Origin of the sequence: Streptomyces sp. NPDC000594 (assembly GCF_040299965.1) — a bacterium.
Taxonomy (GTDB): domain Bacteria; phylum Actinomycetota; class Actinomycetes; order Streptomycetales; family Streptomycetaceae; genus Streptomyces.
The window spans coordinates 1-56181 of the sequence record NZ_JBEPCY010000045.1; the positions used below are offsets into that span (position 1 = coordinate 1).

Annotated in this window: 54 protein-coding genes and 1 rRNA gene (1 of these 55 only partly in view); 26 read left to right on the forward strand and 29 right to left on the reverse strand. The window is 71.7% G+C overall.

Features of this window, described 5'->3' with window-relative positions; all coding sequences use genetic code 11:
* Window positions 1-67, forward strand: a 5S ribosomal RNA gene (gene rrf, locus ABT354_RS38150); the annotation flags it as partial.
* Between the two features lie 187 nt (window positions 68-254).
* On the opposite strand, the gene ABT354_RS34665 is transcribed toward rrf, so the two are convergent.
* From ABT354_RS34665 to ABT354_RS34690, 6 genes are all read right to left on the reverse strand, one after another.
* A complete protein-coding gene (locus tag ABT354_RS34665; protein WP_351501325.1) occupies window positions 255-1811 on the reverse strand; it encodes a type VI secretion protein in 1557 nt (518 codons plus the stop codon).
* Window position 1812: 1 nt separating this feature from the next.
* On the reverse strand, window positions 1813-3249 hold the full coding sequence (locus ABT354_RS34670; RefSeq protein WP_351501328.1) for an ATP-binding protein: 1437 nt from the start codon (window positions 3247-3249) through the stop codon (window positions 1813-1815).
* Between the two features lie 14 nt (window positions 3250-3263).
* Complete coding sequence (locus ABT354_RS34675) at window positions 3264-4823, reverse strand: SCO6880 family protein (RefSeq protein WP_351501330.1); 1560 nt, start codon at window positions 4821-4823, stop codon at window positions 3264-3266.
* Entirely contained in the window at window positions 4820-6196 is a 1377-nt protein-coding gene (locus tag ABT354_RS34680; protein ID WP_351501332.1) for a hypothetical protein, read from the reverse strand. The genes ABT354_RS34675 and ABT354_RS34680 overlap by 4 nt, the downstream gene beginning before the upstream one ends.
* Window positions 6186-7040 carry a DUF8175 domain-containg protein gene (locus tag ABT354_RS34685; protein ID WP_351501334.1) on the reverse strand — a complete coding sequence of 285 codons (855 nt, stop codon included), beginning with the start codon at window positions 7038-7040 and terminating at the stop codon, window positions 6186-6188. Before ABT354_RS34685 ends, ABT354_RS34680 begins: the two co-directional genes overlap by 11 nt.
* A 215-nt stretch (window positions 7041-7255) precedes the next feature.
* A complete protein-coding gene (locus ABT354_RS34690; RefSeq protein ID WP_351501428.1) occupies window positions 7256-7564 on the reverse strand; it encodes a DUF8827 family protein in 309 nt (102 codons plus the stop codon).
* Window positions 7565-7958: 394 nt separating this feature from the next.
* Here ABT354_RS34690 and ABT354_RS34695 point away from each other — a divergent pair, with 394 nt between their 5' ends.
* The 3 genes from ABT354_RS34695 (at window position 7959) to ABT354_RS34705 (ending at window position 10978) form a co-directional block, all read left to right on the forward strand.
* Window positions 7959-8780: an SAM-dependent methyltransferase gene (locus ABT354_RS34695; protein WP_351501336.1), complete on the forward strand. Its 822-nt coding sequence runs from the start codon at window positions 7959-7961 to the stop codon at window positions 8778-8780.
* Between the two features lie 99 nt (window positions 8781-8879).
* A complete protein-coding gene (locus ABT354_RS34700) occupies window positions 8880-9866 on the forward strand; it encodes a C40 family peptidase (RefSeq protein ID WP_502983559.1) in 987 nt (328 codons plus the stop codon).
* A gap of 356 nt (window positions 9867-10222) precedes the next feature.
* Entirely contained in the window at window positions 10223-10978 is a 756-nt protein-coding gene (locus ABT354_RS34705; protein WP_351501430.1) for a phosphatase PAP2 family protein, read from the forward strand.
* Window positions 10979-11085: 107 nt separating this feature from the next.
* Here ABT354_RS34705 and ABT354_RS34710 read toward each other — a convergent pair whose 3' ends face one another.
* Both ABT354_RS34710 and ABT354_RS34715 read right to left on the reverse strand, forming a co-directional pair.
* Window positions 11086-11349, reverse strand: a complete 264-nt coding sequence (locus tag ABT354_RS34710) for a hypothetical protein (RefSeq protein ID WP_351501340.1) — start codon at window positions 11347-11349, stop codon at window positions 11086-11088.
* Between the two features lie 202 nt (window positions 11350-11551).
* Entirely contained in the window at window positions 11552-11737 is a 186-nt protein-coding gene (locus ABT354_RS34715; RefSeq protein ID WP_351501342.1) for a hypothetical protein, read from the reverse strand.
* A gap of 143 nt (window positions 11738-11880) precedes the next feature.
* Here ABT354_RS34715 and ABT354_RS34720 point away from each other — a divergent pair, with 143 nt between their 5' ends.
* Window positions 11881-12780, forward strand: coding sequence for an SCO4651 family lipoprotein (locus tag ABT354_RS34720; RefSeq protein WP_351501344.1), 900 nt, complete (start codon window positions 11881-11883; stop codon window positions 12778-12780).
* An 89-nt stretch (window positions 12781-12869) separates the two neighbouring features.
* Window positions 12870-13085 (forward strand): hypothetical protein, encoded by a 216-nt coding sequence (locus ABT354_RS34725; RefSeq protein WP_351501346.1) that lies wholly within the window; start codon window positions 12870-12872, stop codon window positions 13083-13085.
* Window positions 13086-13239: 154 nt separating this feature from the next.
* Here ABT354_RS34725 and ABT354_RS34730 read toward each other — a convergent pair whose 3' ends face one another.
* Window positions 13240-13656 (reverse strand): metal-sensitive transcriptional regulator, encoded by a 417-nt coding sequence (locus ABT354_RS34730; protein WP_351501349.1) that lies wholly within the window; start codon window positions 13654-13656, stop codon window positions 13240-13242.
* A gap of 239 nt (window positions 13657-13895) precedes the next feature.
* Here ABT354_RS34730 and ABT354_RS34735 point away from each other — a divergent pair, with 239 nt between their 5' ends.
* On the forward strand, window positions 13896-14516 hold the full coding sequence (locus ABT354_RS34735) for a DUF47 domain-containing protein (RefSeq protein WP_323451726.1): 621 nt from the start codon (window positions 13896-13898) through the stop codon (window positions 14514-14516).
* Window positions 14517-14521: 5 nt separating this feature from the next.
* Entirely contained in the window at window positions 14522-15520 is a 999-nt protein-coding gene (locus ABT354_RS34740) for an inorganic phosphate transporter (protein ID WP_351501351.1), read from the forward strand.
* Between the two features lie 324 nt (window positions 15521-15844).
* Here the strand turns inward: ABT354_RS34740 and pstB are convergent, their stop codons facing one another.
* The 10 genes from pstB to ABT354_RS34790 form a co-directional block, all read right to left on the reverse strand.
* Window positions 15845-16621 (reverse strand): phosphate ABC transporter ATP-binding protein PstB, encoded by a 777-nt coding sequence (gene pstB / locus ABT354_RS34745; RefSeq protein WP_351501353.1) that lies wholly within the window; start codon window positions 16619-16621, stop codon window positions 15845-15847.
* A 29-nt stretch (window positions 16622-16650) separates the two neighbouring features.
* Window positions 16651-17727: a phosphate ABC transporter permease PstA gene (gene pstA, locus ABT354_RS34750; protein ID WP_351501355.1), complete on the reverse strand. Its 1077-nt coding sequence runs from the start codon at window positions 17725-17727 to the stop codon at window positions 16651-16653.
* Window positions 17724-18728 carry a phosphate ABC transporter permease subunit PstC gene (pstC, locus tag ABT354_RS34755; protein ID WP_351501357.1) on the reverse strand — a complete coding sequence of 335 codons (1005 nt, stop codon included), beginning with the start codon at window positions 18726-18728 and terminating at the stop codon, window positions 17724-17726. The genes pstA and pstC overlap by 4 nt, the downstream gene beginning before the upstream one ends.
* 107 nt (window positions 18729-18835) lie before the next feature.
* Window positions 18836-19963, reverse strand: a complete 1128-nt coding sequence (gene pstS, locus ABT354_RS34760) for a phosphate ABC transporter substrate-binding protein PstS (protein WP_351501359.1) — start codon at window positions 19961-19963, stop codon at window positions 18836-18838.
* 650 nt (window positions 19964-20613) lie between these two features.
* Entirely contained in the window at window positions 20614-21051 is a 438-nt protein-coding gene (locus tag ABT354_RS34765; protein ID WP_351501361.1) for an NUDIX hydrolase, read from the reverse strand.
* Window positions 21052-21172: 121 nt separating this feature from the next.
* Window positions 21173-22267, reverse strand: a complete 1095-nt coding sequence (locus tag ABT354_RS34770; protein ID WP_351501363.1) for a CHAD domain-containing protein — start codon at window positions 22265-22267, stop codon at window positions 21173-21175.
* Complete coding sequence (locus ABT354_RS34775; protein ID WP_351501365.1) at window positions 22254-24482, reverse strand: RNA degradosome polyphosphate kinase; 2229 nt, start codon at window positions 24480-24482, stop codon at window positions 22254-22256. Before ABT354_RS34775 ends, ABT354_RS34770 begins: the two co-directional genes overlap by 14 nt.
* Before the next feature lie 402 nt (window positions 24483-24884).
* Complete coding sequence (gene mshD, locus ABT354_RS34780) at window positions 24885-25808, reverse strand: mycothiol synthase (protein WP_351501367.1); 924 nt, start codon at window positions 25806-25808, stop codon at window positions 24885-24887.
* An 89-nt stretch (window positions 25809-25897) separates the two neighbouring features.
* Window positions 25898-27142: a serine hydrolase domain-containing protein gene (locus ABT354_RS34785; protein WP_351501369.1), complete on the reverse strand. Its 1245-nt coding sequence runs from the start codon at window positions 27140-27142 to the stop codon at window positions 25898-25900.
* Between the two features lie 5 nt (window positions 27143-27147).
* Complete coding sequence (locus ABT354_RS34790) at window positions 27148-28404, reverse strand: serine hydrolase domain-containing protein (RefSeq protein WP_351501371.1); 1257 nt, start codon at window positions 28402-28404, stop codon at window positions 27148-27150.
* 424 nt (window positions 28405-28828) lie between these two features.
* Between ABT354_RS34790 and ABT354_RS34795 the strand changes: the two genes are divergently transcribed.
* Window positions 28829-30670 (forward strand): bifunctional metallophosphatase/5'-nucleotidase, encoded by a 1842-nt coding sequence (locus ABT354_RS34795; RefSeq protein ID WP_351501373.1) that lies wholly within the window; start codon window positions 28829-28831, stop codon window positions 30668-30670.
* A 142-nt stretch (window positions 30671-30812) separates the two neighbouring features.
* Window positions 30813-31718, forward strand: a complete 906-nt coding sequence (locus ABT354_RS34800; protein WP_351501375.1) for a phosphatidylinositol-specific phospholipase C — start codon at window positions 30813-30815, stop codon at window positions 31716-31718.
* A 26-nt stretch (window positions 31719-31744) separates the two neighbouring features.
* On the opposite strand, the gene ABT354_RS34805 is transcribed toward ABT354_RS34800, so the two are convergent.
* From ABT354_RS34805 to ABT354_RS34825, 5 genes are all read right to left on the reverse strand, one after another.
* Window positions 31745-33139 carry a HAMP domain-containing sensor histidine kinase gene (locus ABT354_RS34805; RefSeq protein WP_351501432.1) on the reverse strand — a complete coding sequence of 465 codons (1395 nt, stop codon included), beginning with the start codon at window positions 33137-33139 and terminating at the stop codon, window positions 31745-31747.
* 8 nt (window positions 33140-33147) lie between these two features.
* On the reverse strand, window positions 33148-33876 hold the full coding sequence (locus ABT354_RS34810; RefSeq protein WP_351501377.1) for a response regulator transcription factor: 729 nt from the start codon (window positions 33874-33876) through the stop codon (window positions 33148-33150).
* Between the two features lie 97 nt (window positions 33877-33973).
* Entirely contained in the window at window positions 33974-34954 is a 981-nt protein-coding gene (locus ABT354_RS34815; RefSeq protein WP_351501379.1) for a S1C family serine protease, read from the reverse strand.
* Between the two features lie 625 nt (window positions 34955-35579).
* Entirely contained in the window at window positions 35580-36602 is a 1023-nt protein-coding gene (locus ABT354_RS34820) for a LacI family DNA-binding transcriptional regulator (RefSeq protein ID WP_351501381.1), read from the reverse strand.
* A gap of 24 nt (window positions 36603-36626) precedes the next feature.
* Complete coding sequence (locus ABT354_RS34825) at window positions 36627-37403, reverse strand: response regulator transcription factor (RefSeq protein WP_351501383.1); 777 nt, start codon at window positions 37401-37403, stop codon at window positions 36627-36629.
* Window positions 37404-37891: 488 nt separating this feature from the next.
* Here ABT354_RS34825 and ABT354_RS34830 point away from each other — a divergent pair, with 488 nt between their 5' ends.
* The 3 genes from ABT354_RS34830 (at window position 37892) to ABT354_RS34840 (ending at window position 40533) form a co-directional block, all read left to right on the forward strand.
* Window positions 37892-38146: a MoaD/ThiS family protein gene (locus tag ABT354_RS34830; protein WP_351501385.1), complete on the forward strand. Its 255-nt coding sequence runs from the start codon at window positions 37892-37894 to the stop codon at window positions 38144-38146.
* 10 nt (window positions 38147-38156) lie between these two features.
* Complete coding sequence (locus ABT354_RS34835) at window positions 38157-39608, forward strand: hypothetical protein (protein WP_351501387.1); 1452 nt, start codon at window positions 38157-38159, stop codon at window positions 39606-39608.
* Between the two features lie 175 nt (window positions 39609-39783).
* Window positions 39784-40533, forward strand: coding sequence for an LmeA family phospholipid-binding protein (locus tag ABT354_RS34840; RefSeq protein WP_351501389.1), 750 nt, complete (start codon window positions 39784-39786; stop codon window positions 40531-40533).
* Between the two features lie 96 nt (window positions 40534-40629).
* Here ABT354_RS34840 and ABT354_RS34845 read toward each other — a convergent pair whose 3' ends face one another.
* Window positions 40630-40923: a hypothetical protein gene (locus ABT354_RS34845; protein WP_351501391.1), complete on the reverse strand. Its 294-nt coding sequence runs from the start codon at window positions 40921-40923 to the stop codon at window positions 40630-40632.
* 93 nt (window positions 40924-41016) lie between these two features.
* Window positions 41017-41661, reverse strand: coding sequence for a TetR/AcrR family transcriptional regulator (locus ABT354_RS34850; protein WP_351501393.1), 645 nt, complete (start codon window positions 41659-41661; stop codon window positions 41017-41019).
* A 238-nt stretch (window positions 41662-41899) separates the two neighbouring features.
* Between ABT354_RS34850 and ABT354_RS34855 the strand changes: the two genes are divergently transcribed.
* From ABT354_RS34855 to ABT354_RS34870, 4 genes are all read left to right on the forward strand, one after another.
* A complete protein-coding gene (locus ABT354_RS34855; RefSeq protein WP_350962106.1) occupies window positions 41900-41980 on the forward strand; it encodes a putative leader peptide in 81 nt (26 codons plus the stop codon).
* Between the two features lie 174 nt (window positions 41981-42154).
* Entirely contained in the window at window positions 42155-43000 is an 846-nt protein-coding gene (locus tag ABT354_RS34860) for a sulfurtransferase (RefSeq protein WP_351501395.1), read from the forward strand.
* A gap of 45 nt (window positions 43001-43045) precedes the next feature.
* Complete coding sequence (locus ABT354_RS34865; protein WP_328682098.1) at window positions 43046-43333, forward strand: DUF1416 domain-containing protein; 288 nt, start codon at window positions 43046-43048, stop codon at window positions 43331-43333.
* A 96-nt stretch (window positions 43334-43429) separates the two neighbouring features.
* Window positions 43430-43795, forward strand: a complete 366-nt coding sequence (locus ABT354_RS34870; protein WP_502983560.1) for a DUF3099 domain-containing protein — start codon at window positions 43430-43432, stop codon at window positions 43793-43795.
* Window positions 43796-43820: 25 nt separating this feature from the next.
* Here ABT354_RS34870 and ABT354_RS34875 read toward each other — a convergent pair whose 3' ends face one another.
* Entirely contained in the window at window positions 43821-44186 is a 366-nt protein-coding gene (locus ABT354_RS34875; protein ID WP_351501397.1) for a DsrE family protein, read from the reverse strand.
* Between the two features lie 295 nt (window positions 44187-44481).
* Between ABT354_RS34875 and ABT354_RS34880 the strand changes: the two genes are divergently transcribed.
* From ABT354_RS34880 to ygfZ, 3 genes are all read left to right on the forward strand, one after another.
* A complete protein-coding gene (locus ABT354_RS34880; protein WP_351501399.1) occupies window positions 44482-45069 on the forward strand; it encodes a heme-binding beta-barrel domain-containing protein in 588 nt (195 codons plus the stop codon).
* 106 nt (window positions 45070-45175) lie between these two features.
* Window positions 45176-45613 carry a Fur family transcriptional regulator gene (locus tag ABT354_RS34885; protein WP_351501403.1) on the forward strand — a complete coding sequence of 146 codons (438 nt, stop codon included), beginning with the start codon at window positions 45176-45178 and terminating at the stop codon, window positions 45611-45613.
* 18 nt (window positions 45614-45631) lie between these two features.
* Window positions 45632-46597 carry a CAF17-like 4Fe-4S cluster assembly/insertion protein YgfZ gene (ygfZ, locus tag ABT354_RS34890; protein WP_351501434.1) on the forward strand — a complete coding sequence of 322 codons (966 nt, stop codon included), beginning with the start codon at window positions 45632-45634 and terminating at the stop codon, window positions 46595-46597.
* Between the two features lie 82 nt (window positions 46598-46679).
* On the opposite strand, the gene dtd is transcribed toward ygfZ, so the two are convergent.
* A complete protein-coding gene (gene dtd / locus ABT354_RS34895) occupies window positions 46680-47117 on the reverse strand; it encodes a D-aminoacyl-tRNA deacylase (RefSeq protein WP_351501404.1) in 438 nt (145 codons plus the stop codon).
* Between the two features lie 149 nt (window positions 47118-47266).
* On the opposite strand from dtd, the gene ABT354_RS34900 reads away from it, so the two are divergent.
* From ABT354_RS34900 to ABT354_RS34920, 5 genes are all read left to right on the forward strand, one after another.
* On the forward strand, window positions 47267-47914 hold the full coding sequence (locus ABT354_RS34900) for an RsiG family protein (protein WP_351501406.1): 648 nt from the start codon (window positions 47267-47269) through the stop codon (window positions 47912-47914).
* A gap of 51 nt (window positions 47915-47965) precedes the next feature.
* The gene (locus tag ABT354_RS34905) at window positions 47966-48937 is read left to right on the forward strand and encodes an asparaginase (RefSeq protein WP_351501408.1); all 972 of its coding nucleotides are present in this window, start codon (window positions 47966-47968) and stop codon (window positions 48935-48937) included.
* 24 nt (window positions 48938-48961) lie between these two features.
* Complete coding sequence (locus ABT354_RS34910; RefSeq protein ID WP_351501410.1) at window positions 48962-50203, forward strand: GNAT family N-acetyltransferase; 1242 nt, start codon at window positions 48962-48964, stop codon at window positions 50201-50203.
* Between the two features lie 459 nt (window positions 50204-50662).
* Window positions 50663-51301 (forward strand): TetR family transcriptional regulator, encoded by a 639-nt coding sequence (locus tag ABT354_RS34915; RefSeq protein WP_351501412.1) that lies wholly within the window; start codon window positions 50663-50665, stop codon window positions 51299-51301.
* A gap of 79 nt (window positions 51302-51380) precedes the next feature.
* Entirely contained in the window at window positions 51381-53507 is a 2127-nt protein-coding gene (locus ABT354_RS34920) for a HelD family protein (protein ID WP_351501414.1), read from the forward strand.
* Window positions 53508-53544: 37 nt separating this feature from the next.
* Here ABT354_RS34920 and ABT354_RS34925 read toward each other — a convergent pair whose 3' ends face one another.
* The gene (locus ABT354_RS34925; protein ID WP_351501416.1) at window positions 53545-54687 is read right to left on the reverse strand and encodes a selina-4(15),7(11)-diene synthase; all 1143 of its coding nucleotides are present in this window, start codon (window positions 54685-54687) and stop codon (window positions 53545-53547) included.
* A 961-nt stretch (window positions 54688-55648) separates the two neighbouring features.
* On the opposite strand from ABT354_RS34925, the gene ABT354_RS34930 reads away from it, so the two are divergent.
* Window positions 55649-56181 carry the 5' portion of a calcium-binding protein gene (locus ABT354_RS34930; RefSeq protein WP_351501418.1) on the forward strand. It continues 259 nt past the right edge of the window, so 533 of the gene's 792 nt are visible here — the first part of the coding sequence; the start codon lies at window positions 55649-55651; its stop codon lies off the right edge, out of view.

The following is a 56181-nucleotide window of genomic DNA, read 5'->3' on the forward strand; positions in this document are numbered from 1 at the left end:
AGCTAAGCCTTTCAGCGCCGATGGTACTGCAGGGGGGACCCTGTGGGAGAGTAGGACGCCGCCGAACAAATTTTGGGCCCCGGCCCCGATACCCTTTGATGGGTGTCGGGGCCGGGGCTATTTTGCGTTCCAGACCTTTTGACGAACGCACCGAACCGACCTCGACCCGACCGGGGGAGGGGCCTGACCCGAACCAGGGCGCCGGCCGCAGAGGTCGCAGCCTGCGTGCCGCAGGTTCTCGGGCTCTCGGGCTCTCAGCGGGGCAGGGGCTCCGCCCAGCGGGCGCGGGCCTGCTCGGGCGAGCGGAGCAGGGCGAGGGTCGGCAGTCCGTGGTCATGGCCCGAGGCCAGCAGCTCGGGGAGACGGGGGAGCGGGGCGACCGCCGCGATGTCCTCCAGGACGAGGCTCATTGGTGGGTCGAGCCGGCCGGCGGATGACCGTGCGGCCATGCGGCGGCCGTGCTCGACCACGTCTGCTGCCAGTGCCGTGAGCAGTGGCATCGCTCCTGGGTGGGACCGGGGGTCCTCGATGGACTCGCCCACCAGGTAAAGAGTTCCCCCCTCGTCCGCAAAAGAATCCAATGTGAGCGCATCAGTTCGGTTATGGGTGCATGCCTGACGGATATGGACCGACGACAGCGCGGCGAACGCCCTGGCCACCAACTGCTGGGCGACCTCACGGCGTTCGGGATGCGCGGTCAGCGCGGCCTCCAGAAGCCCGGCGAGTCCGCTCGCGGCCTTGGGGTTCGTCCGCAGCACACGGACGGCGTCCTGGGCGCCGCCGCCCTGGGCCCAGCGGTGGACCTGCTTGAAGGGGCGGCCGTCGAGCGCGGCGGCATGCAGCCAGCAGCGCAGCAGGGTCTCGGCGTTGTCGGCCATCGCCGCGTCCAGCAGGGCGCGCGGGCGGACGGGGGCGAGCAGGGCGGCGGCCCGTACCGCGGCGGTGTCGGCGTTCTCGCAGCCCGCCGTGGGGGACCAGTGGAGACGGTGGGGGGTGTCGCAGAGGTGGCCCGGGTCATAGACGAGGACGGGGCCGAGCTTGGCCCGGGCGTCCTTGGTCTCGGCCCAGACGGACGGGTCGGAGGTGATGACGAGCGCCGGTCCGGCCGCGTCCAGCAGGGCCGCCACGGCCGCGGCCCGGCGGATGCCGCCGGGCCCGTACACCACCCGGTGGGGAGAGTGCGGCGGGGCGGGCGGCGACGGTGGTACCGGTGGTACGAGGGGGCCCGGGGTCCCGGCCGTCGGGTACGGGACCGGTGGTGCGGGCTCCGGCTCCGGTCGCTGCCGGGGCGGCGCCGGGGGAGGTGTCCGCGGGCCGGGGTACGGCTGCCGGGGAGCCTCCTTGACCAGCGGCGGGACCGGCCGGCCGGGCGGTGGCTCGTACCCGCGGTCGCCGGGGTCGTACTCCTGGCGGGGCACGGGGGCCGGGTGGCGGTTGGCCCGTACCGCCTTCCAGCGGGCCAGGGTGCCCAGCACGAAGATGGCGAGGACCCCCAGAAGCATCAGCTCGCCGATGGCGAGGCCCCAGAACAGCCCGTACCCGGAGAGTGCTCCCTCGGGGGCCGAGGGCCAGGCGGCGGCCAGATCCTGGGGCTCGGTGATCAGTGAGCGGAGCGCGGGAGGGGCGTCGAGGAAGGTGACACCGTCCGGCCAGGAGCCATGGCTGAGGAGTGCGGCGAGCCCGGTGGCCGTCCAGGTGACCAGCAGGGAGCAGACGCCGAGTACGAGAACGCCCAGCAGCAGTCCGTCCGGGACGCCCCCGGTCCCGTCCTGGCCGGGGCGGGGGTGCCGGGGGTGCCGCTGGTCGCGCATCTCAGGCCACCGTGGACTCGGAGGACGGGGACGGGTCGGGGGATCCGTACTGGTGGCGCTCGATCAGGGCGGCGCGTTGCTCGGCCTCCCACTCGGCGGCCTGTAGCTCCTCGGAGAGGGTCGGTCCGGCGGGTACGGAGGACTCGGTCATGGCGCGGTCGGTGAAGACCAGGGGCCGTTCCGCCTCGGTGATCAGATGCTTGACCACCTGCACATTGCCGTTGACGTCCCAGACGGCGATGCCGGGGGTCAGGGTGGGGATGATCTCGACGGCCCAGCGGGGGAGGCCCAGGACCTGGCCGGTGGCGCGGGCCTCGTCGGCCTTCTGGGCGTAGATGGTCCGGGTGGACGCCATCTTGAGGATGGCGGCGGCCTCCTTGGCGGCGGCGCCGTCGACCACATCGGAGAGATGGTGGACGACGGCCACGAAGGAGAGGCCGAGCCGGCGGCCGAACTTCAGCAGCCGCTGGAAGAGCTGGGCGACGAAGGGGGAGTTGATGATGTGCCAGGCCTCTTCGACCAGGAAGATGCGCTTCTTCCGGTCGGGCCTGATCCAGGTGTGCTCCAGCCAGACGCCGACGATCGCCATCAGGATCGGCATGGCGATCGAGTTGCGGTCGATATGGGAGAGGTCGAAGACGATCAGGGGGGCGTCGAGGTCGATGCCGACGCTGGTGGGGCCGTCGAACATGCCGCGCAGATCGCCGTCGACCAGGCGGTCGAGGACCAGGGCGACATCGAGACCCCAGGCCCGTACATCGTCTATGTCGACATTCATGGCCTCCGCGGACTCGGCCTCGGGGTGGCGGAGCTGTTCCACGATGTCGGTGAGGACGGGCTGGCGGTTGGTGATGGTCTCGTTGACATAGGCGTGGGCGACCTTGAGGGCGAAGCCGGCGCGTTCGTCCAGGCCGTGGCCCATCGCCACCTCGATGATGGTGCGCAGCAGCGCCAGCTGGCCGGTGGAGGTGATCGACGGGTCGAGGGGGTTGAGCCGGATGCCGCCGTCGAGGGCGGTCATGGGGTCCAGGCGGATGGGGGTTATCCCCAGCTGTTGCGCGATCAGGTTCCATTCGCCGACGCCGTCCTCGCCCTGGGCGTCGAGGACGACGACCTGGCGGTCGCGGAACCGCAGCTGGCGCAGGACATAGGTCTTCTCCAGCGCCGATTTGCCGTTTCCGGACTCGCCGAGGACGAGCCAGTGGGGGGCCGGCAGCTGCTGACCGTACAGCTGGAAGGGGTCGTAGATGTACCCCTTGCCGCTGTAGACCTCACGCCCGATGATCACTCCGGAGTCGCCGAGGCCGGGGGCGGCGGTGGGCAGATAGACGGCCTGGGCCTGTCCGGTGGAGGTGCGTACGGGCAGCCGGCCCGTCTCCACCTTGCCGAAGACGAAGGAGGTGAAGGCCTCGGTGGCGGCGGACAGCGGATCACGCATGAGGATCAAGGCCCCTAACGGCGGATGCCGGTCGCGAACGGCAAGGTGTTCACAAAGGCCCGGTGGTGCTCGCGGTCGCACCACTCCAGCTTGAGATACGACTTCCCGGCCGAGGCCCGGATCGTCCGCTTGTCCCGGGCCAGGGCCTCGGGTGAACGCGACGACACCGTGATGTACCCGACGAGGTTGACCCCCGCGGCACCGCTGGCGAGATCTTCACCCCGCTGGTCGAGCCGGCCGTGGGCGGCGACGTCGCGGGGGTCGACGGTGCGGTTCATCTTGGCGGCGCGGCTGGCGTCGGCGGCGTCGTTGGTCTTCTCGGTGAGCATCCGCTCGATGGCGACCTCGGTGGGTTCGAGGTCCATGGTGACGGCGACGGTACGGATGACATCGGGGGTGTGGACGAGGAGGGGGGCGAGGAAGTTGACGCCGACGGGGGTCATCGGCCACTCCTTGACCCAGGCGGTGGCGTGGCACCAGGGGGCGCGGGTGGAGGACTCGCGGGTCTTGGCCTGGAGGTAGGTGGGCTCCATGGCGTCCAGCTCGGCGGGCCAGGCGTTGCGCTTGGTCATGGCCTGGATGTGGTCGATGGGGTGGTCCGGGTCGTACATGGAGTGCACGAGGGAGGCGAGCCGGCTCTGGCCGAGCGGCTGGCGCACCCGGATGTCGGCCTCGGCGAGCCGGGCGCAGATGTCGGTCAGCTCGCGGGCCATGACGACGGCGAGTCCGGCGTCCTTGTCGAGCCTGCGGAACCGGCCGCCGGTGGTGGAGGCGCGGGCGGCGCGGGCCATGGCCTGGGCCTCGGCGGCCAGTTCACGGGTGTAGTGCATACAGGCGACGAGATAGGCGCGGTGCTGCTCGCTGGAGGTGGAGACCATCGACTGGAGCTGGTCGTAGGAGTCGCGGAGCCACTCGGGGGAGTGGGCGTCGCCGCGCTGGGCGACGTCCTTGGCGTGGGCGTCGGGGTCGGCGGGGAGGGTGCGGGCGAGCATCTGGAGCCGGGTGACGAAGCCGTCGCCGTTGGCCACATGCTTGAGGAGGGTGCCGAAGCGGTCCACGAGGGCCTCTTGGTCCTCGCTGTCGCGGAGGCCGACGCCGGGGCCCTCGATCTCGATGGCGGCGGTGACGGTGCGGCGGTCGGCGTGGAGGAGGACGGCGATCTCGTCGGGGCCGAAGGGGGCGGAGAGCCAGCTGATGCGGCCGATGCCGGGAGGCGGGCCGATCTCGACCTCACGGCCGTCGAGGTGGGTGCCGGCCTCGGTGGCGCCGGAGCGGTAGACGGCGTTGGTGCGGACGGTGCGCTTGAAGCTGCGGTTGATCTCGAACCACTTGTAGAAGGTGCGGTGCTTGTACGGCACGTACACGGCGGCGAGGGCAAGCATCGGGAAGCCGACCAGGGCCACGATCCGCAGGGTGAGCATGGGGACGAGCAGTCCGCTCATCATGCCGAGGAACGCGCCGACGACGATCAGGGCGATCTCGCCGGTCTCGCGGTTCTTGCCGATGACCGCGTTCGGCCGGGCCCGGCCGATGAGATAGGTCCGGCGGGGCGTGATGGCGTGGGACTGCGTCAACGCCCTCCTCCTCCTGTGCTGTTGCGGTTGGTGTGCGGGGTGTTCGTGGTCGGGCGGGGCGCGCGGGGCGGGGGCGCGGCGGCTCCGCCGGGGAGCCCGCCGGAGGGGAGTCCTCCGCCTCCTCCGCCTCCTGTGTCGCCGGGGCGGCTGCTGTGGGCGGCGACTCCGCCGCTGACGGGGTTGGCCGGGCGGGGGGCGGTGCCGCCGCCTCCGCCGCCCGAGCCGTCGCCGCCGCGGGAGCTGTGGGTCTTGATGCCCTGGGAGACCAGGGCGGCGGGGGAGCTCATCACGGCGGCGGCGCGGTTCTCGACGCCGCCCTGGATGCGGTTGCTGCGGGAGGCGACGATCTCGTCGCCGAAGCCGGGGACGAAGCGGTAGATCATCGCGGAGGCGACGATCGCCAGGATGATGATGGCGAGGCCGGAGACGATGGAGGAGATGGCGTCGTTGTCGGCGGAGTCGGTGAGGGCGCCCGCGAGGCCGAGGACGATGGCGATGACCGGTTTGACCAGGATGATCGCGATCATGATGCCGGCCCAGCGGCGGACATTGCCCCACATGTTCTTGTCGACGAGCCCGGAGTAGACGACGACGCCGAGGAGGGCGCCGACGTAGAGCACGATCGCGCGGATGAAGAGTTCGAGGTAGAGGACACCGGCGGCGACGATGGTGACCAGGGAGACCACGATCTGCATGATCGGCCCGCCGCCGATCCCGTTGCCCTGTTTGAGGGCGGCGGAGAAGCTGCCGAAGAACTTGTCCGTCTGTTCGTCGGTGCCGCCGGTGATGACCTCGGTGATCCCGTCGGTCGCGGAGACCAGGGTGTAGAGGATCAGCGGTGTGAAGGCGGAGGCCAGCACCGTCAGCCAGAGGAAGCCGATGGCCTCGGAGACGGCGGTGGTGAAGGGGACGCCGCGGATCGCGCGCTTGGCGACGGCGAGCAGCCACAGGACGAGGGTGAGGACGGTGGTGGCGGCGAAGACGACGGCGTACTGGGAGAGGAAGGTGGGGTTGGTGAAGTCGACGGTGGCGGTGGACTTCACGGCCTTGGAGAGGGTGTCGACGGTCCAGGACGCGGCGTCGGTGCAGGCCCGGCCGAGGGCGCCGAGGGGGTCGGCGGCGTCGGTGGGGTTGAGTCCGCCGCGGGCTCCGCCGGGCTCACCGTTTCCGCAGTACTCCCGGGCGGGTCCTTCGACCAGCTCGCAGCGGTCGTTGGAGCTGGGTCGGGGGGTCGGGGTCGCCCCGGGGGATGTGGTGGTCGACGGAGCGGGCGTGGGGTTCGCCATGGCTCTGGACGCCAGAATGACCGCTGTCGCCTGGAGGGAGGCGAGTGCGGCGGTGACGGAGAGGACACGGCGTCGGTTATCGGGCATAGGTGAACCCGCCGAACTGCTGCACTGCATCGGCCATCTCCTTGGCGCCGGATGCGGTCTGGTCACGGCCGACCGGTACGGGGCCGTCCTTCTGGGTGTACCGGACGACCTTCCAGTCCCCGGCGGTCCACTTCAGTTGAAAGGTGTACGTGTACCAGCTCTGGGTGACCGGGTTCCTGGAGTTCTCCCCGGCCATGCCGAACAGCGCGGTGTACCAGACGGCGACCGTGGTCTCGGTGTCGCTGTACCGCTGGACCTGGGAGCCGAGGGGGGTGAAGCGGCTGACGAAGGTCATTCCGTCCGGGGCCGTTCCGTCGGCCCGCAGACCGATCCCGCTGAGGAATTCCTCTGTGTACACCTTGTCCAGGGCGGCGTGCCGTTTGTCGGCGGCGCCGGGTGTGTAGAGGGTGCTGACGACCCGTCGGCGCTGGTCACGGTCGTACATCCGGTCGGAGCCGAGGGCGGTGGTGAAGTTGGCGGCGGCGCTCTGCGCCCCCTGTTCGTCGCGGGCGTAGCCGGTCGGGATGCCCTCGGTCTCGGCCTTGACGGGCTGGACGCCGGTGGCGGCGGTGGCGTGGGGGCCGGGGCGCGCGTCGGGGGAGCCGGCGGCGGGGGTGTCGCCGTCGTCGTCCCTGTTCACGAATGCGATGGCGGCGACGAGCAGCACGACGACGGCCACGACGGCGATCATCGAGCGGGAGCTGCGCGGTGGGCGTCGGGCGGGGTGGGCGTCGGGGTCGGCGGTGCCGGGCAGCCGGGTGCGGGTCTGGCCGGTGCCGCCGAAGCCGTCGTCCGGGTGGCCGCCCGACTGGCCGCGGTAGCCGTGCTCGTCACCGAGGCTCATCTCGCGTACTTCCCCTCGCTCGGCCGGGACGGATGTTCTCCCCCGGCCCCGTGCGGTTCCATGCCGTATGACACGGAGTCATACGAAGACGGTAGCCGCGATGCTCGCCGCGCGGGCGCGGTGTGGTGACTCGACATCGGGGAGACGCAACCTCTGGGGGTGGGCCGGGCACACGGGGCGGGAGCGGAGGGCCTGGGCGGGTGGCTGAGCGGGGGTCAGACGGCCATGCCGTACACGATGGTGAAGACCGTGCCCAGCGAGCCGATGATGAACACACCCGTCAGTCCGGCGACGATGAGTCCCTTGCCCTGTTCCGCGCTGAAGGTGTCGCGCAGTGCCGTGGCGCCGATGCGCTGCTTGGCCGCGCCCCAGATCGCGATGCCCAGGCAGATCAGGATGGCCACCGCCATGACGACCTCGATCATCACCCGGGCCTCATTGCCCAGACTGCCGAAAGGCCCCCAATCCGGGGCGATTCCGCCAATGATGGTGTCGATTTCGCCCTTTTCGGCTGCCAGATACATAGGTAACTCACCGCCCCTGTCGGGTTGTTCGCTGTCCATGCCCGCTGTGTGGGGCATCGCTCTATCTTCGCTGATGAAACCGCCCGCGTATGCCGACTTGGCGGGTCTCTTTACCCGATCTCCGCACGTATGACCGAACCGGCCGCCCTGACCTGCGGGGAGCCCGGCCCGCCCGGTCCGCGAGGAGCCCGGACCGTCACTCTGTGTATCACGCTGCGTGACTCCGGGCAATGACTGTCGTTGCCCCACCTTTGGGGCGCTCCTCACGTTTCGGGCGCGCTGTGTCCGTTTTGATGGAGGGTGCGGATGTTCTGTCCCGGGGGTGGAGTGACGGCCGGTGCACGGGTCCGGGAGTTTTCCACAACCCCTGTCCGAGCGTGCGGACTTGGATACCGTGAGTCGTGTGACTGGATACGACGACTTACGGGACAGGATCGACACCACCCGTCCCCACACCGCCCGCATCTGGAACTACTGGCTCGGCGGCAAGGACAACTACCCCGTCGACCGTGAGGCCGGCGACCAGATCAGGGCCATCCACCCGGGCATAGGCGACTACGCCCTCGCCGACCGGCTCTTCCTCGGGCGCGCGGTGCACCATCTGGTCGCCGAGGCGGGGGTGCGCCAGTTCCTCGACATAGGCACCGGGCTGCCCAGCGCGGACAACACCCATGAGGTCGCCCAGCGGACCGCCCCCGAGGCCCGGGTGGTCTACGTGGACAACGACCCGCTGGTCCTCACCCACGCCCGCGCGCTGCTCACCAGCGCCCGCGAGGGCCGTACCGACTATCTGGACGCCGATCTCCGCGACGCCGACACGATCCTGGAGCGCGCCGCGGCCACCCTGGACCTCTCCCGCCCGGTCGCGCTGATGCTCCTCGGTGTCGTGATCTTCGTGGAGGACGACAAGGAGTCCTATGACATCGTGCGCCGGCTGATGGCCGAGCTGGCCCCCGGCAGCCATCTGGTGCTCTCCCACACCATCACCAGCCCGTCGATGCCCGATGTGGACGCCGCCGTCGCCTTCTGGAACGCGCATGGCACACCCCGGCTGACCCAGCGCACCCCCGCCCAGGTCGAGCGGTACTTCGAGGGCCTGGAACTGCTGGAGCCCGGGGTCGTCTCCTGCTCCCGCTGGCGGCCCGGGGAGGGGTCGGGCGAGCTGCCCGACGAGGTCGCGATGTTCGGAGGGGTGGCCCGGAAGGCATCCTCCTGATCGACGGCCGTCCCGCCTAGACTGATGCGGGATGTGCTACTCCCCCGGAGCGAAGGGTGGTTGACGGTGCGTAGGGCCTGGCTGGTCGTGGGTGTCTCCATGGGGGCGGCCCTGACATTCGTCGCCCTGCTGGTCGTCGGCACCTTCTCCGCCGCCGCGGGGATCTTCGGCGGCGCCGCCGACGGGCGGAACGGAGCGGTGGCCCTGGCCAAGGGGGCCGTGCCCGCCCGCTATCAGTCCCTGGTGCAGAAGTGGGGCAATCTCTGCCCGGCGATCAACCCCGCGCTGCTCGCCGCCCAGCTCTACCAGGAGAGCGGCTGGAACGCCCGGGCGCAGAGCCATGCCGCCGCCCAGGGCATCGCGCAGTTCATCCCCGGCACCTGGGCCGTGCACGGCATCGACGGGGACAAGGACGGCGACCGGGATGTCTGGGACCCGGCGGACGCGATTCCGTCGGCCGCCTCCTACGACTGCGCACTGGCCGGATATGTGAAGAAGGCCCCCGGTGACCCGACGAGCAATATGCTCGCCGCCTACAACGCCGGACCGTATGCCGTCATCCGGTACGGAGGGGTCCCCCCGTACCGGGAGACCCAGAACTACGTACGGATCATCCGCACCCTGGAGAAGAGCTTCGCCCGGCCGGTGGGGCGGGTCGAACCCTCGCGGCAGGCGGCGGGTGCGATCAACTTCGCCCAGCAGCAGCTCGGCACGGAGTATCTGTGGGGTGGCACCGGCACGGCCGAGCAGGACGGGCGCTTCGACTGTTCCGGGCTGAGCCAGGCCGCGTACCGCACCGTGGACATCGAGCTGCCCCGGGTGGCCAACGACCAGTACAACGCCGGGCCGCACCCCTCCCGGGAGGAGCTGCTCCCCGGGGATCTGGTGTTCTTCTCGGACGACCTCACCAACTCCCGTGCGATCCGGCATGTCGGCATCTATGTCGGCGGCGGATATATGATCAACGCTCCCCGCACCGGGGCCGTGATCCGTTTCGACAAGATCGACACCCCGGACTACTTCGGGGCCACCCGGGTCACCGAGGAGGGTGCGAAAGCGCTGCCGAAGTGGCCCGCAGGGGTCTGACGGAGCCGGCCGCCACAGCCGGAAAGGCTCGAAAAGAGCTGTGAAAGGCTCCCCAAGACCTGGACGGTCCCGGCAGGGCCCGGCTGAATCAGGGCCCTGAACTGCGGCGACGTATCTCTCTTCGGTAACGTCCTGGTGAGCGTTGGGTGGAGAGCGGAACACCCGGCGGAGATCAGCCGTTCCCTGGACGGAGCAGCCGTGCCGGCCATGCGGCCGTCATGGGGGAGCGGCGAAGGCGGTGCGCCTGCCCGCGTGCGGATCGCGACCGGGGTGTCCCGGGCGCGGGGGCGCGGACGGACACAGAGCAGTTTCAGGGCGAACAAGGCAAGGGGCCGCAGCAGATGGCTGGACTCGCAATGGGGGATCCCCTCGCGGAGCCGAGGACAGGGCTTCCGCTCGCCGAGGCGAGCGGCGGATCGGGCCCCGATCTCACCCTGCTCTATGAGATCAACGGCCTCTCCAAGGCCGCTCCGCCCTGGGTCGACAGCATCATGGGCTTCATCGGCGAGTACGGGATCATGTTCGGGCTCGGCCTGGTCGGGCTCGTGGCCTGGTGGACCGTGCGGAGCATCGGCAGCCGTGAGGACTCCATCGCCAATGTCGCCGGTCTGGCGTGGGCGCCGCTCGCCGCCGCGGCGGCGGTCGTGGTGAACATCCCGATCCGGGGCTTCGTCGAGCGCCCCAGACCCTTTGTCGACCACCCCAAGGAGTTGGAGGTGCTGGTCGAGGGGAAGACGGACTTCTCCTTTGTCAGCGATCACTCCACCATGGCGATGGCGCTGGCCGTCGGGATCTTCCTGGTCCACCGCAAGCTCGGCTTCGCCGCGCTGGCCCTCGCCTTCCTGGAGGGCTTCCTCCGTATCTATATGGGTGTCCACTACCCGACCGATGTCATCGGCGGGTTCGCACTGGGCACGGCGGTGACCCTGCTGCTCGCCCCGCTGGCGATGGCGCTGCTGACGCCGCTGGTGTCGGCCATCGCCGGTTCCAAGGTGGGCGGGCTGGTACGGGCGAAGAACCCCAAGGCGGGCCGGGGCGGACAGCGGAAGGGGTCCCTCGGGATTCCGGAGCCCCGGGCGGAGGAGGGCGGCGGGCGAGGCCTCGCGGCCTGAGCCGGACGCCGGAGCGCGCGAAGGAAACGAAGAAGTAGGACGCAGCAGAGGCCAGGGGCCGCGGGCGAGAAGCCCGCGGCCCCTGTGTCGTACTGGGGCGGGCGGGCTCAGCGGCGCCCGTTGCGGTTGCGGCGCTGATGGCGGCGGAGGATCACGGCGGTCCCGGCGGCGGCCACGGCCCCCGTGCCCAGGACCGACAGGGAGCTTTCGATGGGGCCGTCCGGTTTGGTCGCCGCCGCGATGGGCAGGGTGCCGGGGCCGTCCGAGGCGGCCGCGGCGGCGGAGGCGGTCGGGGGCAGGACGAGTGCGATGGCCGCGGTGGCGGTGACGGCGGCGAGCCGGCCGCCGCCAGCTATGGAGCGATGCGTCATGGTGAGGGTCCTCGGGTCGGAACGGGCCGTTTCCCCCAGCGCACCGCTCCTGCCGCCGCCCGGCCATCCGGACGCCCCCGTACGGGTCACCATGGCGCGAAGCGGGGCGACCGGAGGGACCAGTGCCGACCGGACGGAGCCGACCGGGCGGACCGCAGGCCGGCAGTGCGACCGGAGCGAACCGAGCCCGATCGGGTCCCGGTCAGATCTCGGGTGGGGCCGGCTGCGGGGCCGTATGACCGTGGGCGTCCGTACGGGCGCGTTCGCGCGAGCGGCGGGCCGGGCCCGTCCAGCCGCAGGAGCAGCGGGCCAGGGCGAACGCCCCGCGCTCGGTGGTCGTGGCGATATGCGCTGCCGGAGCACCGTCCGGCCCGTGGGGCTCAAGCACGGGGACCACGGTAGCGGGCCGTACCCCCCTGGGGGGCGCCCACCCGGGATCGCGTGACGGGCGGGCCGGGGGTCTCGTTAGGGGAGGCGGACGGCGGTCGCGCGGTGCGGCAGCGGTGGTCCGGTGTTGGGGGTTGGCAGGCGATGGCGGTGCGACGGCACGGACGCGGGAGCGTGACGGTCGCCGCCGTCGTCTCCCTCGCGGTGATGTGGGCCGGGGGCTGCTCCGGCGCGGGCGACGATGACGGCTTCCCGGGTGCTCCGGGTACGGGGAGCGGTGTCCCCACCGGGACCACGGCGGGCCGAGGGCGCCCGGCGGAGACGGCCGGTACCGGGGCTCGGGCGCTCGCCGAGATCCGGGGCGCCGCCGACACCCTGGTCGCGGCGGGCAGCGCCCGTACCCGTACCGCGATGGAGACCGCCGCGGGCGGCACCCGGGTGACCATCCGGGGCCACGGCGGCTATGACTTCCGGCGCCGTACCGGCCAGCTCACGGTGGTGCTGCCGCAGACCCCGGCCGGGGCGGACGACCGGCGTCCGGTCACCGAGCTGCTGACCGCCGGCGCCCTCTATATGAAGAACCGGGGCGCGGGTGTGCCCGCCGACAAGTGGGTACGGGTCGACACGGCCACCCTCGCCGACGGCAATCTCGTCACCGGGGGCGCCACCGACCCGCTCGCCGCCGCCGAGCTGCTGCGCGGTGTCCGGGAGCTGGTCGCGGTGGGTACGGAGGACCTCGGCGGGGTACGGGTGCGCCACTACCGGGGCAGTGTGGACATCGCGCGGGCGGCCCGGCTGGCGGGTCCGTACGCGCGGGCGGCGCTGGCGGCGGCGGTGAAAGGGTTCACCACCGATGTGGTGCCCTTCGATGTCCTGCTGGACGACGAGGGGCGGCTGCGGAAGGTGAGCTACCGCTTCACCTTCACCCATCGCGGGGCGACGGCGCCGGTCACCTCGGTCACGGAGCTGTTCGCCTTCGGCACCCCGGTGGTGGTGCGGCTCCCCGACCGGCGGGACATCTACACGGGAAGGATCAGGGGCTAAATGGTCCGGACGTGCCATGCGCGGTCCGTCGGCGACTCCCTACGCTAGGGAGTCGATGGGTCGATACCGGCAGGAAGAGGTGAACGAGCGTGGCTCCGCCCAGTACGACATTGGTCCAGGACCACGTGGCCCTCGCCGAGATCGAGCTGTGCGGTGATCTGATCATCGCGGCGTCGGCCGCGGAGGAGCCGCTGAGCTTCGCCCGGATCGACGAGGTGCTGAAGGTCGCGGCGGAGCGCCCCGGTGCCGGTGCGCCGGGCCGTCGCCCGCCGCCCGCGCTGACCGGCACCCGGCGAGGTCGGTGACGGGACGCCCGGGGACGACGGAGGGGGCACCCGGATCACCGGGCGCCCCCTCGTTCCGTACCGCTCGGGCCCGTACCCGTGAGGCCCGTACCGCACCGGCCCGTGTCCCCCGGACCCGTACCGCACCGGCCCCTCCCTGCCGGGCCCGTACCGCTCAGGTGCGCAGCAGCCGTGCGATGGCCTTGGTGGCCTCCTCGACCTTGGCGTCGATCTCGGAGCCCCCCTTCACCGCCGCGTCCGCGACACAGTGCCGCAGATGCTCCTCCAGGAGCTGGAGCGCGAACGACTGAAGGGCCTTGGTGGACGCCGAGACCTGGGTGAGTATGTCGATGCAGTAGACGTCCTCGTCGACCATCCGCTGAAGGCCCCGGATCTGCCCCTCGATCCGCCGCAGTCGCTTGAGGTGCTCGTCCTTCTGGTGGTGGTAGCCGTGGTGCGCGTGTCCCTGCGCCGCGTCCTGTCCCTGGTCCTGTCCCTGGTCCTGTCCGGTACCCCGGTCGCCGCCGGCCGGTCCGTCCGCCGTCGCGGTGGTGTCCGTGACCGGGGGGCCGGCCGCCTCGGTGGTCGTCATCGGTTCCTCCCGTTGTCGTGCGCTCTGTGTCCGAAAATGGTCTGTCCGAAGCTCGGGGTCATATACCCCTCATGGGTATAGGTTACCGAACCGTGCGCCAAAGGGTCGGCAGATGCCCGTGGGGGCCCCTGCTCATCCGGCGTTTCCATGGGCGACACTGAGGAACACCGGTTGGCCGTGGCCGGATGAATGCGCCTAGCATCAGCGTGTCCGAACCCTGAGCATCCTGAGGACCCCACGTGCGATTTCGTCTGACCCCCCGGGAGACGAGCTTCTACGACATGTTCGCCGCGTCCGCGGACAACATCGTCACGGGCTCCAAGCTCCTGATGGAGCTGCTCGGGGCCGAACCGTCCGCACGTGCCGAGATCGCGGAGCGCATGCGGGCGGCGGAGCACGCGGGCGACGACGCCACCCATGCCATCTTCCACCAGCTGAACTCCTCGTTCATCACGCCGTTCGACCGTGAGGACATCTACGCCCTCGCCTCGTCCCTCGACGACATCATGGACTTCATGGAGGAGGCGGTCGACCTGGTCGTCCTCTACCAGGTCGAGGAGCTTCCCAAGGGCGTCGAGCAGCAGATCGAGGTGCTGGCGCGGGCCGCCGCGCTCACCGCCGAGGCGATGCCGCATCTGCGCACCATGGACAACCTCACCGAGTACTGGATCGAGGTCAACCGCCTGGAGAACCAGGCCGACCAGATCCACCGCAAGCTGCTCGCCACGCTCTTCAACGGCAAGTACGACGCCATCGAGGTACTGAAGCTCAAACAGATCGTGGATGTGCTGGAGGAGGCGGCCGACGCCTTCGAGCATGTGGCCAACACCGTGGAGACCATCGCGGTCAAGGAGTCCTGAAGCTCGTGGACACCTTCGCCCTGATCGTGACCATCGGTGTCGCGCTCGGCTTCACGTACACCAATGGTTTCCACGACTCCGCGAACGCCATCGCCACCTCCGTCTCCACCCGGGCGCTGACGCCCCGCGCCGCGCTGGTGATGGCGGCGGTGATGAATCTGGGCGGGGCCTTCCTCGGCCAGGGAGTGGCCGAGACGGTCAGTGAGGGCATCATCGCCACCCCGCAGGGCAGCCAGGGGATGGGCATCCTCTTCGCCGCGCTCACCGGGGCGATCGTCTGGAACCTGATCACCTGGTACTTCGGTCTGCCGTCGTCCTCGTCGCACGCGCTCTTCGGCGGCATGGTGGGCGCGGCCCTCGCGGGCGGCACGGAGGTGATCTGGTCCGGGATCCTGGAGAAGATCGTCATCCCGATGTTCGTCTCGCCGGTGGTCGGCCTGGTGATCGGCTATCTGGTGATGGTCGCCATCATGTGGGCCTTCCGCAACGCCAATCCGCACAAGGCGCGCCGGGGCTTCCGGATGGCGCAGACGGTCTCGGCGGCGGCCATGGCGCTCGGCCACGGCCTCCAGGACGCGCAGAAGACCATGGGCATCGTGGTGATGGCCCTGGTCATCGCCGATGTGCAGGAGAGCGGGGACGAGATCCCGATCTGGGTGAAGGTCGCCTGTGCGGTGATGCTCTCGCTGGGGACGTACGCGGGCGGCTGGCGGATCATGCGGACCCTCGGGCGCAAGATCATCGAGCTGGATCCGCCCCAGGGGTTCGCGGCGGAGACCACGGGGGCCTCGATCATGTTCGGCTCCGCGTTCCTCTTCCACGCGCCGATCTCCACCACCCATGTGATCACCTCGGCGATCATGGGCGCGGGGGCGACCAAGCGGGTCAACGCGGTCCGCTGGGGTGTCGCCAAGAACATCGTCCTGGGCTGGTTCATCACCATGCCGGCGGCGGCCGCGGTGGCCGCGCTGAGCTACGGCGTGATCTGGCTGGTCTTCTCCTGACCACCGGTCCGTTACGGGTGGCTCCGCCCGCGTAGCCGGTACGGGTACGGGCGGCCGCGCCCACCCCACCGGTACGGGTACGGGTGGCCCCAGGGCGTCCCCCCAGGCGTGCGGGCGGCCCCAGGGAGTACCGGAGGGACCCAGGCCGTACGGGCAGGGACCCAGGGCGTACAGAGGGACCCAGGGCATACGGAGAGGCCCGCCCCCCTGGGAGAGGGGCGGGCCCTTCGCCTCGTGCGATGGCACCGCCATGCAGCACCGCCAAGACGTCTCGATGGCCGGGGGACCCCTGCCCGGGGGCGGGGTCGGCTTCCGGCGGCCGGGTCAGCCGAAGCGACCCGAGATGTAGTCCTCCGTCGCCTGCACCGAGGGGTTCGCGAAGATCCGCTCGGTCTCGTCGATCTCGATCAGCTTGCCCGGCTGCCCCACGGCCGCCAGGTTGAAGAAGGCCGTACGGTCCGAGACCCGGGCCGCCTGCTGCATGTTGTGGGTCACGATGACGATCGTGAACCGCTCCTTCAGCTCGCCGATCAGGTCCTCGATCGCCAGCGTCGAGATCGGGTCGAGGGCCGAGCAGGGCTCGTCCATCAGCAGCACCTCGGGCTCGACCGCGATGGCGCGGGCGATGCACAGCCGCTGCTGCTGACCGCCGGAGAGGCCCGAGCCGGGCTTGTTCAGCCGGTCCTTGACCTCGTTCCAGAGGTTGGCGCCCCGGAGCGACTTCTCCACGACATCGCTGAGCTGGTTCTTCTTGTACGAGCCATTGAGCCGCAGCCCCGCCGCCACATTGTCGAAGATCGACATGGTGGGGAAGGGGTTGGGCCGCTGGAAGACCATTCCGACGGTGCGGCGCACCGCGACCGGGTCGATCTGGGGTCCGTACAGATTCTCGTCGTCGAGGAGCACCTTCCCCTCGACCCGGCCACCCGGGGTGACCTCGTGCATCCGGTTGAGGGTGCGGAGGAAGGTGGACTTGCCGCAGCCGGAGGGGCCGATGAAGGCCGTCACCGAGCGGGGCTCCACGGTCATCGAGATGTCCTCGATGGCCTTGTGGGAGCCGTAGTAGGCGGTCAGGCCGCTGACGTCGATTCGCTTGGCCATGTTCTTAGATCACTTCCAGAGAGCCGCGGTCAGCGGCCGGTCTTCGGGGCCTTCCAGCGGGCGATGCCGCGGGCCACCAGGTTGAGGAGCATGACGAACGCGATCAGGACCAGAGCCGCGGCCCAGGCGCGGTCGTAGGAGGCCTCGCTGCCGACGCGGTACTGCTCCCAGATGTAGAAGGGGAGCGACGACTGCGCGCCTTCGAACGGGTTGCTGTTGATCAGCTGGCTGCCGAAGACCAGCAGCATGATCGGGGCGGTCTCACCGGCGATACGGGCCACCGCGAGCATCACCCCGGTGGTGATACCGCCCAGCGCGGTGGGGATGACCACCTTGAGGATGGTCCTCCACTTGGGGACGCCGAGGGCGAGCGATGCCTCGCGCAGCTCGTTGGGGACGAGCTTGAGCATCTCCTCGGTGGAGCGGACCACGACCGGGACCATCAGGATGGCCAGCGCCAGCGCGCCCATCAGACCGGACGGCGGCAGCTCGAACATCAGCATGATCGACAGCACGAAGAGGCCCGCGACGATCGACGGGATGCCCGTCATGACATCGACGAAGAAGGTGACGGCCTTGGCGAGCGCGCCCCGGCCGTACTCGACCAGATAGACCGCGGTGAGCAGGCCGACCGGGACCGAGATGGCGGTGGCGATGCCGACCTGCTCCAGGGTGCCGACGATGGCGTGGTAGACGCCGCCGCCCGCCTCGAAGCCGGGGACCCCGGCCATGGAGTGGGTCAGGAAGTAGCCGTCGAGGACCTTGATGCCCCGGCTGACGGTCACCCAGATCAGCGAGAGCAGCGGGACGACGGCGAGGATGAAGCAGACCCAGACGATGCTGGTGGCCAGCCGGTCCTTGGCCTGGCGGCGGTTCTCGACCAGCGAGGTCGCCACATAGGAGATGGCCACGAAGAAGAGGGCGGAGACCAGGCCCCACTGGGTCCTGCTCTGCCAGCCGGCGACGGCGCCCAGACCGCAGCCCAGGGCGGCGGCGGCGGCGGCGAAGCCGAGCGGGGCCCAGCGGGGCAGCGACCGCGCGGTCAGCGGGGACGCCGGGGGCGGCGGCGTGGGGAGCGGCCGGTTCTGTACGGCTGTCTGGCTCATGCGTTGGCCCCCGAGTACTCCTTGCGGCGGGCGATGATCAGTCGGGCCGCGCCGTTGACCAGCAGGGTGAGGACGAAGAGGACGAGACCGGAGGCGATCAGGGCGTCCCGGCCCAGCTCATTGGCCTCGTCGAACTTCGCCGCGATGTTCTGGGCGAAGGTGCCCCCGCCGGGGTCGAGCACATGCAGCGAGATCACAAAGCTGGGGGAGAGGACCGTGGCGACGGCCATGGTCTCGCCGAGCGCGCGCCCGAGGCCCAGCATCGACGCGGAGATGACACCGGAGCGGCCGAAGGGGAGCACCGCCATCCGGATGACCTCCCAGCGGGTGGCGCCCAGGGCCAGGGCGGCCTCCTCGTTGATCCGGGGGACCTGGAGGAAGACCTCGCGGCTGACGCTGGTCACGATCGGCAGGATCATGATGGCGAGCAGGATGCCCACGGTGAAGAGCGAGCGGGCGACGCCGATCTCGGTCTTGTCGAAGATGTAGGTCCAGCTGAAGTAGTCGTCCAGCCAGAGGTTGAGTCCTTCGAGGTACGGCACCAGGAAGAGGGCTCCCCAGATGCCGTAGATGATCGACGGGACGGCGGCCAGCAGGTCGACCACGTACGCGATCGGCGCGGCGAGCCGGCGCGGCGCGTAGTGCGAGATGAACAGCGCGATGCCGACGGCGATCGGTACGGCGATCACCATCGCGATGATGGAGCTGAGGACCGTGCCGAAGAGGAGGACCGCGATACCGAAGACCGGCGGGTCGCCGGCCGGGTTCCAGTCGAAGGTGGTGAGGAAGTTGCCCTCGTCCTGCGAGATGGCGATGGCGGCGCGGTACGCGAGGAACGCGGCGATCGACGCCATGATCACCAGGAGCAGGATGCCCGAGCCCCGGGAGAGCGCGAGGAAGATCTTGTCCCCCGCGCGCCCGGTGGAGGGCGCCTTCTTCTCCGGGGCGACCGGCGGAGCCTGCGTCGGCGGAGGTGAGTCTATGGGTGTGGTGGATGCCATGGTCTTTCCGGTCTGTGTGGGGGAGAGCGGCGGCCTCCCCTGGCGGCGGTGCACCGGAGGGTTGGGGCGGGCGGGGGCCGGTGGGCCCCCGGCCGCCCCGGGTGTCGTTACTTCAGACCCGCGACGGTCTCGCGGACCTTGGCGTTGATCTCGGCGGGGATCGGGGCGTAGCCGTGCTCGGTGAGGATCTTCTGGCCGTCGGCGCTCGCGGCGTAGCCGAGGAAGGACTTCACCGTGCTGAGGGTGTCGGCCTTGTTGCCGGTGTCGCAGACGACCTCGTAGGTGACGAGGACGATCGGGTAGGCGCCCTCGGCCTTGGTGGTGTAGTCCAGCTCCAGGGCGAGGTCCTTGCCGGTGCCCACGACCTTGGCGGCGGCGATGGCCTTGGAGGCGTTCTCCGAGGTGGCGGCCACCGGGGCGGCGGCGCCGGTCGCGATGCTCACGGTGGGGATGGACTGGGAGGTGGCGTACGACAGCTCGAAGTAGCCGATGGCGCCGTCGACCTGCTTGACCTGGGCGGCGACACCGGAGGAGCCGGAGGCGGCCTGGCCGCCGGGGGCGGGCCACTTCTTCTCGGCCTCGTAGGGCCACTCGGACTTGGCGGTGGCGCCGAGGTACTTGCCGAGGTTCTGGGTGGTGCCGGAGTCCTCGGAGCGGTGGAAGGCCTGGATCTGCTTGTCGGGCAGGGTCGCGTTCTTGTTGAGCGCGGCGATGGCCGGGTCGTTCCACTTCTTGATCTTGTTGTTGAAGATCTTGGCGATCGTCGGCGCGTCGAGGACGAGGTTGTCGACGCCGGAGAGGTTGTAGCCGAGTGCGATCGGGCCGCCGACCATCGGCAGGTTGATGCCCTGGCCGCTCTTGCAGATCTTCTGCGACTCCTCGACCTCATCGGGCTTGAGCGCGGAGTCGGAGCCGGCGAAGCCGACGGTGCCCTGGTTGAAGGCGACGATGCCCTCACCGGAGGAGGACGACTTGTAGTTGATCTCCACGCCCGAACAGGCGGCCATGTAGTTCTTGACCCAGAGGTCCATGGCGTTCTTCTGGGCGCTGGAACCGGAGGCGAGAAGCTTGCCCTGGGCGCCCTCGCACGAGATGTTCGAGGCGGCGGTGGTCTTGTCGCCGCCGCCGCTCCCGGCGTTGTCGTCCGAGCCGCACGCCGTGAGAACCAGGACGCCGGAGACGGCGAGGGCGCCGAGCGCGGTGGCGCGAAGCCTGTTCTTGCGCTGAAGCTTCACTTTCCAGTGTTCCTTCCAGAAGCCCGCCGGTGCGCCTGCCCGTCCAAGGTGCGGGCGTGCCGTCGCGGCGTGGGTCGGTGATGACGGGGAGCCGGTCCGATGCCGGTCACCGCATAGGGCCGAAATTAAGCAGATCAGGTGACGGGGCCCATGGGGGCGAGTGAACGGCAGGTGAACCGTGTCGGGCGGCTGGGTGCCCGCTCCGCGCTGTGTGAACAGGGGATGCGGAGGGTGCCGTACGCCCCGGTGGACGCCTGCCGTACCGCGGGTGCGAGCCGGTGGCTCCTGTCCCTGGGGGAACGCCCCTCGGCGCCCCCGCCGGGTCTGTGCCGGGCCGGGTCGGCCGGGCTCAGCCGTGCCGGGATATGGGCGGGACCGGGCCGGGTCGGCGCCCGGAGGGGGCGCGCCGGTCCGCACGGCGGGGAGGGGATACGCGCATGATCCGGGACCGTACACCGATCGGCCGGGCCGGTGGTCCGGGGCATCGCCCCTTGGAGCACCGGCCCGGCCGGCCCGATGGATCCGGAACGCCGGACCGCTGCCCCGCGGTCGCGCCGGGTCCTCCGGTGCCCCGGGCCCGCGCGTCGTCGCGGGCGATGTCCCCCGTCCACACCGAGGTGATGTCCGGGGTGGGGACCGTGAAACGGGTACTACCGGGCGGGCTCGGCGTCCGCCGGGCGCAGTGCGGCGAGGAGGGCGCTCACCAGCTCACGGTCGCGCTCCTGGGTGAGCCGTCCGCGCGCCGCGTGCGGGTCGAGCCACACCACCCGGTCGACCTCGCCGTTGGGGACGAAGCCGCCGCCGGTGGCCTCGGCGGCCCAGTAGCGGACCTCCTTGGGCCGGCCCTCGACGGGGTAGCGCACGGTGGGCAGTTCGGGCCCGAGGGCGCAGCGGGTGCCGGTCTCCTCCAGCACTTCGCGCCGGGCGCCCGCGCGGGCTTCCTCGCCGCGCTTCAGCTTGCCCTTGGGGTGGGACCAGTCATCGTATTTCGGCCGGTGTACGAGGCAGATCTCCACACCCGCGCCCGGGTGGGGTGAGTGCCGCCAGAGTACGCACCCGGCCGCGTGCACGGTTCCGTTCGCTGCCATTGGGCCTCCCTTCAGCCCCCGTAGCCACCGGCCCGGTCCGCCCCGGCCGGTGTGTTTCCGTTGGCGCCTCCGTTGGCGCTTCCGTTGGGGTTTCCGTATCTCACAGGCCTGTTTCTGTATCTCATGCGCCCGCTCTCACCGTGGTGGAGTTCTGCCAGACCTCCTGGAAGGCGAAGCGGGCGGCTTCCACCTCATGGCGCTGGTCGGCGTGGAGCACCCCGAGGACATAGGCGGTCGCGGGGGCGATCCGGGGGGTACGGGCGGCGCTCGCCGCGGTGGCGGCGGCCTCGGCGGCGTCCCGGTGCCGGTCGAGGAGGAGGCCGGCTCTTCCCAGGGCCGGGTCGGCGCCGGGGCCGAGGACCTCCAGGGCGTAGCGGTGCAGCCGCAGCAGGGAGCGGACCCGGTGCCAGGGGGCGTCCTGGGTCTCCTCGGCGGGGGCGCCGGTGGGCCCGGAGAGGAGGGCGTCCGCGGTGTAGGCGTGTCCGGCGCGGCCGAGCGGCAGGGCGTCGGCCGCGTCGAGGAGTCGCCGCTGGGCGCTCTCGGCGGCGGGGTGCAGGGGTCCGGCGGCGGGGACGAGGGGGAGTTCGGAGGCGAGGACGGCGACGGCGTCGGCGACGGCGTGGAAGCGGGCGGAGCCCAGGGCCTGGAGGGTGGTGGAGTGGGCCCGGCTCCGGGCGAGGGTCAGCTGCCGCTCCAGCAGGGCGGCGGCGCGGGCGGCGCCGAGGGTGAGCTGTCCGTGTCCGGTGCCGCTCCCGGCGCGGGCCCGGCCGCCGCTGCCCCGGGGCCCCTGCGCCGTGCGGTCCCCGTCCGGGGTGTTCTCCGTGCCGGAGAGCCGGGAGAGCGCGGTCAGCAGCCGGTCCAGCCGTTCGGTGCAGGCGTGTTCCTGGGCGAGGGTGCCGGAGAGCCAGGAGAGTTCGGCACGGAGGCCGTCCGCCCAGACGGGGTCGAGCAGCGGCCGGAAGGTGTGCAGGGTCCCGGCGATCCGCCGGGCCGTCCTCCGCAGCGAGCGGGCGGCGCCGGCCGCCGCCGTGGTGTCCGCGCCGCTCTCGCCGTGCTGCCGCAGCCCGCGCAGGAACTCGCCCGCGTGGGTGTGCAGATAGCCGGTGAGGGGGTCCCCCGCACCGGCGCGGGCGTCCGCCGCACCGGCGCGGGGGCGGTGCCCCGGCGCCGGTGGCCCCGGCTGGGCGGGGAGGCAGGACAGTTCAGGGTTGGGCACGCCTTCGCCTCCGGGCGTCGATGAGCATCTCCTGGACATGACGCAGCGGCTGGCCTTCCGGGTCGGTCGCGTGGCGGGTCCAGGAGCCGTCCGGACCCAGGTGCCAGGAGGTGGTGGTGTCGGCCATCCCGGTCTCCAGGAACCGGGTGAGCGCCGCGCGGTGGGCCGGGTCGGTGACCCGGACGAGCGCCTCGATCCTGCGGTCGAGGTTGCGGTGCATCATGTCGGCGCTGCCGAACCACACCTCGGGTTCGCCGCCGTTGCCGAAGGCGAAGACCCGGGAGTGCTCCAGGAAGCGGCCGAGGACGGAGCGGACCCGGATGTTCTCGGACATGCCGGGGACACCCGGGCGTATGGCGCAGATGCCCCGTACCCAGATGTCGACGGGGACGCCCGCCATGGCGGCCCGGTAGCAGGCGTCGATGATCGCCTCGTCCACCATGGAGTTGACCTTGATACGGACATAGGCGGGGCGTCCGGCGCGGTGGTGGGCGGCTTCCTTGTTGATACGGGAGACCAGGCCGTCGCGGAGGGACTTGGGGGCGACCAGGAGCCGTCGGTAGGTCTCCCGCCGGGAGTAGCCGGAGAGCCGGTTGAAGAGGTCGGAGAGGTCGGCGCCGACCTGCGGGTCGGCGGTGAGCAGCCCCAGGTCCTCGTAGAGGCGGGCGGTCTTGGGGTGGTAGTTGCCGGTGCCGACATGGGAGTAGCGGCGCAGGGTGTCGCCCTCCTGGCGTACCACCAGGGAGAGCTTGCAGTGGGTCTTGAGGCCGACGAGTCCGTAGACGACATGGCAGCCGGACTCCTCCAGCTTCCGGGCCCACTTGATGTTGGCCTGTTCGTCGAAGCGGGCCTTGATCTCGACCAGGACGAGGACCTGCTTGCCGGATTCGGCGGCGTCGATCAGGGCGTCGACTATGGGGGAGTCGCCGGAGGTGCGGTAGAGGGTCTGCTTGATCGCGAGGACGTCGGGGTCGGCCGCGGCCTGTTCCAGGAAGGCCTGGACGGAGGTGGAGAAGCTGTCGTACGGGTGGTGCAGCAGGACGTCCCGTTCGCGCAGCGCCATGAAGATGTCGGGGGCGGAGGCGGATTCGACCTCGGCGAGGTCGCGGTGGGTCCCGGCGATGAACTTGGGGTACTTCAGCTCGGGCCGGTCCAGTGAGGCGATCCCGAAGAGGCCGGTGAGGTCGAGCGGTCCGGGCAGCGGGTAGACCTCCGCGTCGGAGATCTTCAGCTCCCGTACCAGCAGGTCCAGGACGTACGGGTCGATGGACTCCTCGACCTCCAGCCGGACCGGCGGCCCGAAGCGGCGCCGCATCAGCTCCTTCTCCAGGGCCTTCAGCAGATTCTCGGCGTCGTCCTCCTCGACCTCCAGGTCCTCGTTCCGGGTGACCCGGAACATGTGGTGGGCGAGGACCTCCATGCCGGGGAAGAGCTCTTCCAGATGGGCCGCGATGACGTCCTCCAGCGGGACGTACCGCTGGGGCGAGGCCTCCAGGAAGCGGGAGAGCAGCGGCGGGACCTTCACCCGGGCGAAGTGGCGGTGGCCGCTGACCGGGTTGCGGACGACGACGGCCAGGTTGAGGGAGAGGCCGGAGATGTACGGGAAGGGGTGCGCGGGGTCGACGGCCAGAGGGGTCAGTACGGGGAAGATCTGCTGGCGGAAGAGGGTGAAGAGGCGCGCCTGCTCCTTCTCGGTGAGGTCGGGCCAGCGGATGAGGTGGATGCCCTCGTCGGCGAGGGCGGGGGAGACGTCCTGCTGGAAGGTGGCGGCGTGCCGGGCCATCAGCTCGCGCGAACGGGTCCAGATCAGGTCGAGCACCTCGCGGGGCTGGAGTCCGGAGGCGGAGCGGGTGGCGACGCCGGTGGCGATGCGGCGCTTGAGTCCGGCGACCCGGACCATGAAGAACTCGTCCAGGTTGGAGGCGAAGATCGCCAGGAAGTTGGCGCGCTCCAGGAGGGGGGTGGTGGGGTCCTCGGCGAGTTCGAGGACGCGTTCGTTGAAGGCGAGCCAGCTGCGTTCCCGGTCGAGGAAGCGGCCCTGGGGCAGCTCGGTGCCGGGGGCGACGCGCTCCTCCTCGTATCCGTCGAGGTCCGCGTCGAGATCCGGCTCCAGATCGGAGACGGTGGCGGCGACGGTGTGCGGTCGGCGCGCGGCTATGGAGCCGATGGACGGCTGGGGGTGCTGGACCGATGCCTCGGCAGGCTGCTGACTCATGAACCCATTCTTCCGCGTAAAGGCGGAGAGAGGCGCGTCGGAGGGCAGAGGAATGATCATGCCGTCGCGCGAGGGGCCGCGGGGGCGGCGGCCGGGGTCCGGGTCGGGGGCAGCGGGCTGCATGGGGTGAGGGTCCCAGCGCCGTCTGAATGGCCGGTAACAACAGGGTGACCGGAAGGAAGCGGGCCGGGGCCGGGCGGGGTACGGGGGCCTGAGCTGCGGCGGGGCGCCGGTGCGGGTGGGAGGCGTGGGGCGGCCGGGGTGCGGGTGATCTTCGCGGGGTGGGTGTGCTGTCCGGATTCCACCAGGGGTGTGACCGCTCCGGGCGACCGGGTGGTCACCCGGAGCGGCGATCACCCGGGGCTGCGGTCACCCCGGGGTGGCGGGCCGGCGGGGAGCGGGTCAGGACTCCGTGCGGTACATCAGGTCCATCTCGTACGTGGTGAAGCCCAGCCGTTCGTAGACGGCGAGGGCGGCGGTGTTGTCGGCGTCGACATAGAGCATCGCGGCGGGCAGTCCCCGGTCGGCGAGATGGCGCAGCCCGATCGCGGTGAGCGCCTTGCCGAGCCCGCCGCCCTGGGCGCCCGGCCGGACGCCGACGACATAGACCTCGCCCAGGCGCTCGGCGGTGTGGACCTTGGTCCAGTGGAAGCCGACGATCTCGCCGTCGCGCTCGGCGAGGAAGAAGCCCTCGGGGTCGAACCAGGGCTCGGCCTTGCGGTCGTCCAGATCACGCTGGGTGAGCGAGCCCTGTTCGGGGTGGTGGGCGAAGGCGGCGGCGTTCACCGCGAGCCAGGCGGTGTCGTCCTGCCCGGGGACGAAGGTCCGTACGGTCACCCCCGGCGGCAGCACCGGCTCGGGGATGTCGAGCGGGGCGAGCGGGCGGCGCAGCTGCCGCAGCTCGCGGAAGAGGGTGAGACCGAGGACCTGGGCCAGATGGCGGGCGGCGGACTTGCCGCCGTGCGCCCAGACCCGGAGCCGTTTCCCGGAGGCGGCGAGCAGCGCGCTGCCGAGCGCCCGCCCATGGCCGCGCCCCCGGTACGCGGGGTGCACCACCAGCTCGGCGGCGGGCGCCTCGACCGGGTCGACATCCTCCAGCTGGGCGTATCCGGTCAGCTCCCCGCCGACGGTGAGAAGAAGGTGCCGCACCCCTTCGCGCCTGCCGCCCCGCAGCTGGAGCCGGCCCTGCTCGGAGACGGCCTGCGTCCCGTCCGCCTCGGCGGCGTCCGCGAGCAGTGCCAGTACCGCCCCGGCCTGCTCCGCCGTCAGCTCGTCGAGGCTCTCGATCTGCCGTCCGGGCCCCGGGATCACTGCGTCAGTCGTCATGGGGGAAGCCTACGGCGGCGAGGCGGCCGGGCCACGGATCGGGTGAGGGCTCCCGGGCGGGTGGTCGGGCCGCCCGGGAGGTGTGGGGGTCAGCGGGGGAGGGCCGGCGGGAGCTGGGTGGTGGTGGGGGCCTTGGTGCGGGCGGTGGGGCCGCAGAAGGCGGCCTCGGTGACGGCGGAGCCCGAGTCCACCCAGTCGCCGTTGAGGTTGAAGGCGAGCTGGCGGCTGCCGTCCTCGGTGGTGGCGGCCAGGGAGAGGGAGCCGACGATGCCGCCGGAGTGGGACCACAGCTTGGTGCCGCAGCTGGTGGTGAAGGTGTAGATGCCGAGGCCGTAGCCGATGCCGCTCATCGGGACGGTGGTCTTCATGGCGTCGAGCTGCTTCTTCGGCAGCAGTGTGCCGCGCATCAGGGCGCTGAAGAAGCGGTTGAGGTCACCGGTGGTGGAGATGATGTCGCCGTCGGCCCAGCCCTGGGAGCCGTTCATCTCGGTCCCGTCGTGGACCGGTGCCTGCGGTCCCAGGTAGAGGGTGGTGTACGCGCGGCTGTGCGGGCGGGGCATATGGATGCTGTTGCCGGGCTGGCTGGTGGAGCGGAGCTTCAGCGGCTTGATGATCCGCTTCTTCACCTCGTGCTCATAGCTCCGGCCGCCCACCTTCTCGATGATCAGCCCGGCGAGGACGTAGTTGGTGTTGGAGTACTCGGCCCGGTCGCCGGGGGCGAAGACCGGGGGGTGCCCCATGGCCACGCCGATATGGAACTCGGGGGCGAGGGTGTCGTAGCGGTGCTTCAGGAAGCCCTCGCCGATCAGGTACTTCTCCGCGTACGCGGGGTCGTTCAGATAGTCGTAGAGGCCGCTGGTGTGGTTGAGCAGCTGCCGTACGGTGATCTTGGCCCCGTCGTTGCCGTTGCCGCGCACCAGCCCGGGGAGGTGCTTCTCCACGGTGTCGTCCAGCTTCAGCCGGCCCTCGGCCTCCATCTGGAGGAGGACGGTGGCGACGAAGGTCTTGGTGATGCTGGCGATCCGGAAGCGGTCGTTCACATTGCGGGGCTTGCCGGTGGTGAGGTCGCCGGTGCCGGATTCGCTCTTCCAGGTGCCGTGCCGGTCGCTCCGGGTGGCGGCGACCACCCCGGGGGCGCCTTCGGTGACCAGCGCGTCCATCGCCCGCTGGATCGCCTGGTGGTGCGGCGGGGCGGGCGCGGGGGCCGCCTGGGCGGGGGCGGTGAAGGCGGTCGCGGCCACCGCCGCCGCCGCGAGGCCCACCGCGCCCGTGCGCAGGGTCCGTACGGTGCGTATCCGAGTGCTCCGGGTGCTCCGGGTGGTGCTCCGGGTCATGCCGGTCACTCTCCGTTCCGGGCGTGGGTGGCGAAGTCCAGGGCGTCGGTGGCGGGGGTGCCGGCCGACGGGGTGCGGGAAGCCGGGCTCCCGGGTGCGGGCTTGCCGCAGAAGGCCACGTCCAGCAGTTGGAGGAACCCGGTGGCGTTCGCCCAGTCGCCGTTGAGGTTGAAGGTGAACTGCCGGGAGCCGTCCGCCGTGGTGAAGGAGGCGGAGAGCGAGCCGATCCAGCCGCCGGTGTGGCCCCAGATCTCGGTGCCGCAGCTGGTGGTCTCCCTGCCGAGCCCCAGCCCGTATCCGGAGACCCCGTCGTCCGAGTGGCGGCTGAGGGTCTTCATCGCCTTCAGCTGCTTCGGCGGCAGCAGCTTCCCGGTGAGCAGGGCGCGGTTGAAGCGGTTGAGGTCGTCCGAGGTGGCGATCATGTCGCCCTCCGCCCAGGACTGCGAGGCGTTCTGGAGGGTCACATCGTGGACCGGCCCGCTGCCGTCCTCGGTCAGGGTGGAGTACGCGCGGCTGCTGCGCTTCGGCATCAGCGAGCTGTTCCCCGGCGCGCTGGTGCCCCGCAGCTTCAGCGGCTCGACGATCCGCCGGTGGACCTCGTCCTCGTACCGGTTGCCGGTCACCTTCTCCAGGATCAGCGCGGCCAGGATGTAGTTGGTGTTGGAGTACGCGTACTGGGTGCCGGGTTTGAAGTCGGGCCGGTGGGACAGGGCGACGGCGACGGCCGCCTGGGGTGTGCGGTAGTCGTAACGGTGCTTCAGGAAGCCGTCCCCGAGGACGTACTTCTCCCGGTACGGCCGGTCGCCGAGGTAGTCGAAGACCCCGCTGGTGTGGTTGAGCAGCTGCCGTACGGTGATCTTGCGCCCGTCGTTGCCGTTGCCCCGTACCAGCCCGGGGAGGTGCTTCTCCACGGTGTCGTCCAGCTTCAGCCGCTTCTCGGCGACCAGCTGGAGCACGACGGTGGCGACAAAGGTCTTGGTGATGCTGGCGATCCGGAAGTGGTCCCGGTCGCCGCGCGGCTTGCCGGTGCGCAGACTGCCGACACCGGCGGCGCTGTTCGTGACCTTCCGGCCGTCCCGGAGCTGGGCGGTGACCCCGGGGATCCCGGAGGCCACGATGGCGTCCATCGCCCGCTGGATCTCCTGGTGCTGCGGCGGGGCGGGCGCGGGGGCCGCCTGGGCGGGGGCGGTGAAGGCCCCTGCGGTGACCGCCGCGACGACGATCCCCACGCCACCCGTGCGGACTCTGTTCCGTGCGTACATCCTCATGCTCCTCACTCGGACCCGTGCGGGCACGGGTCGTCCGGTGTCGCGGTGTCGCCGGGCGGCCGTACGGACGTGGGGACGAGCGGGAGGAACGGCCGGGTGGTGCCTTGCGGGAACCGCGTGCGCTGCCGGGCCCGGGGCGGTGGCGCACGGCCCGGACGGTGACTGTGACCGCGACCGTCCGGCCGCCCCGGGCCGGCATCGTCTCAAGGGACCCCGGCGGACGTCCCGGGGTTGATCGTTCGGCCACCGATGGCCGAAGACCGCTACTTGGCCGAAAAGAGTCGCTTTGGGAGGGAGTGGTGCGGGGAAAGGGGAGGACGGCAATCAGGTCGTAATCTCACCCCTCTGTCGCGCTACGCGCGTTGACCCTAGGCTGCCGCTCGCAGCCCGCATACCGGCGCCGACCACAAGGGGAGCGATGTCAGCCAGATCGCGCAGCAGCATCACCGGATCCACCAGCAAGCGCAGCCGTCGCCTACTCGCGGCGGCGGCCGGACTCACCACACTCGGCGCCCTGGTCGCCGCGATGCCCACCGCGGGGGCGGACGAGTCCCGCGAGCGCGGTCACGGCCAGGGGCACGGCCACGGTCACGGCCGGACGGTCGATGTCCAGCTGCTCTCCTTCAACGACTTCCACGGCCACCTCCAGCCGCCCACCGGCTCGGGCGGCCGGGTCACCCACACCAACCCCGACGGAACCACCCGCACCATAGACGCGGGCGGTGCCGAGTATCTGGCGACCCATCTGCGCGAGGCCCGCAAGGGCAAGCGCTACTCCGTCACCGCCGCCGCGGGCGACCTCATCGGCGCGACCCCCATGCTCTCCGGGCTCTTCCACGACGAGCCCTCCGTCGAGGCGCTGAACCAGCTCGACCTCGATGTCTCCTCGGTCGGCAACCACGAGTTCGACGAGGGGGCCAAGGAGCTGGCCCGGATCCAGAACGGCGGCTGTCACCCCACCGAGGGCTGTTACGAGCCGGGCCGGAAGTTCAAGGGCGCCGAGTTCCCGTACCTCACCTCCAACGTCACCCACGAGAAGAACGGCCGGCCGCTGCTCGACCCGTACTTCATCTGGGAGAAGAACGGCGTCCGGATCGGCTTCGTCGGCGTCACCCTGGAGGGCACGCCCGACATCGTCAACGCCGAGGGCATCAAGGGCCTGAAGTTCCGCGACGAGGTCGAGTCGATCAACAAGTACGCGAAGATCCTGGAGCGCAAGGGCGTCAAGGCGATCGTCGCGCTGCTGCACGAGGGCGGCTCCCCGGCCTCCTCCTCGTACAACTACAACTGCGACAGCCCGGGCCCCGGCGACGGCATCTCCGGTCCGATCGTGGAGATCGCCAAGAACGTCAGCCCCCAGGTCGACGCGATGGTCACCGGCCACACGCACCAGGCGTACGCGTGCACCATCCCGGACCCGTCCGGCAAGCCGCGCATGGTGACCTCGGCGGCGTCGGCGGGCCGGCTCTACACCGACACCACGCTGACCTACGACCGCCGCACCCGTGATGTCGTGCGCACCGCCGTGCAGTCGGCCAACCATGTCGTCACCCGCGATGTCCCCAAGGCGCCGGACATGACCCGGCTGATCGACCGCTGGAACACGCTGGCGGGCCCGATCGCCAACCGTCCGGTCGGGCATATCGCCGCCGACATCGAGAACCCGCTCTCCGAGGCCGAGCGCCCGCTCGGCAATCTGATCGCCGACGCCCAGCTGGCCGCGCTCTCCCCGGCCGACAAGGGCGGCGCCCAGCTGGCGCTGATGAACCCGGGCGGTATCCGCGCCCCGCTCACCCGCGCGGCCTCCGGCGCCGAGGGCGACGGGGTGGTGACCTACGGCGAGGCGTTCACCGTCCAGCCGTTCACCAACATGATGAATGTGGTCGACCTGACCGGTGCCCAGCTGCTCACGACCCTGCGCCAGCAGGTCAGCGGCTCCAACCAGGGCTCCCCGAAGATCCTCCAGGTGTCGAAGGGCTTCACCTACACCCTGGACATGACGAAGGCGGGCGCGGACCGGATCGTCACCGACTCGGTGCGGCTGAACGGTGAGCCGATCGACCCGGCGCGGACCTACCGGGTCGCCATGAACGAGTTCCTGACCGGTGGCGGCGACGGCTTCTCGGTTCTGAAGGAGCACACCAACAAGCTGGTGGGCGCCTCCGACCTGGATGTCTTCATCGACTACCTGGCCAAGAACTCCAGCGCGACGGCGCCGCTGGCGCCTCCGGCCCTGGGCCGGATCACCGTGGTGAAGTGACCCCGGAGCACCGGCTTCCGGAGCGTTGTCTCCCGGGTGGGTGAACGAGGAGGGGCGGCGGGTCATCGGACCCGCCGCCCCTCCGGCGTACCCGGCCCGCCCGCTCTTCCTTTCTTGTCGTGTCCACGACATGATGCGGGTCATGGAGAGACGGAGCCTGCTCACCGCCGCCGCGGCCCTGACCGCGACCGCCGCCCTCACCCCGCCGTCCGCCGCCCTCGCCGCGCCCCGCCGGCCCCGGACCCGTACCCACCGGTCCGGAGAACGCCGCCCCCTCGCCACCGCCGACTGGCTGGCGGCCCACCCGGACACCACCCCGCTCCAGCGGCTGACGATCCCCGGCACCCATGACTCCGGCGCCCGCTTCGGCGGCCCCTGGGCCGAGTGCCAGAACACCACCGTCGCCGAGCAGCTGAACAGCGGCGTCCGCTTCCTCGACATCCGCTGCCGGATCACCGGCGACTCCTTCGCCATCCACCATGGCGCCGCGTTCCAGAACATGATGTTCGGCGATGTCCTCATCGCCTGCCGGGACTTCCTCGCCGCGCACCCCTCCGAGACGGTGCTGATGCGGGTCAAGCAGGAGTACTCGCAGGAGTCCGACGCCGCCTTCCGCCGGATCTTCGACCTCTACCTCGACCAGAAGGGCTGGCGCCCCCTCTTCCGGATCGCCGACGGCCTGCCGGTGCTCGGCGCGGCCCGGGGCCGGGTGGTCCTCCTCGCCGACAACGGCGGACTCCCCGGCGTCCGCTGGGGCGACGGCACGCTCTTCGACATCCAGGACGACTGGAACGCCGCCCCCGCCGCCAAGTACCCGAAGATCGAGGCCCACTTCCGCAAGGCGACCGCCCAGCCGGGCCGGCTCTTCGTCAACCACGTCTCCACCGCCGCCTACCTCCCCCCGCGCTGGAACTCCGACAACCTCAACCCCCGCGTCCACACCTTCCTGGACGGCGCGGCGAACGGCTGGCGGGGGCTCGGGATCGTCCCGCTGGACTTCGTGGGGACGCGGCAGGGGCTGGTGGAGTCGCTGATCCGCCACAACTGAGCCTGTGGCGGCGCCCGCCCATGGGCTCAGGGCTTCCCGGGTGGAGGCACCGGGGCGCCCGGGAGTTGGATCAGGGCTCGGGTGCCGCCGCCCGTCGCGGGTTCCAGGCGGACCTCGCCGCCCGCCTGGTGGATCGTGCGGGCCACGATCGACAGGCCGAGGCCGGAGCCCGGGAGGGCGCGGGCCGACGGGGAGCGCCAGAAGCGTTCGAAGACATGGGGCAGCTCGTCCGCCGGGATGCCGGGGCCGTGGTCCCGTACGGTCAGGGTGCCGCCGCGCAGCCGGACCTCCACCGTGCCCCCGGGCGGCGAGAACTTCACCGCGTTGTCCAGGACGTTCACCAGCGCCCGCTCCAGCGAGGCCGGTTCGGCGCGGACGAACCACGGGGAGAGATCCGTCGAGAACGTCAGCCCGGGGCCCCGCAGCCGCGCCCGGGAGAGCGCCGTCGTGGTGATCTCGTGCAGCCCCACCACCGTCAGCGGACCACTGCGGACCGCGTCCGGCCGGGACAGCTCCTGGAGATCGCCGATGAGCGACGCCAGCTCCGCGGTCTGCGCCTGGACCGACTCCAGCAGCGCCCGCCGGTCGTCCGGCGGGATCGCCCTGCCGGTCCGCTCGCTGCGCGCCAGCAGCTCCACATTGGTCCGCAGCGAGGTCAGCGGGGTGCGCAGCTCATGGCCCGCGTCCGCGATCAGCCGCGCCTGGCGGTCCCGGGAGGAGGCGAGCGCCGCCGTCATCGAGTTGAACGAGCGCGACAGCCGGGCGATCTCGTCCTCGCCCTCCATCGGGATACGGACGGTCAGATCCTCGGTGCGCGCCACATGCTCCACCGCCTCCGTCAGCTGGTCGACCGGCTTCAGACCGGCCCGCGCGACCCAGAGACCGGCCGCGCCCGCGCCCAGCACCCCCACCCCCGCGAGCCCGGTGAGCAGCAGCGCCAGCCGGTCGAGCGCGGTGGTGATCTCGTCCAGCGGCCGGGAGACCGAGACGGTGAACTCCTGGCCGTCCCCGACACCCATCCGGTACGTATGCACCCGTACCGGCGCGCCCCGGTCGGTGACGCTGTTGTGGAGGGTGCTCTCCAGGGAGCCGTTAACCACACCGAGGTCCGAGGGTTTCACCTTGACGGGGATGGAGTACGGGGCGACACAGCGGCTGCCGTCGGGGAGCACGATCTGGGTGTACGCGAACTCGCTGGTGCTCTGGACCGCGGGCGGCCCCGCGCAGCCGGCGACGGCCTGCTTCACCTGGAGGTCGGAGGCCCGGCTGTTCTTGAGCGAGGTGTTCAGCTCGTCGTACAGCTGCCCCCGGGTGAGCAGCCAGGAGACGACGGCGACCGCCGCCACGGCGATGGCGACGGCCGTGGCCACCAGCAGGGCGAGCCGGGATCTGAGGGGGAGCGTACGGAACCGGCGGACCAGGCCGCCGCTCACGCCTCACCGCCGCGCAGGACATATCCGACCCCGCGCACCGTATGCACCAGCCGGGGCTCACCGCCCGCCTCGGTCTTGCGGCGCAGATACATCACATACACATCCAGGGAGTTCGAGGTGGGCTCGAAGTCGAAGCCCCAGACCGCCTTGAGGATCTGCTCCCTGGTCAGCACCTGACGGGGGTGGGCCAGCAGCAGTTCCAGCAGGGTGAACTCGGTACGGGTCAGCTCCACCGCCCGGCCGCCCCGGTGCACCTCACGGGTGGCCACATCCATCCGCAGATCGGCGAAGGAGAGCACGTCGTGGCCGTCCCCGCCGGACAGCTCCCCACCGGGCTGGGTGTACGAGCTGCGCCGCAGCAGCGCCCGGATCCGGGCGAACAGCTCGTCCAGCTCGAACGGCTTCACCAGATAGTCGTCGGCCCCGGCGTCCAGACCGGTGACCCGGTCGCCGACGGTGTCGCGCGCGGTCAGCATCAGGATCGGCACGGTGGACCCGGTGGAGCGGATGCGCCGGGCGGCGGTCAGCCCGTCCATCCGGGGCATCTGGATATCGAGGACCAGCAGATCGGGGCGGTAGCTCTCCGTCTTGGCGAGGGCGTCGAGGCCGTCGACGGCGATCTCGGTGGCGTACCCCTCGAAGGCGAGGCTGCGCCGGAGCGCCTCGCGCACGGCGGGCTCGTCGTCGACGATCAGGATGCGTTCGCCTTCACGGGGAGTCGTCATCTCCCCAGATTCCCATGAGGCGGCCGGTTCCCCCGCAGTGGCGGGTTCCCCCGGACGGGCGGGTTCCCATGAGGCGGCGGGGCTGCCGGGGCCCGGCTCAGCCGTCGCCGTCACGGAGATCCCCGAGCACGCCCTTCACGGTGTCGGACGGGATGGCGAAGCCGAGACCGACACTCCCGGCGGCGCCGTTGGCGGCGGCCGGCGAGTACATCGCGGAGTTGATGCCGATGATCTCCCCGCGCATATTGATCAGCGCGCCGCCGGAGTTGCCGGGGTTGAGCGCGGCGTCGGTCTGGATGGCGTCGTAGGTGGTCCGCTGCTCACCGGTCTCCCCGTTGAACTGCCGTCCGCCGTACTCGAAGGGCCAGCCGTCGCTCCGCTGCCGCTGCTCCGTCAGGCCGGGTTCCCGGGCCACGGTCACCTCGCGGTCGAGGGCGGAGACGATCCCGCTGGTCACGGTGTTGGTCAGACCGGAGGGGGAGCCGATGGCCACCACCTGGTCGCCGACGTTGACCGCCTCGGAGTCGCCGAGGGTCGCGGCCTTGAGCCCGGAGGCGTCCTTGACCTTGATCAGCGCCAGATCCTTGCCGGGGTCGGTGCCGATGACATCCGCGGTACGGGTGGCTCCGTCGCTGAGGCGTACGGAGACGGTCCCCGAGCCGGAGATCACATGGTTGTTGGTGATGATCTCGCCGTCCGGGGTGATGATCACTCCCGATCCGGTGGAGCCGCCCTCCGCCCGGATCTCGACGGTGCTGGGCATGACGGCCTGGGTGACCCCGGCGACGGTGCCCGCCGAGCCGGTGGAGACCTGGGTCCCCTGGACGGCGGCGGCCGCGTGGCCCGGGGCGTCCTCCCCGGAGACCTGGTCGAGCAGGGCGAACGTACCGCCGCCGACCGCCGCGGCGATCACGGCGACCGCGAGCAGCAGGGCGACGGGCCGCCGGGCACGGGCGATCCGGGGCGCGGGGGAGGCGGCCGGGGGATGTGCGGGCGGCTCCGGCCAGAGGGTGCCGGGGTAGGGGTCGGTCGTCGGCTGGGGGCCCTGTTCCTGCTGGTCGCGATAGTGGTCCGTCATGCTCACGACTGTCGCGCGGCTGTATGAGAACCGTCTGAGCCGGTGCTGAGAACGGCCGAAGAAGAGGGTGGGAAAGGGCTGAGCGGTGGGAAAGGGCTGAGCGGGTGGGCGAGGACCGAGGTCCCGGGGCCTGGGGGCCTGTGGTCCGCCGGGCGGGGCGGCCCGGGGCGGGTCCGAACAGATCATCCACGGGTGAAGCCGCCCCCGACCGCACCCCCGCCCCTCCCCGGCCGTCGGATGATCGCCCCGTCTCCGTCGGCCGACCGAGTGGGTGGGAAATGGCCTGGTTCTGTCCTCGGTGCGAGCGCCCCGAAGCCGTCGCCCATGTGGAGAACCCGAACGGGCTGCACCCGTTCCCCTGTCTCTTCTGCGACCACACCACCGTCCTCGGCCCGCCGCTCGGGACGGTCGGGGCCCAGGGGCTCTGCGGAACACCCGGGTGCGGCGGAACGGTCACCGAGGTCTTCGGGTACGACGCCGCCGGGCGGCTGGCCGAGGTACGGCGGGAGGCGTGCCCCGTGTGCGGTCCTGAGGACGGGTGCCCCGGGGGGTGCCCCGTGTGCGGCCCTTGAGGCGGTGCCCCTGGGAGCGGGTGCCCCGGGGCGCCGGGGCCACGGACGGCGGCTCAGTCGCAGCCGCAGGAGCGCCGGATGACCAGCCCCGAGGGGAACTGCCGCACCCGCTCGCGCCGGGAGCCCGCCAGCCGCAGCCCCTCGTCCAGGACGAGATCGACGGCGGCCCGCGCCATCGCGGGACGGTCGGACGCGACGGTGGTCAGCGGCGGATCGGTGAGATGCGCTTCCTTCACATCGTCGAAGCCCGCCACCGCCAGCTCCCGGGGGACGTCGATCCGCAGTTCACGGGCGGCCCGCAGCACCCCGATGGCCTGGTCGTCGGTGGCACAGAAGATCGCGGGCGGGCGGTCGGGCCCGGCCAGCAGCTTCAGGGCCACCTGATACGCCTCGTAGCGGTTGAACGGTGCCTTGACCATCCGGCCCTCGACCGAGCGGCCCGACTCCAGCATCGCCCGCCGCCAGCCCTCGACATGGTCGGTGACCGGGTCGCCGACCGGCGGGGTGGTGTCGGGGCCGCCGAGGCAGAGGACGTACTCGTTGCCGTGCTCCAGCAGATGGCGGACGGCGAGCTGGGCGCCGCCGATGTCATCGGTGACCACGGCCACGTCGTCCACCCCCTCGGGACGCTCGTGCAGCAGCACCACCCGCGCCTCCCAGGCCTCGATCTCCTGGGCCGCCTGCTCGGTGAGGCCCTGGCTGACCAGGACGAGACCGGCCACCCGCATCCCGAGGAAGGCCCGCAGATAGTGGACCTCGCGCTCACGGCGGTAGTCGGAGTTGCCGACCAGGACCATCTTTCCGCGCTCGGCCGCCGCCTGTTCCACGGCATGGGCCATCTCCGCGAAGAAGGGCTGCCGGGCATCCGGGACGATCATGCCTATGAGGTCGGTCCGCCGGGAGGCCATGGCCTGGGCGACCCGGTCGGGCCGGTACCCCAGCTCCTTGATCGCGGCGAGTACCCGCTCGCGCGTGGCCGGGGCGACCGGCCGGGGTCCGTTGTTGATGACGTAACTGACGACAGCGGTCGAAGTCCCCGCCAGTCGTGCAACGTCGTCCCGCGTCACCTTGGCCACGCGCGGCAGTCTACGCGGGGTGACCTACCTCTGGGCAGGGCGTACGGCCGCCTTGTGCCGCCTCGCGGGATCCGCCGGACGGGAGGGGGGCGCACTCGCCGAGGGGGCCTCCCGCTCCGCCTTCTCCGCCTTCTCCGGCGAGACGAAGCGGTATCCCACATTCCGGACGGTGCCGATCAGCGACTCGTGCTCCGGTCCGAGCTTGGCGCGCAGCCGCCGCACATGGACATCGACGGTACGGGTGCCGCCGAAGTAGTCGTATCCCCAGACCTCCTGGAGGAGCTGGGCCCGGGTGAAGACCCGGCCCGGGTGCTGCGCCAGATACTTCAGCAGCTCGAACTCCTTGAAGGTCAGATCCAGCACCCGCCCCTTGAGCTTGGCGCTGTAGGTGGCCTCGTCCACCGAGAGATCGCCGTTGCGGATCTCCATCGGGGAGTCGTCCACACCGAGCTGCCGGCGGCCGAGGCCCAGCCGCAGCCGTGCCTCCACCTCCGCCGGGCCGGCGGTGTCGAGCAGGACGTCGTCCACACCCCAGTCGGCGGTGACGGCGGCGAGACCGCCCTCGGTCACCACCAGGATCAGCGGACAGCTGAGGCCGGTGGAGCGCAGCAGCTGGCAGAGGGAGCGCACCTGCGGCAGATCGCGGCGCCCGTCGACGAGGATCACATCGGCGCCGGGGGTGTCCACCAGCGCGGGGCCCTCGGCGGGGGCGACCCGCACACTGTGCAGCAGGAGTCCGAGCGCGGGCAGCACCTCCGTCGACGGCTGGAGGGCGTTGGTCAGCAGCAGCAGAGTGCTCATCGCGCCCCACCCGCCCCTCGCCCGGTCCGCACCCTGCGGCTGGTATGGCTGTGCACGGTTCGCTCGCCCATTGCGTCGGTTCCTCCTCGGTCCCCGCGAGGACATGGTGCTGCGGCCCTGCTTCGTACGGTTGGTTCACCTGCCTGTAACAACGAGCAGGAAACACAAAAGGACCCGGGGGCTGCGTCGCCCGGATCCTCTTCCGGCCACCATAACGCAGAAGCGGTCCGCCGCAGAGGGCCGATGCGCACCCCTTGTCGTACCGCTGACGCGTTACGGACCGGGCCCGCCGCCCGGGGGCTCCTCGTACGAAACCCCTCGTACCCCCCTTAATACCTCGGATGCCCGCCGGACCGAAGCGCTCCGACCGACACGGACACGGGAACCCGGGGAGCGGACACCGCCGGACAGCCGGGGGCACACCGGCTCCACCGGCCCGGGGAGCGCCGGGCATGGCCCATGATGGATCCCGACGAAGGGAGTCGCGCATGCCGGCGGGGACGATCCGCTACTGGGCCGCGGCCAAGGCGGCGGCCGGTACGCCGGAGGAGCCGTACACGGCGGGCACGCTCGCCGAGGCGCTGAAGGTGGTGCGCCAGCGGCACCCCGGGGAGCTGACCCGCGTCCTGGAGCGGTGCTCGTTCCTGGTCGACGGGGATCCCGTCGGGGGGCGGGCCCATGAGACCGTACGGCTGGCCGACGGCGGCACGGTCGAGGTGCTCCCGCCGTTCGCAGGAGGGTGAACCGCACAGCATGAGCAGTGATCAGCAGTATCCGTACGGGGAACAGCCGTATCCGGCGCCGTATCCGGGGGAGCAGCAGCCCCCGTCCGGGGCCCCCGAGCCGCAGGACCCGTATCAGCGGCAGCCGTATCCGCAGCAGCCGCAGCAGTACGGGCAGCAGCAGCACCCCGTACCGCAGCAGCATCCCGTACAGCAGTACGGGCAGCAGCAGGAGTACGGGCAGTCGCAGGGGTACGGACAGCAGCCCCATCCGTACGGTCAGCAGCCGCAGGGGTACGGGGCGTACGGGCAGCAGCCCCAGGGCCCGGCCTATCCGCAGCCCGCGGCACCCGCGCACCAGGACGCCGCCGCCCAGACCTGGGAGGGCGAGACCTGGGACACCACCTACCAGCCCGTCGTCCCGCCCGCCCTCCTGGACGCGCCCGCGCCGGCGCCCCGGGGGGACGCCTCGGCGACCGCCTATCTCCCGCCGGTGCCGCCGGCCGGGGACCGGTCCGCCCCGCCCGGGGCCGGGACCCCGCCGCCGCACGGCGCGGCGCCCGCCCGGCGGCGGCAGCACGGCGCCCGCCCGGTGACCGGCTCCGTGCCGCTGCCGCCCGAGGCACCCGCCGCGCCGGAGCCCGCGGCCCAGGGCCCTGCGCCCACGGCTCCCGCCGCCGGGCCCGAGGGGTACACCACCCCCACCACCAGCGGCTCCGTCCGCCTCACCGACGCCCAGCGGGCCCGTGCCGAGGGGCGTTCCCCGATCATCGCGCCGGGCATCCAGCCCGCCGTGCTCACCGCCGGTCTCGCGGTGCTCCTCGCCGGGGGCGCCGCCGTCCACACCTACGCCCTGCTGATACCGCTGGTCCTGCTCCAGGCGGTCACCGCCGCCGGATGGTTCCGGCTCAACGGCATGTGGCCCGCGCGCCAGGGCATCGCGCTCGCCTTCGCCGGGGGCCTGGCCGCCGACGCCGCGCTGCTGGCGGCGGGCAAGGAGCACGCGCCCACCGCCGTCCTCGGCACCCTCGGCGTCTGGGTCCTGATCACCCTCGTCCTCCAGCTGCGCAGCCGCGCCGGGGCGGACGAGCGGATGTCCGGGCTGATGGCGACGGTCGTCTCGGCGGCCCTCGCGATCCTCACGACCGCCCTGCTGGCAGCGCCGGACGAGGCCGTCGTCGCGGGCGCCCTCGCGGTCGCCGGTGCCGTGGTGGTCCGGGCGCTGCCGCTGCCCGGACCGGTCTCCCTGGTGGCCGCGCCGCTCGCGGGCGCCGGGACGGCGGTCGTCGCGGCGGGCTTCCTCGCACTGGGCGCGACCGACGCCGCGCTGCTGGGCCTGGCGGCCGGAGTGCTCGCCCTGGTGGGGCTGCGGGTGGCCAGTTATGACTACCCGTCGCGCTTTGTCCACTTCACCGCCGGTGTCGCCCTGCCGTTGACCGCCGCCGCGCCCGCCCTGTATGTCCTGGGACGGGTGCTGACCTGATGTTCCGGGACGGCCGCTGATCCGAGCCGGCCCGGCCGGCCCCCCGGGGCGACCGGAACCGAAGCCCCCGCCCGGGGCGTCGATGTCTGAAAGGCGTCGTCGTTTCCGGGCCCTCCCGGAGCCGGGGGGAAGGGCGCGTACACGACGGACGACAAGAGGGTGGGACCACCGGACCATGCGTGCACTGCGAATATCGATGATCACGGTCGTGGTCCTCGGGATCCTCTTCGTCGCCGCCGACCGGATCGCGGTCATGATCGCGGAGAGTGAGGCGGCCGACCGGATCCGGAGCACCCAGGGACTCTCCGCCACCCCCGAGGTCTCCATCAAGGGCTTCCCCTTCCTCACCCAGGTCGCGGGCAAGCATCTGGAGGCGGTGGACATCAGCGTCTCCGGTCTGGACGCCTCGGCCGGGGGCCACACCGTGGAGGTCTCCGAGGTACGGGCCGAACTGGTCGATGTGGAGATCGCCGGGAACTTCACCACGGCCGTCGCGGGCCGGGCCGAGGGCTCCGCCCGGATCTCGTACGAGGATCTGACCAAGGCCGCGCCCAAGGGCGCCACGGTCACCTACGCGGGTCCGGAGCGGGCGGCGAAGGGGCAGGTCAAGATAGCCGGACCGGCGCTCCAGCTGCTGAAGAGCGCGGGCATCGAGGTGCCCGAAACGGTCCGGGGGATGCTGTCGGGCGAGGAGATCGTCGTCCACAGCACGGTCGAGCCCGCCGAGGGCGGCGCGGTGCGGCTGAAGGCCGACTCGCTGCCCGATGTCCCGGTGCCGGGGTACGACGGGCAGCTGCGCCAGGCCGTCGACTACGAGATGCAGATCGACGGACTGCCGGCCGGGATCCGGCTGGACCGGGCGAAGGCGTCGGAGACCGGGCTGACCTTCCTGGGGACCGGCCGCGACGTGTCGCTGGTGGGCTGAGGCCCCGGCGTCTCCCAGGCGTCTCCCCGGGGTCTCCCCGATGGGCCCGAGGCCCCGGCCCGCCCGCCCCGGCCGGGCTCTCGCGGGACCCGTGGCTCAGCCGGGCATCATCGTCAGCAGCCGGATCCCCGACCCCGCCAGCGTGAGCACCACCGGCGCGTACCACCAGCCGGAGACCAGCCGGCGCCGGTGCAGCGCCTCGGTCGCCATCTCCGTGAACCACGCCAGATGCAGGGCCGCGATGGCGGCGATCCCGGCGGTGGCGCCCTCGCCGGTCCAGCCGAGGACGAGGGCGTACGCCGTCACCGCGTTCGCCCCGGTCAGCGCGGCCCGGCTCCAACCGGCGGCGGCGCGGTCCACCGTCCCCCCGCCGCTCTCCGTCGTCGCCATGGATCCCCGTCCCCCCGGTCGGTGTCTTACCACCGAGGACGCGGGGGATGCCGTGCCGGATGCGCCCGAAAGGGATCAGTCCGTGCGGGCGGGTCAGTCCGTGCGGGCCGATCGGTCCGTGCGGGCCGGGCCGATCAGCCGGGCCAGCTGACGGCCCGCGATCAGCAGCGGCCGTTCGTCGCGGGAGACCTGGGCGGCCAGCTCGGCGCCCTCCAGGGTGCAGATGACCATGACGGCCAGCTCGGCGGCCTCGTCGCCGGGCATGCCGCTCGCGCGCAGCCTGGTCTCCACGATCTCCTGCCAGCGGGCGAAGGCGGTGCTCGCCGCCCGCTGGATGTCGGGCAGCCGGCCCGAGGTGCCCAGGGCGGTCGCGGTGACGGGACAGCCGTCCCGCCAGTCGGAGGCGCGCAGCCCCTCGGCGAGGTCGAGGGTGACGGCGACGACCGCCTTCGCCGGGTCCGGCTCCGCGTCCAGCAGCTCCCGCAGGATCGCGGAGAACTCCTCGTCGCCCCGGTGGACGGCGGCGACCGCCAGCTCCTGTTTGCCGCCCGGGAAGAAGTGGTAGACCGAGCCGAGAGTCGCCCCGGCCTCCTGTGAGATCTGCTTGATGCCGGTGCCGTCGTACCCCTGCCGCTGCATCAGCAGGGAGGCCGCCCGGACGATCCGCTCCCGGGTGCCGGGAAGGGCGTCCGTCTCCTCGGTGCCCGGAGCCCCGGGCGCGCTGGTCCTGGTCCTCATCCGTCGAATCTACTGGATGGAACGTCCATTACAGAAGGGGCGACCGGGCGGCGATGGACGCCCCGGCCGCATGGTGAGACGACTTCGTCCGAGGGGTAGAAGGGTGCCCTCCGGCGGGCCTCGGCCCGACCCCGGCGGACCGCTCGTCACCGGCCCGCATTCCGCATCCTGGACTTTCTCGTCTCATTATCCGACACAACGGTGACATGGCGGCCGACTCGTCCCTACGATCGGACCCATGAAGCGACAGGCGGACCTCACGAAGCGGCGGGCAGTCGACCTGTGCCGCGTCGCCGCCATGCTCTGTCGCGCCGTCTGAGCGGGACCCCGTACGACGAGCGGGAAGTCCCACGCGCTCTCTCCGCCCCGGCCCTTCCATCCCTGAGGCCCTTCCACCTCTGATCAGGGCCGCCCCCGCGGTTACGCCGCCTCTCACGCGTACCGCGCAGTCTCCACGCACCACCGCCGCACACTGCCCCGGAGGAGAAACAGCATGAGCCGCAGCGACGTCCTGGTCGACGCCGACTGGGTCGAGGCGCACCTCGACGACCCGCAGGTCGCCCTTGTCGAGGTCGACGAGGACACCTCGGCGTACGAGAAGAACCACATCCGGAACGCGATCCGGATCGACTGGACCAAGGACCTCCAGGACCCGGTCCGCCGCGACTTCATCGACCAGGAGGGCTTCGAGAAGCTCCTCTCCGCCAAGGGCATCGCGAACGACACCACCGTCGTGCTCTACGGCGGCAACAACAACTGGTTCGCCTCCTACGCCTACTGGTACTTCAAGCTCTACGGCCACGACAGCGTCAAGCTGCTCGACGGCGGTCGCAAGAAGTGGGAGCTGGACTCCCGGGACCTCGTGGACGGCGACCAGGTGCCCGAGCGCGCCGCCACCGAGTACCGCGCCCAGCCGCAGAACCTCGCGATCCGCGCCTTCCGTGACGACGTCGTCGCCGCGATCGGCACCCAGAACCTGGTCGACGTGCGCTCCCCCGACGAGTTCAGCGGCAAGCTGCTCGCCCCGGCCCACCTCCCCCAGGAGCAGTCGCAGCGGCCGGGCCACGTGCCCACCGCGCGCAACATCCCCTGGTCGAAGAATGCCAACGACGACGGCACCTTCAAGTCCGACGACGACCTGCGTGCCCTCTACGAGAACGAGAAGGTCGACCTGGCGAAGGACACCGTCGCCTACTGCCGCATCGGTGAGCGCTCGGCCCTGACCTGGTTCGTCCTGCACGAGCTGCTGGGCGTCGACAACGTCAAGAACTACGACGGATCCTGGACCGAGTACGGCTCGCTGGTCGGCGTGCCGATCGAGCTGGGCGCGGCGAAGTAGCCCGTCCCGCAGCAGAACCGACCCGCGGACATTTGGAGCAGCAGTATGTGTGGAGCGAAGGCAGGCGGACCCGACGCCTCGACCATCAAGCCCGGTGAGACGACGATCCAGGGCCAGGTGACCCGTAACGGCGAGCCCGTGACCGGCTATGTCCGGCTGCTGGACTCGACCGGCGAGTTCACCGCGGAGGTCCCGACCTCGGCGACCGGACAGTTCCGGTTCTACGCCGCCGAGGGCACCTGGACCGTGCGCGCCCTGGTGCCGGGCGCCACGGCGGACCGTACCGTCGTCGCGCGGACCGGTGGTCTGGCCGAGGTCGCCATCGCGGTCTGACGCGTAGCCGACGCCCCTACCGCGCGGTCGCGCGGACGGGCACCATGAACGGCCGGAGGGCCGCACCCCCGGGGGTTGGACGCCACTGGATCCGGGGTGCGGCCCTTCGGCGCGCCCGGACACCCGCGCCCGGCTGTCCCCGCTTCCGGAGGCACGGAGGCCCGGAGGGGGGCGGCGCGGCGCCGCCGGTCGTACGCTGGAGACATGTACGCACGGCGGCGGCGTGCCTATTTCGTGCTGATGGGCGTCTGCCTCTTCCTCTTCGTCTCCGCCTGGTCGTTCGTCCGGCTGTTCTCGGTCCCGGCGGCGGTGGCGCTCTGCGTCGTCGCCATGGTGATCCCGCCGATCGCGGTGATCGTCGCCAATCGGCGGGGGCCGGACGACCGCTGGTGGGACGATCCGTCCGGCGACCCCGAGTCCGACCGGTGGTGGGACGAGCTGGACGGGAAGCCCCGCCGCTGAGCCCCCGAGGAGCCCGGCGCGGGTGTCAGTAGACGAGCGCCTGGACGCCGTCCGCCATGATCTCGCCGACGAAGACCTGCGCCCCGGCGATCCGCGCCCCCTCGATCAGGTCGCCCTCCCCGATGTCCCGGCGGGCCGCGCACTGGGTGCAGACGGTGATCGTGCCGCCCCCCGCCTGGATCGACTCGATCAGATCCGGCAGCGGGGCCGCGTGCGGCAGCTCGAACTCCGCCGCCCGGCCCGGCAGCGCGAACCATGTGGACTCGCCGGTCAGCCAGAGCGAGACCTCGACCCCGCTGGCGACGGCGACGGCCGCCACGGTGAACGCCTGGGAGCAGCGCTCCGGTCCGTCGGCACCTGCGGTCACCTTGATCACGAGCTTCTTGTCCATGGCCCGAACTGTAGTCCGGCCCCGGCCCCGCCCCCCGGCGCGCCGGACCGGTGCGGGGGCGCCCTCGCAGAGAGGGCCGGGCCCCCACCCATTAGGCTGGTGCCCGGCCCGTACAACGCCCATCGCGCACCCGAGGAGCACTCCGTGCAGCTGTTTTTCGAAGCCCTGCTGGTCCTGGTCTGCATCGGCGTCGGCGCCTTCGCCCTGCTGACCGTGAAGAAGCTGTACCAGGGCCAGCGCTGACGTCCCGGCCGGCCGCATCCCACCTCGCCTCTACAGATCGCCAGAGCTGCCCATGATCGAGATTCCGTCCGACCTCAACCCGGACCTCGTCCCCCTCGCCTTCCTCCTCGGTACCTGGGAGGGCGCGGGTGTCGCCGACTTCCCGGGCGCCGAGAAGTGCAACTTCGGCCAGTCCGTCACCTTCAGCCACGACGGCCGTGACTTCCTTGAGTACGCCTCGCACTCCTGGGTGCTGGACGCCGAGGGGAACCAGGTCAAGCCGCTGGAGAGCGAGCACGGCTACTGGCGGATCGACAAGGACCGCAAGGTCGAGATCGTCATGGTCCGTGACCAGGGCATCGTGGAGGTCTGGTACGGCGAGCTGGCCGACCAGAAGCCGCAGATCGACCTGGCGACCGACGCCGTGGCCCGTACCGCCGCGTCCGGCCCGTACAGCGGTGGCAAGCGGCTCTACGGCTATGTGAAGAGCGACCTGATGTGGGTGGGCGAGAAGGCCACCCCCGAGGTCCCGCTGCGGCCGTACATGTCCGCGCATCTGAAGAAGGTCACGGCCGCCCGTACCGTCACCCCCGAGGAGGTCGAGTCCTGGGCCAAGGACCTCGGTGACCTTCCGGACGACGGCATCGCCTTCTTCCGCTGAGCCGGTCCCCTCGCCGAGCCGCGCGCTCCGCTGAGCCGCACCCCGCACGCCCCCGGTTTCCGTCGAGCCGGGGGCGTTCGCGATCCGCCTGCCTACACTGGTACGCGTGGTGAGCACCGACTGGAAGAGCGACCTGCGGCGGCGCGGCTACCGCCTGACGCCCCAGCGACAGCTGGTACTGGAGGCCGTCGACGCGCTGGATCACGCGACCCCCGACGGCATCCTCTGCGAGGTGCGGAAAACCGCCGCCGGGATCAATATCTCCACGGTCTACCGGACCCTGGAGCTGCTGGAGGAGCTGGGCCTGGTCTCCCACGCCCACCTCGGCCACGGCGCCCCCACGTACCACCTGGCCGACCGGCACCACCACATCCATCTGGTCTGCCGGGACTGTACGGGGGTGATCGAGGCCGATGTCGAGTGCGCGGCGGAGTTCACCGCCAAGCTCCGGGAGAGCTTCGGCTTCGACACCGATCTCAAGCACTTCGCGATCTTCGGCCGCTGCCGCTCCTGCACGGCTGAGGCTTCAACTACCGAGTCGTAGGCTTTCCCCATGTCCTCTGTGAAGAGCCCTCTGCTGTCCCAGCCCGGCGCGGTCCCCGCCGAGGGAGCCGACGAAGGTGTCGCCGCGCACTACGGCGACCTCTTCCGTGAACAGCGCTCCCTCGCCGACGGCGCGGGCCTGGTCGACCTCTCCCACCGCGGCGTGATCGCCGTCACCGGCGAGGACCGGCTCAGCTGGCTCCATCTGCTGCTCACCCAGCACATGACCGAGCTGCCGGTGGGGCGGGCGACCGAGGCGCTGATCCTCTCCTCCAACGGCCATATCGAGCACGCCCTCTATCTGGTCGACACCGGGGACACCGTCTGGGCCCATGTCGAGCCCGGGACCCAGGGCGAGCTGGTGGCCTATCTGGAGTCGATGAAGTTCTTCTACCGGGTCGAGGTCGCCGACCGTACGGACGACACCGCGGTGGTCCATCTCCCCGCCGGGTCGATCGCCGAGGTGCCCGAGGGCGCCGTGGTCCGGGAGACCGCGTACGGCCGGGATCTCTTCCTGCCCCGGGAGAAGCTGGAGGAGTACGCCGCCGCGCACGGCCCGCTCGCCGGGATCCTGGCGTACGAGGCGCTGCGGGTGGAGGGCCACCGGCCGCGGGTCGGCTTCGAGACCGACCATCGCACCATCCCGCACGAGCTGGGCTGGATCGGTACCGCCGTCCACCTCCAGAAGGGCTGCTACCGGGGGCAGGAGACCGTCGCCCGGGTGCAGAACCTCGGCAAGCCGCCGCGCCGGCTGGTCTTCCTCCACCTGGACGGGAGCGAAGTGCTGCTGCCGGCGCCGGGCACCCCGATCCGGCTGGCGGCGGACGGCGAGGAGGGCCGGAAGCTGGGCTTCGTCACCACCTCGGCCCGCCACCACGAGCTGGGGCCGATCGCGCTGGCGCTGGTGAAGCGGAATGTGCCGGTGGACGCGGAACTGATCGCGGGGACGACGGCGGCGGCGCAGGAGACCGTGGTCGAGCCCTGACACCCACCGGGCCGGGGCTCCGTGCGGGTCCGGACCTCCAGCCGGCACGGGGCTCCGTGCCGGCTCGGACCTTCAGCCGGGCTCAGACCTCCAGCAGGACGGTGAACGGCCCCTGGTTGGTCAGCGAGACCCGCATGGACGCCCCGAACCTGCCGGTCTCCACCCGTGCCCCCAGCTCCCGCAGCTGCCGCACCACCTCGTCCACCAGGGGTTCGGCCACCGGACCCGGCGCGGCCGCGTTCCAGGTGGGGCGGCGGCCCTTCCGGGCGTCCCCGTAGAGGGTGAACTGCGAAATCACCAGCAAGGGCGCATTCACCTCCGAGCAGGACTTCTCGCCCTCCAGAATGCGCATCGACCACAGTTTCCTGGCGAGCTGCGCCGCCTTCGCCGGTGTGTCGTCGTGGGTGACCCCCACCAGCACACACAGCCCCTCGCCGAAGATCTCGCCGACCGTTCCGGCGTCGTCCCCGTCCGTCACGGCGACACTCGCGCCGTCCACCCTCTGCACCACCGCACGCATACAGACCAACCTATCTGGGGCTGAACGGGTGCAGAGCACCTGCGTCGGGTGCGTCCGGAATGGCACGATGCAGACAGGCGGTGCGCCACCCCGGCCCCCCTGGCCCCCGGGGAGATCCGTGCACCGGTCGAGGGGACGGACGCAGGCATATGAGCACATCTGGAACCGGGCAGCCGATCGGTCCCGTATCGACTCCCGGACTCCCGCTTCCGACGGTGGTGGGGGCGGTGCCGGCCGTGGGGACACGGGCCGCCCGGCGCACCCCCCAGCCCCGGGCGACCACCGACGCCCTCACCGACCCGCCGCAGTACGATCTGCGCGCCCTGCGCCTGCCCGAACTGCGCATCCTGCGCCGGGAGTCCCAGCGCGACGAGGCCGATCTCAGCTATGTCCGGCGGATGCTCCACGGGCGGATCGACATCCTCCGCGCCGAGCTGGCCCGGCGGACCGACGACCGGACGCCGCTGGTGCGCAGCCTGGTCGTGGACCGGCTCTCGGAGATCCTCGCCGACGCCCCTTCCCGGCACCGCAGACCCGCACGCCATGTGACGCTCTGCACACCGCAGAACGAGGAGTACCGCAGGATCGCCGCGGACATGCTGGCCGATGTGGAGCTGTCGGACCTCTCGGCCAGGACCGATGAGGAACTCCACGCGGGAATGGGCCGGCTGGGCCGGTACGAGCAGCAGATCTCGCGCCGCCGGCAGCTCCTTCAGCGGACAGCGGACGACTGTAGTGCGGAGATTGCGCGGAGGTACCGTGAAGGAGAAGCGCAAGTAGACGACCTGCTGACCTGAAGAGATCCTTCCGGAAGCGGGTCCTCCCCCCACCCGCCACGGAGGCCGACGATGACTCCTGCCGCCATACCCCCGGTTGCCGCCATACCCCCGGTCCTCGCCGAGGTCGTTCGTTCCGGCTTTGTCGAGGGCCATCACCGCGGCTCACTGGTCGTCCTCGACGCCGACGGCCGGGTGGAGCTGGCGCTGGGCGACCCGGCGGCCCCCGTCTTCCCGCGCTCCGCCAACAAGCCCTTCCAGGCCGCCGCCGTGCTCCGGTCGGGTCTCGACCTCTCCGGGGAGCGGCTGGCGCTGGCCGCCGCCAGCCACTCCGGTGAGCAGTTCCACCTGGACCTGGTCCGCAAGATGCTCGCCGAGTGGGGTCTTGAGCCGGCGGACCTCCAGACCCCGCCGGATCTGCCGCTGGACCCCACCGAGGCCGAGCACTATCTCGCCCGTGGCCTGGTCCGGGACAAGGTCACCATGAACTGTTCGGGCAAGCACGCCGCGATGCTCGCGGCCTGCGCCCTCAACGGCTGGGAGACGCGGAGCTATCTCGACCCGGACCACCCGCTCCAGCGGCTGGTCCGCACCGAGCTGGAGGCGGCGGCGGGCGAGCCGGTCGCCGCCGTGGGCACCGACGGCTGTGGCGCGCCGCTGATGGCGATCGGTCTCACCGGGCTGGCGCGCGCCTTCCGCTCCCTGGTCCTCGGCGCTCCCGGGAGCCCGGGGCGGCGGGTCGCGGACGCCATGCGGACCCACCCCGAGTATGTGGCGGGCACCCGCCGCCCGGACACCTGGCTGATGACCGAGGTTCCCGGGACCCTCTCCAAGATGGGTGCCGAGGCCGTCCAGGCGGTGGCGCTGTCCGACGGCCGGGCCCTCGCCTTCAAGATCGACGACGGTGCCGGGCGGGCCCTCGGGCCCGTGCTCGCCCGTGCGCTGGCCCTGCTCGGGGTCGACGCGCCGGTGCGGACCCGGATAGGCCGTGCCCCCTTGCTGGGCGGCGCGGCCGAGGTCGGGGAAATCCGGGCGACTTTCTGAACCGGTCCCCCCTAGCGTGGGTTCATGAGTCCTGAGATCCGCAAGGTCACCGAGTCCGAGTTCCCCGAGTGGATGCGGGCGTTCCGCACCGGGTTCCTCATGCCGCCCACAGCCTCCGAGGAGGAGATGACCGGGCGGCGCGGGGGAGTGGACCTGGACCGCACCACCGGGGTCGTCGACGGCGGGCGCTGGGTGGCCACGTACCGCACCTTTCCGCAGTGGGTCGCGGCCCCGGGCGGCGCCCGGATCCCCACCAACGCGATCACCAATGTCAGTGTCAGTGCCACCCACCGCCGCCGGGGGCTGCTCAGCCGGATGATCACGGAGGATCTGGCGGCGGCGAAGGAGCGCGGCGATGTGCTCGCCTCGCTGATCTCCGCGGAGTACCCGATCTACGGCCGGTACGGCTTCGGCGTCGCCACCTGGATCGCGGAGTGGACGGTGGATCTGCTCCGCGGCGGGCTGGACCGGAGCCGGCCCCTCCCCGGGTCCGGCCGGATCGACCTGGTGGACGCGGCGGAGGTCCGTACCGAGGGCCCGGTACTGCATGAGCGGGTCGCGGCGCTGGTACCCGGCCTGGTCAGCCGTAACGAACGCTGGTGGCGGATCCAGACCGGCGAGATCACGGTGCCCAGCACTGAATGGACCGAGCCGCTGTACGCGCTGTACCGCTCGGCGTCGGGTGAGGTGGAGGGGCTGGCCGTCTTCGCCTCCGACGGCGAGTGGAGCGACGCCAAGCAGCCCCGGGGCACGGTACGGGTCCGGGATCTGCTGGCGCTGACCCCGGACGCCGAGCGGGCGCTCTGGCACTTCGTCTGCTCCCTGGACTGGGTCACCGCCGTCCGCACCGGGCGCCGGTCCCCCGACGACCTGCTGCCGCTGCTGCTGCCGGACGCCCGTGCGGCGCAGGCGACCTCGCTGGTCGACGGCTTGTGGCTGCGGGTGCTGGATGTCCCCCGGGCGCTGGAGTCCCGGACGTACGACACCTCCGCCGGGCTGGTCCTCGACATCCACGACCCACTCGGCCTCGCGGCGGGCCGCTACCGCCTGGAGGTCTCCCCGGACGGCGCCTCCGCGGCGCCCACGGACGAGAGCGCGGACCTGACCCTGGGCGTGGACGCGCTGGCCGCGCTCTATCTGGGGGACGCGTCGCCCCTGCGGCTGGCCGCGGTGGGGGCGCTGGAGGAGTCCCGCGCCGGTGCCGTGCGGCTGGCGGAACGCGTCTTCCGCACGCCGGTGCGGCCGTGGTGCCCGGACGTCTTCTGACGGCCCGGGCCCAGCCGCCTCGGGCCCTCCGGGCAGGTAGATCAAGCTCCGTGGGGGTCCCCCCGGACGGAGTCTGGGGGAGTTTGAGGCGCGGGGCCTCAACATTCAGCCTCGTGGGGGTCCCCCCGGACGGAGTCTGGGGGAGTTTGAGGCGCGGGGTTCGGGGCTGGCCCCGACGTCCGCCCGAGGTGACTCGGGGCCGAGGTCCGTCCTCAATCGCCGGACGGGCTTACATGTGCGCGACGGTGTGCCCGAGGTGTCTCGGGGCCGGGGTCTGTCCTCAATCGCCGGACGGGCTGAAAAATGGCACCCCGGCCCCGACGGTGGCTTCAGGAAAATCAGCCCCATGGGGTCCCCCCCCGGAGTCTGGGGGAGATTGAGGCGCGGGGTTCGGGGCTGGCCCCGACGTGTGCCCGAGGTGTCTCGGGGCCGAGGGGCTCGGGGTCGTAGGCTCGGCGCATGAGTGGTGAGGCGGTACGGGACGGGGCGCCGGGCGAAGGTCTGCGCGAGCGGAAGCGGCGGCGCACCCGCCAGACGATCTCCGACACGGCCATCGCCCTCTTCCTGGCGCGCGGCTTCGACGCCGTCCCCGTCACCGAGATCGCCGCCGCCGCCGACGTCTCCAAGCCCACCCTCTTCCGCTACTTCCCCGCCAAGGAAGACCTCGTACTGCACCGGTTCGCCGACCACGAGACGGACCCCGCCCGCGCGGTCCGCACCCGCCCCCCCGGCGCCACCCCCCTCGCGGCGCTGGAGCGGTACGTCCTCGACGGGCTGGCCCGCCGCGACCCGGTGACCGGGCTGAACGACCTGCCCGAGGTGCTCGCGTTCCACCGGCTGGTGTACGGGACGCCGAGCCTGGTCGCCCGGTTGTACGCCTTCCAGGGCCGGTCGGAACGGGCCCTGGCCGAGGCGCTCGGCCCAGGGGTACGCGCCCGGCTCGCCGCGGGCCAGATCGTGGCCGTGCTGCGGATCCTGGCGGAGGAGAACGCCCGGCGGATCCTGGCGGGGGAGAGCGCGGAGGAGGTGCGCCCGGAGGCCGAGGCGGCGACCCGGCTGGCCTTCGAGCAGCTCGCCCGGGGCATCGGCACGGAGTGAGCCCACGCCGGGAACGGCACAGCCCCCCGAAAGTGATACTCGGTTAAAAAAGTTACTCGGTTGCCCTAGGGTGGGAGGGGTGAGCGACGACGACCTCAGCCCCGCGCTGCACCAGGAGCGCGCCCATCACGAGAAGTGCCGCGCCGCACTGGCGCGCATGGCCCAGGAGGCCGACGACCAGGTCCGCGTCGGGGAGCACGCCTTCGCCTCCGGTGCCGACGCCGAGGTGCTCGGCCGGCATCTGCGCTCCCGGGCCCGGGAGGTACGGGAGGAGCCGGACGGCCCGCTCTTCTTCGGGCGGCTCGACTTCGCCCCCGAGAGGCCCGAGGCACCCGGGACACCCGACGGGCCCGACGCACCCGGGGCACCCGGCGAGCCCGACGCACCCGGGGCATCCGGCGCACCCGGGAGCGCGGATGCCGGCCGGAGCCATCACATCGGCCGCCGCCGGATCACCGAGTACCCCGCCGCCCCGCCCCTGGTGATCGACTGGCGCGCCCCCATCGCCCGCGCCTTCTACCAGGCCGACGCCCGCGACCCGCACGGCGTCGCCCGCCGCCGCCGCTTCGGCTGGGCCGCGCCCCGCCCCGGCGCCCCCGCCGAACTCACCTCCCTGGAGGACGAACACCTCATCCGCCCCCGTACCCCCACCGCCCCCGGTGACGGCCCCTCCGCCCTGCTCACCCGGGAGATCGAACGCCCCCGTACCGGCCCCATGCGGGATATCGCCGCCACCCTCCAGCCCGAGCAGGACGACATCGTGCGCGCGGGCCCCGACGGCTCCCTCTGCGTTCAGGGCGCCCCCGGCACCGGCAAGACCGCCGTCGGACTGCACCGCGCCGCCTATCTCCTCTACACCCACCCCCGGCTGCTGCGCCGAGGCGGCGTGCTGGTCCTCGGCCCCGACCGGGCCTTCCTCACGTACATCTCCTCGGTCCTCCCCTCGCTCGGCGAGCGGAACATCCGCCAGTCCACCCTGCTGGAGGAGATCGCCCGCCAGGAGATCCGCGCCCAGGACACCCCCGAGGCCCTGGCGCTCAAGCACGACGCCCGGATGGCCGGGGTGCTGCGCCGGGCCCTGCGCGCCCGGATCACCGCGCCCTCCGGCGATCTCACCGTCCCCGACGGCTCCCACCGCTGGCGGGTGGCGCGCGAGGAGATCGAGCGGATCGTCGCCGGGGTACGCGCCGAGCCCCTGCCGTACGCCGTCGGCCGGGAACGGGTCCGGGCCCTGGCGGTCCGCGCCGTACGGGATCTCGCCGAACGCCGCTCCGGGCCCCGGAACGAGGGCTGGGCCCGCCGGATCGGCTCCGGGCGGGCGGTCCGCGCCTGGGTGGACGCCGTCTGGCCCCGCGCCGTGCCCGAGGAGGTGCTCACCGAGGTGCTGACCGACCCGGCCGACCCGGCGTTCACCCCCGGCGAGCGCGCCGCCCTCCGGTGGCCCGCGCCCCCGCGCTCGTACCGCACGGCCCGGTGGACCGCCGCCGATCTGCTGCTGCTGGACGAGATCGCCGGGCTGGTCGAACGCCCCGCCGGATACGCCCATGTCGTGGTGGACGAGGCCCAGGACCTGTCGCCGATGGAGTGCCGGGCCGTCGCCCGGCGATCCGCCTCGGGCGCGCTCACCGTCCTCGGCGACCTGGCCCAGGGCACCACCCCCTGGGCGGCCCGCGACTGGCGCGCCCAGCTGACCCGGCTGGGCCGTCCCGAGGCCCCGGTGATCCCGCTGACCACCGGTTACCGGGTGCCCGCCCCGGTGCTGGAGCTGGCCGGGCGGCTGCTGGACGGGCTCGGTGTCACCGTCCCGACCCCCCGTTCGCTGCGCCGGGACGGGGAGCTGACGGTCCGCCGGGTGGACGATCTCACCGGGGCGGTGGTCGGCGCGGTGCGCTCGGCGCTCGCCCGGCCGGGCTCGGTCGGGGTGATCGCCGACTCCGGGGCCGTTCCCGGGCTGTACGGGGCGCTGCGCGCCGGGGGCGTCGAGGCGGACCTGCTGGAGGAGGCCTCGGGCGCGCGGGTGACCGTACTGCCCGCCGTCCGGGCCAAGGGGCTGGAGTACGACCATGTGGTGGTGGTCGAACCCGCCCTGATCGCGGCGGCGGAGGAGCGCGGGCCGAACCGTCTCTATGTGGTGCTCACCCGTGCCGTGTCCCGGCTCGACGTGCTCCACCGGCTGCCGCTGCCCCCGGCGCTGGAACGCCCCTGACCCGCCACCCCTGACCAGCCACCCCTGGTCTGCGGACTCAGACCGCCAGGGCCTCCGCCGGTACCGCTGCCGGGACCACCGGGGCCCGGTGGGCCAGGGCGACGACCGTCTCATCGGCCGCCGCTGCGGCGAGCTGGGGCAGCTCCCACCACCAGGTGATGACCGGGATGTCCAGCGGGGCGTCGCTGCCGTCGGTCGGTGTCTCCGTGAAGAAGGTCGGGAGCCGGGCCGGATCGTGCGGGGTGGTGTACCGCAGGGAGCTGATCCCCCACTCCTGCGACCCCCGGATGAAGTGGGCGAGGCTGTCGAGGTAGCGCCGGAGCTGCGGGCTCGCGGTCGCCGCCATCGCCCGGCGCAGCCGCAGGAAGAGGCACATCACCCGGTCGCGCTGGGCGACGGCGGTGGTGAGGGCGGCGTCGGGGGTCAGCCCGTGGTGGTGTTCCAGGACCCGCAGCACATTGAGCCAGTAGCCCGTGCTCCGGCTCTCCTTGTGGTGGGAGAGGAGGTCGTTGTCCCAGGTGATGACGTAGGACGCCATCTCGGCGGCGGCGCGGGTGGCGGGGCTGTCGCGCTCGTGCGGCTGGAGCTCGTACCCATGGGCCATCTCCAGCAGGGGGAGGACCACCGTGGTCGCGCCGTCGTAGAGGCGCATCAGGGTGTAGTCGTTGAGATCCGGGACGGTTCCGGCGCGGCGGTGCTCGGCCTCCCAGGCGACGGAGAAGAAGTACTCGCGCAGCGCGTCGATCCAGCGGGCGGTCTGCCCATGGGTGCCGTGGCGGGAGATCCGGGCGCGCAGATCCCGTACCCCGATGGCCAGCGGATCCTCGGTGAGCAGGGGGATCTCGGGGTTCTGGGCGATACGGAGCAGCCGGTGGAGCACCGCGACCAGCTCCCCCGGGCGGTGGCCGAGGTCGCTCTCCTCGCAGCAGCCGTCGTCCACGCCGAACAGCCAGAGGACGAAGTCCGAGAGGAGGGAGACGACTTCCTCCCGGCCCTCGGGGAGGATCATGGCGGAGAAGGTGCCGATGTCATGGCTGACCAGCCGGGCGCGCAGCTCATCGGTGCCGATGCCCATGGAGTGCGCCCATGCGGTGGTCCGGGCGTCGATGGCGGCGTGCCGGGGGTGGATGGCGGGGGGTATCGGGGAGAAGAACGGCGGAACGGTCAGCTCGGGCCCCACCTTCGGCCACCTCTCTGCATCATGGGACGGGGACGGGGACGGGGACGGGGACGGGGACGGGGACGGGGACAGGGACGGGGACGGCGTCGGGCCACCCGTCCGGTGGGGATCCGGACGGCGGATCCGGACGGGCGGGGGCTTTGCGGAGTGTGCTCGACGGAATCCGCGACTGCCGGTGTGCATCGGCCGTGCAGGGAGCGGTTCCGCCGTGCGATCGATCAACTAAGGCGCATAGTAATCAGCCGTGATACGGCTTCCAACAGGCCATTTCCGCCACTTCGGCCGCCTGGGGGGTGCTGTGGACCGGGTGCCCTCAGGGTCCCGGATGCTGTGGTTCCGGTCGGTGCGCGCTTCCGTCTGCAACGGCTTTTCCGGGGATTCCCAGATGGCGGGCGCCTGTTGGGGGCCGGTGGTGCGCCGGGCGCGGACGACACGCCGGAGGGTGGTACGGCGTGCGCGGGGTGCCGGTCCGGCACCGCCGGCGGGGAGCGATAAGTGCGCCACGGGCAAGGGGCTTCGGGGGCACATCATCTGATAGGCCGTAAGGGCGGCAATTCGTCATGCGGGTGGTACGTACAGATGTGCGAGCGCCACGGCGTGTCGTCTTGTCGGGCGGGTCGGGCACCTTCAGGGGATGGCTGAAAACCGACGTTTGGCGCGGAGTTGATGTGGTGGAGCGAGGGGGTATGTGATCGCGGGGTGGGTGACGAGCCATCACGCGGTGATAGACGATGGCCCCGTGCGTACTTCAAGAAGTTGATGAACCTTCGCTGACCTGCGAGTTCATCGGATTCTGAGTCGCCTGGAGGCGATCCTTCTCATCAATCTCTCAGAATCTTGTACAACCATTTTTCGCTGTCCTGTGTCTGGATGTACGAGTCTCTGACTCATTAAGTCCTCCGGGCACCTGGACGGCGTATGTCCCATGACGCCGCGGCGCCCCCTCTGAACTGGGATGTACATGCGATCTCGTGTATCGGCCGTCGCTCTGACCGGCGCCCTGGCGCTGACCGCGCTCACCGTCCCCGTGGCCCAGGCCGATGTCCTGGCCGCCAAGCCCGGCGCGGCCCAGCTGCCCACCATCTCCGATGTCGTGGTCAACGGCGGCAAGGCGATCGTCCTCGGCACCACCGAGAAGAAGACGGTCACCGTCACCTTCAAGGCCAAGCACCCCGAGGGCATCTACATGGCCCTCCCGCTGCTCTGGCACGGCTCCAACTTCGAGGAGCCGGACGGCCTGATCCTGGAGGACAACCTGGAGGCCTCCTGCACCTCCGGTACGACCTCGACCTGCACCGGGAAGTTCATCATCGACCCGCGTGCGGACCTGTACTACAACAAGCTGGCGGGCAACGCCTGGAAGGTCTCCGCCACGGTGATCGCCAATGACGGCGAGTCGCTGGAGAAGACCAACGCCAAGACCTTCTCGGTCCAGCGCGCCTCCAAGCTCACGGTCAACGCCGCCCCGGAGCCCGTCGCCCAGAACGCGACGAT

Coding starts and splice junctions, on each gene's coding strand:
- ABT354_RS34880 (WP_351501399.1), top strand. CDS start 44,482: ATGATCGAGATTCCGTCCGACCTCAACCCGGACCTCGTCCCCCTCGCC.
- ABT354_RS34860 (WP_351501395.1), top strand. CDS start 42,155: ATGAGCCGCAGCGACGTCCTGGTCGACGCCGACTGGGTCGAGGCGCAC.
- ABT354_RS34855 (WP_350962106.1), top strand. CDS start 41,900: ATGAAGCGACAGGCGGACCTCACGAAGCGGCGGGCAGTCGACCTGTGC.
- ABT354_RS34900 (WP_351501406.1), top strand. CDS start 47,267: ATGAGCACATCTGGAACCGGGCAGCCGATCGGTCCCGTATCGACTCCC.
- pstC (WP_351501357.1), bottom strand. CDS start 18,728: ATGGCATCCACCACACCCATAGACTCACCTCCGCCGACGCAGGCTCCG.
- pstA (WP_351501355.1), bottom strand. CDS start 17,727: ATGAGCCAGACAGCCGTACAGAACCGGCCGCTCCCCACGCCGCCGCCC.
- mshD (WP_351501367.1), bottom strand. CDS start 25,808: ATGACGACTGACGCAGTGATCCCGGGGCCCGGACGGCAGATCGAGAGC.
- ABT354_RS34875 (WP_351501397.1), bottom strand. CDS start 44,186: ATGGACAAGAAGCTCGTGATCAAGGTGACCGCAGGTGCCGACGGACCG.
- ABT354_RS34775 (WP_351501365.1), bottom strand. CDS start 24,482: ATGAGTCAGCAGCCTGCCGAGGCATCGGTCCAGCACCCCCAGCCGTCC.
- ABT354_RS34915 (WP_351501412.1), top strand. CDS start 50,663: ATGAGTGGTGAGGCGGTACGGGACGGGGCGCCGGGCGAAGGTCTGCGC.
- ABT354_RS34840 (WP_351501389.1), top strand. CDS start 39,784: ATGCGTGCACTGCGAATATCGATGATCACGGTCGTGGTCCTCGGGATC.
- ABT354_RS34700 (WP_502983559.1), top strand. CDS start 8,880: ATGGGGGCGGCCCTGACATTCGTCGCCCTGCTGGTCGTCGGCACCTTC.
- ABT354_RS34685 (WP_351501334.1), bottom strand. CDS start 7,040: ATGAGCCTCGGTGACGAGCACGGCTACCGCGGCCAGTCGGGCGGCCAC.
- ABT354_RS34815 (WP_351501379.1), bottom strand. CDS start 34,954: ATGACGGACCACTATCGCGACCAGCAGGAACAGGGCCCCCAGCCGACG.
- ABT354_RS34850 (WP_351501393.1), bottom strand. CDS start 41,661: ATGAGGACCAGGACCAGCGCGCCCGGGGCTCCGGGCACCGAGGAGACG.
- pstB (WP_351501353.1), bottom strand. CDS start 16,621: ATGGCCAAGCGAATCGACGTCAGCGGCCTGACCGCCTACTACGGCTCC.
- ABT354_RS34730 (WP_351501349.1), bottom strand. CDS start 13,656: ATGACGACCACCGAGGCGGCCGGCCCCCCGGTCACGGACACCACCGCG.
- ABT354_RS34710 (WP_351501340.1), bottom strand. CDS start 11,349: ATGACGCATCGCTCCATAGCTGGCGGCGGCCGGCTCGCCGCCGTCACC.
- ABT354_RS34670 (WP_351501328.1), bottom strand. CDS start 3,249: ATGCGTGATCCGCTGTCCGCCGCCACCGAGGCCTTCACCTCCTTCGTC.
- ABT354_RS34905 (WP_351501408.1), top strand. CDS start 47,966: ATGACTCCTGCCGCCATACCCCCGGTTGCCGCCATACCCCCGGTCCTC.
- ABT354_RS34785 (WP_351501369.1), bottom strand. CDS start 27,142: ATGACCCGGAGCACCACCCGGAGCACCCGGAGCACTCGGATACGCACC.
- ABT354_RS34825 (WP_351501383.1), bottom strand. CDS start 37,403: ATGAGCACTCTGCTGCTGCTGACCAACGCCCTCCAGCCGTCGACGGAG.
- ABT354_RS34720 (WP_351501344.1), top strand. CDS start 11,881: ATGGCGGTGCGACGGCACGGACGCGGGAGCGTGACGGTCGCCGCCGTC.
- ABT354_RS34680 (WP_351501332.1), bottom strand. CDS start 6,196: ATGCCCGATAACCGACGCCGTGTCCTCTCCGTCACCGCCGCACTCGCC.
- ABT354_RS34765 (WP_351501361.1), bottom strand. CDS start 21,051: ATGGCAGCGAACGGAACCGTGCACGCGGCCGGGTGCGTACTCTGGCGG.
- ABT354_RS34810 (WP_351501377.1), bottom strand. CDS start 33,876: ATGACGACTCCCCGTGAAGGCGAACGCATCCTGATCGTCGACGACGAG.
- ABT354_RS34835 (WP_351501387.1), top strand. CDS start 38,157: ATGAGCAGTGATCAGCAGTATCCGTACGGGGAACAGCCGTATCCGGCG.
- ABT354_RS34790 (WP_351501371.1), bottom strand. CDS start 28,404: ATGTACGCACGGAACAGAGTCCGCACGGGTGGCGTGGGGATCGTCGTC.
- ABT354_RS34830 (WP_351501385.1), top strand. CDS start 37,892: ATGCCGGCGGGGACGATCCGCTACTGGGCCGCGGCCAAGGCGGCGGCC.
- ABT354_RS34865 (WP_328682098.1), top strand. CDS start 43,046: ATGTGTGGAGCGAAGGCAGGCGGACCCGACGCCTCGACCATCAAGCCC.
- ABT354_RS34705 (WP_351501430.1), top strand. CDS start 10,223: ATGGGGGATCCCCTCGCGGAGCCGAGGACAGGGCTTCCGCTCGCCGAG.
- dtd (WP_351501404.1), bottom strand. CDS start 47,117: ATGCGTGCGGTGGTGCAGAGGGTGGACGGCGCGAGTGTCGCCGTGACG.
- ABT354_RS34690 (WP_351501428.1), bottom strand. CDS start 7,564: ATGTATCTGGCAGCCGAAAAGGGCGAAATCGACACCATCATTGGCGGA.
- ABT354_RS34795 (WP_351501373.1), top strand. CDS start 28,829: ATGTCAGCCAGATCGCGCAGCAGCATCACCGGATCCACCAGCAAGCGC.
- ABT354_RS34800 (WP_351501375.1), top strand. CDS start 30,813: ATGGAGAGACGGAGCCTGCTCACCGCCGCCGCGGCCCTGACCGCGACC.
- ABT354_RS34845 (WP_351501391.1), bottom strand. CDS start 40,923: ATGGCGACGACGGAGAGCGGCGGGGGGACGGTGGACCGCGCCGCCGCC.
- ABT354_RS34910 (WP_351501410.1), top strand. CDS start 48,962: ATGAGTCCTGAGATCCGCAAGGTCACCGAGTCCGAGTTCCCCGAGTGG.
- ABT354_RS34665 (WP_351501325.1), bottom strand. CDS start 1,811: ATGCGCGACCAGCGGCACCCCCGGCACCCCCGCCCCGGCCAGGACGGG.